The sequence below is a fragment of the Streptomyces toyocaensis genome (genome assembly GCF_000725125.1).
Taxonomy (GTDB): Bacteria; Actinomycetota; Actinomycetes; order Streptomycetales; family Streptomycetaceae; genus Streptomyces; species Streptomyces toyocaensis.
Genome location: NZ_JFCB01000003.1, coordinates 110,828 through 168,498 on the forward strand (window position 1 = coordinate 110,828; position 57,671 = coordinate 168,498).

Here is a 57,671-nt window from a genome sequence, read left to right on the forward strand (position 1 = left end):
TCCTAATGCGTGCCGACGGCGAGCCGCGGATCGACCAGAACCGCTTCGGCGCCGGATCCCAGGAGCGCCTCGTCGACCTCGCCCACCGGGAGGGCCACCCACGTCTGTTCCTCTCCCATCGCCTCGACCAGCAGGGAGACCGAGGTGAACGCGAGGGCGACGAGCCGGAACCGGCCACCCTCCCCGGTGACGGGGACGAGGGTCACCTCGACGGTGTCGTCGGCGAGCGGGGAACCGTTCATCGTGGGGAGGACGAGGTATTCGGGCTCGTTCTCGGTCGTACCGCTGGAGGCCATTGGCCTAGATTATGAAAGGGCGGCAACGGGGGCAATTCCGAGCGCGATACTTAATTCGGAAGGTAATACTGATGGTGGAGTCCATATCGAAAGTGCCGAATCCCAGAAAGGCGGATCTGCGGAAGCTGCGCAATGACCTCGCCAAGGAGGTGGAAAGCCTCAGCAGGGCCCTCAAGGGGCCGGCGGAGGACATCGGCGGTGACAAGGTCTGGGTGGGGAAGAACGCGCGGTCCTGGCACCGCGAGTTGGCCGGACGCCACCGGAAGCTGGGCGAACAGGTGGGCAGACTGCTGCCGATGCTCGACGCGGCCATCCGGGATGAGCCCGAGAAGGTGTCCGCGGCCCAGGCGCGTACGTACCAGCGGAGCGTCTGACGCCCGGTCCCCGTACGAACGCCGCCGGGGCGCCCGGGCCGACCCTTGAGGGTCGTGGCCCCGGCGCCCCGGCCGGCTGTGCGCTCCGCGCGATCCGCCGTGGAATCAGGTGGCGCGCTCGATGTTGTCGGCGCTGGTGTTCGCGGACTTGCTGGCCTCGTTCAGCGTGTCGACCCACTTCTCGAAGGTCGGCTTCACATCGCGCCAGTCGTCCCGGAAGCGGTCGGCCTTCGGGCCCTTCCAGTAGCCGGAGCTGTCTGCCGTGGCCGACTGCAGGTCCTTGATCAGGACCTGCAGGTCGTGCGCCTTCCGGGCGTACGTCTTCGACAACTCCCGGAGCCGTGTGAGATCTGCACCGCGATCCATGGCGATCCTCCCCGTGTCATCAGGAACAAGCGGACTGTCCGTTTGCAACAGTGGACGCTATCGCACCACGGCCAGTTCCCGCCGGGACGAGCGGGGTTGGGGTGATCGAGTGAACAACTCGTGTTCTTCCGGGCTGAACTGAGGGAAGGGCCCCGGACGGTGCTCCCGCGGATGCGACCGTATCCTGGCTGCCGAGACAGCGGGGGAGGCTGCCATGGCGAATCCTGACATACAGGAACTCAACCAGCGGGCCGGTCAGTTGCGATCGCTGGCCGACCACATCGACTCACTGGTCGACACCGCCAAGAACCACAGCACGACCGGGATGAAGTCCTGGGCGGGTCCGAACGCGGACGACGTCCGGGGCAAGCTGAGGGGCTGGCAGACGAAGTGCGGCACCGTCGCCAAGGCCCTGCGCGACGAGGCGCAGCAGTGCACGCAGGACGCCAAGGACCTGCAGGACAAGAAGAAGTAGCCGGCGTCACCGCCGTTGATCGGGAGGAACCCGGCCAGTGCCCCCGTACGACATCCCCGGAGCGCGCTTCCGGCCCACCGACCATCACAGCGCAGTCGTCGCCGATCAGGGACGGCCGGGAGAGAACGGCTCCGCAGCATGACGGCCCCGTCCGTCGTCACCGGCGTCGAGACGCGTCGTGTCCGGGCGTCGGGACGGCGGTGGTGGGCGGGGACCCTCTGGGTTCTGCTCGGCACACCGATCGTGCTGACGGGCTGTGGATGGATCGCACAGCGGCCGGGCTTCCTCCCGACGCTGCTCTCCATGGTCGTGGCCCTGGCGGTCCTGGGGACGGCCTGGGTGATGTGCGGTGCGAAAGCGGGCGCGGGCGTCGCGGTGTCCGGGTTCGTGTTCCTGCTCTTCGTGGGGCCCACGCTCGGCGACTACGTCATCCACCACCGCGGAGTGCGACACGACGCCCTGGTCGTGGACGTCAGTGACTACCGGGGCAGGGGCGGCCGCGAGCGCCCGCTGTGCACGGTCGTCCTCACCGGCGCCGACCGGGGCCGCACCATCGAGCTGGGCGACACCGGCGGCTGCGACGACGGCCTCACGGTGGGCAGCCACGTCACGCTCGTGGACGACCCGGAGGGGTGGGTGGCACCGCGACTGGGCAGCGAGGTCAGGGGAGTGGCGCCCTATCTGCCGTGGACCCTCGCGGGCCTCCTGAGCGGACTGGAGACCTGCGCCCTGTACGGCAGGCTGCGACGGCGCGTCCGGAACGTCGGCGGGGCTGCCGGTGACGGATACCCCACTACGCGCTCGTTCGGGTGAGCTCGGCGGCCTGTTCCGTCAGCGCCGACACCTCGAACCGCACCCCCGCGAACTCCACCGTCTCCCCGACCCGCACGTCCTTGTAGCCGGCGACCGGGATCGCTGCGCAGTTCGCGTCGATACCGGCGGTGCCGGTGGCCGTGTCGACGTAGGAGACGGTGATGGACAGGCCCGTGGGGAAGCGCTGCACTCCGCCGTTGGCGACGAGGTGCAGTTCCTTGCCCTTCGCCCGGAAACCGGCCGCGGCGGCGGCCATGACGTCCTTGCCGGTGGTGAAGCACAGGGGCGCGTCCGCCGAACCGCCGACCGACTCCAGGGACTCGGCCGGCACGACCACCGCCACGGAGCCCCGGGACAAGGTACCTACTCACCGGCCTGTGCACCGGCTTTCTCCTTCGTGTCACCCGTGACGAATCACGCCCAGATCAATCTCAAGAGAGCGTGGACAGCGCGTCCAAAAACCTTCCCGGTGCCGAAATCACGGCACCACGAAACGACAGGTTGCGCGTATAGACGCCCTCGAAAAGGATGGCGACACTGAGGTCCACAGAGTCCACAGCCCCGTAAGCGGTTCCAGAAATATTCTCCGGATTCACCCCGCTGGAACGGGCCATGGTCACCTGGGACTCCGGGCGTTCCAACACGTGATGTCGCCGGTTGCCCTCCTCGCGGTACCGGTACTCACGCCCAACGGCCCAGATTTTCAGAGCCCGGGCTCGTCTGCTTATCCGCAATGTCTTCCGGGTGAAGGATGCATGCTGTCCTGCCACGTTCAACTTCCCTTCGGCCATGCGGGGCAGGCCGCCGTATCGAAGGCCTTTGAATGAAGAGGTGGGAAGGCTATCGCCGGTCACCATGGCACCGACAATGCCCCTGGGGTCGGACGTGGAGACGACTTCCAGCGCGGGCACGATAAGTTCGACGGAACCCAACCGCCCCACGGTGCCGCGCCAGAAGGTAAGGTGGGCCTGTTCCCGCGAAGTGACAGTGTTCGTGTGTCGTTGCAGTGCAAACGAGATTGTGGACATTATTCGACCCTGACCTCTTCCGCTCTCAAGCTTCAATCAAAGGGGTTGAGCGCACTGCCCAGCGATTTCGCACCGTCGGCGAGTTTTCCAGCTCCCTCGCTGATCTTCTCGCCTGCCCAGGCGCCGGCATCGGCGACCTTGCCAGGGAACTCCTTGACGGTTTCCCAGTTGTCGACGATGGTCGCGACACCATAGACGGTCCCTGTGACTGCGGCCGCGCCGATCGTGATCGGGGTGGGCGCGACCATGGCCGCTGTCAGAGTGGCGTTGAAGGCTACGCCGGAAGCCTTCGCCACGTACCCGGCCTTGTCCCGCTTGAAGGCCTCGATCGGGTGCCCCTCCTGCGCGAGGTCGACGGCACCGATGACCGTGGACACCGCGCTGCCGCCGATGCCGGCCGTGCGCCAAAAGCCGCCTGTGCGCAGCGCCGACCCGGCTCCCGAGGCGAAGGCACTCAGCCGACTCGCTCCGGTTGCCCTGCTCAGAGCGCCGGCGTTCTTGCCGACCTTGAGCAGGTTCGCCTGCCACGCCCACTGTCTCCCCGAAAGCGCAGCGAGGCTGTCCTTTCCGGTCAGTGCATCAAGAATCGGCGCCGGAGTGCGTGCTCCGATGCTCGCGGCCAGGGAACGGATACGGGCAGGAATGAAGCGGGAGGTCGACTGCCCCTTCAGGAGCTGAGCCAGCGTCGTTCCGGGCGCTTTCAAGAATTCGACACGGCCGGGCACCTTCAGGCTCTTGAAGTACTTCATGAGATCCAGCGTGCCCATCGCAGCCATTTTGAAGGCGCCCGGAACCGTGGAGGTCATCGCAGTCAATGTAATGTAGTCTTCGACTACCTCCCCGAGATTCTCGTTGCCCGAGACCTCGGCGACGGCGTCACCCTTGATACGGTCGATCCAATCCTGGAGCGTTTCCCCCTTCTGCCTCTCCAGCCACTTGGTGTCGAACTTGTCTCCGTTCGCGACGGAGGCGTTCGCGATCAGCATCGCATCAGGCGGAAGGTTCGCGCCTTTCAGCTCCTCGGGAGTAAAACCGGCGTACAGTGCCGCAGCCCTGGGATCGCCGTTCTCGGCCCGAAGAATGGCCGCACGTCGACGGAGGTCGATCGCCGTGTCATCCGTCCAGCTCAGCATGGGCTTCAGGGGGCTCAGTGTCCCCGTCACACCGAGGCGTGCCGCTCGGGTGAAGGCCTCGTCCAACTTGTCCCGCAACTCGCCTCTGCCATCGAGGAGCTTAGCCAGGTGTTCCATGTCCCCGGGATTGGCCATGCGTTTGGAACTGTCGCTCATTTTTCCCCGTGATCGCGTTCTCAGAAGGCGGGCTGAGCCTGCGGCGCGGGACCGAGCTGGGCCCCGTCGGGCAGCAGATTCGTGATCATTTGCCAGATTTCCTTCGCCGTGGTACGCCGGACCCTCAACTCGCTGCTCTTGTCCACCTGCCCATCGAGGACCGGATCGGCGGGCAGTTCCCTGAGCCAGTAGCCCTCGATTCCGCAGTCCCAGACAGCGAGCGCCGATACAGCCAGTCCGTTTTCCAGTGTCGCTTGCGTCGTTTCTCCCTTCCAGGCAACAGTCATGCGCCACATGCAGTTCAGCTGAGACAGCACCTCCGCCAACCGCACCGGTGCTTCCGCCGCCTCGGCCACAGCCCCTGGCTCCCCGAACCGCCCCGTTTCCATATGGGTGACCACGCCGTCAAAAGAGCCCATCGTCGAGACGATCACCTCGTCGCCCTCCACCGCCTCCACGACGTCCCGGTGCAGGTCCACCATCCTGGCCAGGGACCAGACCAGCGTCTCGGGTTCCGCGGGGACGTACTCCGACTCAGCATCACCGGGCCAGTTCTCGTGCGTGAAGATGAAGTCGTCGCCGATGACGGCTCCGCTGTGGGTGAGGCCCTGCGAGCCGCTCATTTCCACCTGCACGATCACCCGCGGTTCCATGAGCGTCATGACAAGCGGATACAAGTCGGCTGAGATCTTGTCAGCGGCATCAATGAGGCCTGACTCCCGAAGCTCGGAGAGGGCCCCGAACAGTTCCTCGGGAATCTGTTCCTCCGCCACAAGTAGCCCCAGCACACTGATGTGGGAGTCGGAGAGTCGGAGCCGACGTCGGGCTGGGTCTACGGAAGGCATGGTGTGATTCCCCCTGACGGAAAAGGTGCATGAGTTGGGGACGATGGCCAATGTCGGTCTTGATAGCGCCGACGTGTCTTCGCGGCCTCGAGCGGGTTCCGCTTCCCATCAGCGATTGACAGCCTGAATCTCCTGGACGGTCACGGCCTGGTCGTTCCCGAAGGTGCCGTCCGGCAGGTCGCCGCCCGCGCCGCCGGTGCCTTCCCAGGTGATGTCCCACGTGACCGTGGCCTGCAGGGCGAAGGTGCCGTCGCCGGACGAGCGTAGGTACTTGAGGCCGCAGGGCGGAGTGTCGTCGGCCTTGCCCTTGGCGTAGGGCTCGCCGATGGAGCCGTCGGCGTTGATGGTGCACTCGCCGGAGGCCGGGTACGTCTCAGCGTCCGGAGTGCCGGGCTCCAGCTTCAGGGAGACGGGCTTGGCGGTCGTGGTGGCCTGGATGGCGAGCGCGCCCGCGTCGATGGCGGCGGTGACCGAGACCTCCTTGAACCTGGCCTTGTCCAGCCAGGCCCACGTGGGCAGGTTCACCTTCGTCGTCTGCTCGGGGGCGAGGGTCACCTCGGTCGCCGGCAGTTCGATGCGGCTGTAGGCGAGTTCCGCGAGGACTTCGGGGGTGATGGCCTCGGCGACGGGGACGGGGTCGCCGTTCGGGACCCAGAAGGGCAGCCTGTTGCAGGCCTGGGCCTCGGGTTCCATCATGCGGTCCTCGTCACGGACGGCGACCCACCAGCTGCCCTCGTCCTTCTTGTCGAGGTTGTAGTTCTTGTACGTGCCGTCCTTGTAGTCCTTCCGGAACATGCCGACCGCGCTCTTGGCGTAGCTGTGCTGGCCGGGGGTGCTCACGTTCTCGTCGTACATGTTCTCCACGTATGTACGGAACTCCTCGGCGGACCGGGGCTCGTACCAGCAGGCCGGGGGAGTCCAGTTGCCCACGGGCTTCAGGCTGCCGCCGCCGTCGCCGTCGCCGCCCTGGGTACCGGCGGTGGATCCGCGGTAGACGACCCTGGAAACGAGGCTGCTGCCGTCGCGCCCACCGCTCGTCTCCGTCTTCTGCCCGTTCGACGCACCTGGTGTGCCCCAGGCGTACGCCGTCCCGGGTACCAGGGCGAGCATCCCGGCAGCCGCCCCCGTGACCAGCCAACGACGCCGTGCCCTCACTTCACGCATGCCTTGCTCCCCCGCTCGGACTCAAGCTTCGTGGTCTGCCAGATTCCCTCGCCGTTCTTCTCGAGGCGCGTGCTGTACAGCACGTAGGAGTCATCCGTTGCGGGAACCTTGTTCACTTCGTTCGTCTTGCGGTTCTTGTTGTACGCCTTGCTCTCGTCGGCGCAGTACGCGACGCCCGCCGACTTCTTGTCGAACACGCTGATGTCGGCCGCGTAGTAGCGCACGGTTCCGGAGTAGGTGAGCCCGGCGTCCACGATCCCCTTGACCCAGTCCTGACTGCCGGCGAGAGCCGTACCGGTCTGGTAGAAGCGCAGCGCGGGGGATTCGGGATCGCCCTTTGTGACCGCGTACGTCACCGCTGTCTGCGCCCTTCCGGCATCCGCCAGGATGGCGTCCTTCGTGGCATCGCCGGTCTTCCAGCCTTCGAACGTCTCCTCGACGTCCTGGGGCAAGGCCATGTCGGGGCGCTCGGCCGTCGCGTCTGATCCGCCGGGTGATGCCGACGCAGTGCTACTTCCCGTGTCCGCCCCGGCGATCTCGTCGTCCGTGCCGGACTTCTCCTCTCCGCCGCCGCACGCGGTCAGCAGCAGGGTCGCCGTGGTGGCGAACGCGACAGCAACGGGCAAAGAGCGGCGCTTCACAGTGACTCCCCGTGGGACGGATGTGCAATCAAGGACGATGACGGTATCGGTGGGGTTCCAGGCCGGACAGGACACCTCAAGAGGCCTGCCTCATCTGTTGACGGACTGAATTTCCTGGACGGTCACCTCCTGGGTGGCGCCGAAGGTGCCGTCGGGCAGGTCGCCGCCCGCGCCGCCCGTGCCGGTCCAGGCGATCTCCCAGGTGATGGTGGCCTGGAGATCGAAGGTCCCGTTGCCGGAGGAGCGGAGGTACGTGATTCCGCAGGGCGGTGTCCGGTCGGCCTTGCCCTTGGCGTAGGGCTCGCCGATGGAGCCGTCGGCGTTGATCGTGCACTCGCCGGACGCGGGGTACGTCTCGGCGTCGCCGGTGCCCGGCTCCAGCTTGAGTGACACCGGCTTGGCGGTCGTCGTGGCCTGGAGGGCGAAACCGGGGACGTTGATGGCCGCAGTGGCCTGGACCTCGTCGAAGACGGCCTTGTCGAGCCAGGCCCACGTCGGCAGATTCACCTTGGTGATTCCCTCGGGCGCGAGGCTGACCTCGGTGTCGGGCAGTTGCATGTGCTGGTAGGCGAGGGCGGCGAGTATCTCCGGGGTGATGGCCTCTTCGTACTGGGGCGGCGGGGCCTCGCCGTTCTCGACCCAGAAGGGGAGGTCGTTGCAGGAACTCCGCTTGAGGATGTCTGGTTCGTCGGGGTTCTCGACGGCGGCCCAGAACATTCCCTCGCCGTCCTTGTCGACGTTGTAGTCCTTGTAACCCGGGGTGTCGGTCCAGCCGTACTCGTCCTCGTAGTGCCGCTGCAACTCGCTCAGCGCCGCGCCTGCGTGGCCGCCCATGCCCGGCGCGTTCATCTGGCCCTCGATGTCCTTGGACATCTTCTTCTTGAAGTCCTTGGCGCCGAGATACGGGGCGTACCAGCAGGGTGGCGGCGTCCAGTTGACGTCTGCTGACGTCACGTTGCCCGTGCCGCCGTTCTTGGCGACGGATCCGGAGTACGTGATCCGGGCGGCGGCGTGGATGCCGGTCCGGTCACTGCCTCCCGACTGCTCCGTTGCGGAGCCCTGGGTGTTGCTCGGCTGCTCTCCCGCCTGAGCCGGCTCCGCGAGGGCGATGCCGAGGGTGAGCGTCAAGGCGGCCGCAGCGATGGCGGGGGTCGTAGGGCGTGACCTGGTCACTGGCACTTCGCTGCCTTCCCCTCGACGTACACCTTTGATGCCTGCCACAAGCCGTCTCCTGTGGGAAGCTTGACCATGATGATCTTGAAGTAATCAAAGTCCGTGATGCTGGGCGTGCCCTTGAGGATCTTTCCGGTCTTCATCTCCTTGGAATAGAAATTGCTCGAGTCCACGCAGAAGGCGACCTCCACCGATGTGCCGTTCGGCGCGGACCTGGTGCTGGCCCGGTAGTGGCGCCTGGTGCCGGTCGCCGTCCAGCCGCCCTCGAGTCTGGCGTCGATCTGCGTCCTCGCGTACTTCGAGCCGTCGCCGGTGGAGTAGGCGACCAAGGCGGCGTCCTCTGTCGTGCGCTGGTCAACGCCTCGGTAGATGGCACGAACGTAGTTCGCGGCGTCGTCCATGGCGGCCGCCTCGTTCTCGTCCTCGGGCTTCTCCCAGTCGAAGACCAGATTGATGTCCGCGGGCAGAGACACGTCCACGCCGTCCGGCTTGTCCTCCGCCGGTACGCCCGAGGGTGCCGCCGACTTGCTCGGCTTCCCCGTCCCCTGGTCGGCGCCGGCGATCTTGTCGCCGTCACCGGACGTGTCATCCCCGCCTCCGCATGCCGTCAGGAGCAAGGTCGCGGCGGCGGTGAACGCGGCAGCAACGGGCAGAGTTCGGCGCTTCACAGTGAGCTCCCCGTGAGACGAGACGTTTCCAGTGCACTGACGATATCGGTGGGGTTCTCGGTTTCACCAACGCGAACTGTCCAACAGAATCAGGTGAATCAGCAGCACCCGACGGGGAGTTGCCGTGTGCATGCGATGGGGTGGCGCCGAACCGCACGCCCGTCACGGCCGCTCTCAACGTCTGCCCACCGGTTCCGGTGGCGGTCCGGGCCTGGTCACCCGGTGCTCTCGTGAGCAGGTCGGGCAGGGCTCATGGGCGGTGTGTGTGGGGCTGCGCGGCCTCCCGCCGCCCGAGGCTGCGGCAGTTCGCTCGCGCACCGGTGAGCGGCGTGGCCCAACCGGCGTGTTCAAGCGCCAAGTTGCTGATCGGTAATTGTGTCAACGGTGGGGCGCGTGAGGTCCGTTCCGCCTTGAGGGGCTTATGTGTGGCTGATACGGTGCGATGGCTTGACACTCACCTCGGCGTTGGATATCCGCCCAGGTCGGGCCGGTACGTCCGGCGCGTCCCGCATGTCTGCGCGCGAGCGGACGGGGATGAAGTGTCCGGAATTTCAGGGAACTTGGCAGACATCGTCTTGGGTGTACGGGGAGCGGTTGCGTGAGGATCCAAGAGCGTGCGGGGGCGGGCGCCGGCCGTTCCGCGGTGCCGGCCGGACCGGCGGTCGGTGACCGGCTTCCCACCCCGCCTCGCGAGCGCAAACCGGCGCTGGCCGCGCTCGCGGTGCTGCTGATCCTCGTCGGCGCGCTGGGCGTCACGACGCTCGTGCTGCGGGCGGGGGAGCGCATCGAGGTCATCAAGCTCACGGACACCGTCCCGGCCGGCGAGGCCATCACGGACGGCAAGATCACCTCCGTGATGGTGAACGAGGACTCCAGCGCCAACTTCGTCCCCTGGGAGCAGCGGCACGACCTCATGAAGCTCCAGGCGAAGTCGACCCTGTACAAGGGCACCGTGCTCGTCGGGGAGATGTTCGCCAAGAGCAGCGGTCTCGAGCAGGGCGAGGCGACCGTCGGTGTCTCCCTCAAGGACGGCCAGTACCCGCCCAACATCAAGGCCGGGGACCACGTCGCCGTGTACCGCGTCGGCGGCCGCGCCTCCGGGGAAGGTGACGAGGAGACCGGCTCGGCGGGCGCGGGCAACTCCCTCCTCGTCGAGCGTGCCCTCGTCGCCGACGTCAAGCGGAGCAACGACGACGTCGTCAGCAGCACCAGCCTTCCGGTCGAGCTGACCGTGCAGGCCTCCCAGGCCGCGGCGCTGACCCAGGCCGCGTCCGCCGGTGAGGTCGCCGTCGTACTGATTCCCGGCAACTAGAAGGCAGCCGACAAGCCATGGCCCTCATCGCCGTCGCCGCCGACAAGGGATCCCCCGGCGTCACCACCGCGGCCGTCGCCCTCGCGGCGGTCTGGCCGCGGCGGGTGCTGCTCGCCGAGACCGACCCGGCGGGCGGTGACCTCGTCTACCGCAGCGCCGCCGCGCACGGCGGACCGCTCAACCCGAACACCGGGATGCTGTCCATCGCCGCGACCGCGCGCCGCGGACTCGTGCCCGACCAGCTCTGGGACCACGTCCAGCCGCTGAGCGGCGGCCTCGAAGTGCTCGTCGGGCTCGGGATCGCCGAGCAGGCCGCCGGGCTCGCCGGGCTGTGGCCGACGCTCGGGCACGCCTTCGCCTCGCTCGCCGACTCCCCGAACGCGCCCGCCGACGTCATCGCCGACTGCGGGCGGATCAGCGGGGACACCCCGGCCATGGAGCTGTTCCCGCACGCCTCCCTCGTACTGCTCGTCTCGCGCACCGAGCCGGAGGCGCTCGCCCGCGTGCGCGACCGGGCCGCCGCGCTCGCCGGCAAGCTGCACGGGGGGCCGCGCGGTGCGGCGAGCCTCGGCAACCCGGTGATCGGCGTGGTCCTGGTCGCCGACACGGGCAACGCCGCCAAGCTCGCCTCCCAGGTCAACGACATGCTCGTGCACGCGCAGACCGGCGCCCGGGTGGTCGGCACCCTCGCCGACGACCCGGCCGGCGCCGAGCAGCTGGCCGGGCGCAGGCGCGGTCGGCTCGACAAGTCGCTGCTGATCCGTTCCGCGCGCAAGGTGACCGCCGACGTCTACCAGCAGTACGGGGCCGACCGGGCCCGGCAGGCGCCCCAGGGCCACGGGGCCGGGCGATGACCGCTGTCGACCACCAGCTGGTCAAGCGGTTCCGTCAGGACGCCGGCGACCGGATCGCCGAACAGCGCCGCCTCGACCAGGTCAACGGCGTCACGCCGATGTCCACCGAGGACGAGCGGCAGTACGCCCGTGCCGTCATCGCCCAGATCCTGGAGGAGCACGCCCGCGCCGAGATCAACGCGGGACGCACGCCGCTGGACGCCGAGACCGAGGAGCAGTACGCGGCCGCCGTGCACGCGGCGCTGTTCGGGGTCGGCCGGCTCCAGCCGCTGCTCGACGACCCCGAGGTCGAGAACATCGACATCAACGGCTGCGACCAGGTGTTCGTCGGCTACGCGGACGGGCGGGAGGTGCGGGGCGAGCCCGTCGCCGAGACGGACGAGGAGCTCATCGAGCTGATCCAGGTGCTGGGCGCGTACTCAGGACTGTCGTCCCGGCCCTTCGACTCCGCCAACCCCCAGCTCGACCTGCGGCTGCCGGACGGTTCACGACTGTCGGCCGTGATGGACGTGGCGCGGCGGCCCGCGCTGTCCATCCGCCGGGCCCGCATGGGCAAGGTGTTCATCTCCGACCTCGTCGGCAACGGGACGCTGACGCCCGAACTCGGCCACTTCCTCGCCTGCGCGGTCCGGGCCCGCAAGAACGTGATGATCGCGGGCGCGACGAACGCCGGCAAGACCACGCTGCTGCGCGCCCTCGCCAACGAGATTCCGCCGCAGGAGCGGCTCATCACCGTGGAGCGGGCCCTCGAACTCGGACTCGACACCTTTCCCGACCTCCACCCCAACGTCGTGGCGTTCGAGGAGCGGCTGCCCAACTCCGAGGGGCAGGGCGCCATTTCCATGGCGGAGCTGGTGCGCCGCTCGCTGCGCATGAACCCCTCCCGCGTCATCGTCGGCGAGGTGCTCGGCGACGAGATCGTGACCATGCTGAACGCGATGTCCCAGGGCAACGACGGCTCGCTGTCCACGATCCACGCCAACAGCTCCAGCGAGGTGTTCAACCGCATCTCCACCTACGCCCTGCAGGCGACGGAACGGCTGCCCATCGAGGCCAGCCAGATGCTGATCGCCGGCGCGGTGAACTTCGTCGTCTTCATCCAGCGGCGCAACGAGTTCCAGAGCGGCGGACGCCTGCAGCGCATGGTCACCTCCGTCCGCGAGGTCAACGGCGTCGACGGCCGGGTGCTGTCCAGCGAGGTGTTCGCCGAGACTCCCGACGGCCGGGTCGTGCCGCACGCCCCCCTAGCCTGCCTGGAGGAACTGATGGCCTACGGCTACCGGCCCAGCGGAACGTGGGGGTGAGGCGATGAACCCCCAGGCCACCGGCCTCGCCGCGGTCGGCTCGCTCGGCTCCATGGGCGGGCTGTTTTCCACCACCGTCCTGTACGCGCTCGCCTGCGGCGTCGCCGTCGGCGGCGGACTGGCCCTGCTGATCGTCGCCGTACGGGGGCTGCCCGCCAGGCCCGAGCACGAGAAGCAGAAGGCGAGCGAGCGGGCGAGCGAGCTGATCCGCTTCGCCGGGCAGCGCGGCTCCCTCGCCGCGATCGTCGGCCTCGTGGTGCTGCTGCTGACCCGCTGGGCGGTGGCCGGTGCCGCCGCCGCCGTCCTCGTCTTCTTCTGGGACCGTCTCTTCGGCGGGGCGGGGGAGGAACGGGCCGCGATGCGGCGCGTGGAGGCGCTGGCCTCCTGGACGGAGTCGCTGCGCGACACCATCGCCGGCGCGGTGGGCCTGGAGCAGGCCATCCCGGCCTCCGCGCGGGCCGCGGCGCCCGTGCTGCGCCCGCACCTCGACGCGCTCGTGGACCGGCTGCGCGCCCGCACCCCGCTGCCCGAGGCGCTCCAGCAGCTCGCCGACGAGATCGACGACGCCTCCGCCGACATCATCGTCGCCGCGCTCATCCTCAACGCCCGGCTGCGCGGCCCCGGTCTGCGGCAGGTCCTCGGCGCGCTCGCCAAGTCAGCGCGCGAGGAGGTCGACATGCGGCAGCGCGTGATGGCACAGCGCGCCTCCACCCGGCGTTCGGTGCAGATCGTCGTCGCCGTGTCGATCGCGTTCGTGCTCGGACTGTCCGTCTTCAACCGGGACTTCGTGGAGCCGTACGGCACGGCGATGGGGCAGCTCGTACTCGCCTGTGTCTGCGGCCTGTTCGCCCTCGGTTTCTGGTGGCTGCGGAAGCTGTCCACCATCGAGACGCCCGAACGCTTCCTGGTGCGCGACGAACCGGCGGTGCAGTTCGTGCGGCCGCGCACACCCGGCGCCGCGGCGGACCGGCCGCAGGCGCCGCTCCAGCAGGACGAGGGGGTACGCCGGTGAGCGGCGAACTGACGATGCCGGTGGTCGTCGGCGCGGTCATCGGACTGGGCGTCTACGTCCTGGTCCGCGCGCTGACGCCCACCAGGCGCAGCGCGGTCTCCCAGGTCGCCCGGATCGACGCGATGCGGGCGCGCGGGACGGCGTACGAGTCGGCACGCACACCGCGGGACACCGGCCGCCTGGGCTCCCTGAGGGCCGAAGTGGGGCTGCGGGTCGCCGAGTTCTACCTGCAGCAGGGGTGGGAGCAGCGCAGCCTGCGCGCGGACCTGGCGGTGCTGGAGCGCGGCTGGGAGAAGTTCCTGGCGACGAAGGTGCTGCTGGCCGTGACGGGCCTGTTCTTCGGTCCGTTCCTGTTCGCCATCGTCTGGCAGCTCGGGTTCAGCGAGAGCCCGGTCGTTCCGGTGTGGCTGGCCCTGCTGTGCGCGGCGCTGTTCTTCTTCCTGCCCGACCTGGAGGTCCGCCGGGACGCCGCCGAGAAGCGGCGCGACCTGCGGCGGGTCATCGGCGCGTACCTGGACCTGGTGTCCATGAGCCTGGCCGGCGGCCGGGGCCTGCCGGAGGCGCTGATGGCGGCGGCCGAGGTGTCCGACGGCTGGGCGACACGGCGCATCCGCAACGCCCTCGCCGACGCCCGGATCACCGGCCTCAGCCAGTGGCAGGCACTGGGGCAGCTGGGGGAGGAGCTTGGCGTGGAGGAGCTGAAGGACCTCTCCGCGTCCCTGGCGCTCGTCGCGGACGACGGCGCGAAGGTGCGCGAGTCCCTCGCCTCCCGCGCCGAGACCATGCGGCACCGCGAACTCGCCGAGATCGAGGGCAGCGCGGGTGAGAAGTCCCAGTCGATGCTCGTGGCGCAGCTGCTGCTGTGCGCGGGGTTCCTCGTGTTCCTGATCTTCCCGGCGGCGATGCGGGTGTTCCAGGTGTGAGAACCGTGACCCCCGAGCCGTACGTCAGAGCTTCCGTGAACCGAATTCGAGAGGACAACGCGTCATGAACGGACGTACCTTCCACACCGGCGTACCCGCCGTGGACTTCCTGGTCACCTTCGTGCGCGGGCGGGTGGAGCGCGCCCGCTCCGGCGAACTGGACCGCGGTGCCTCCGCGGTGGAGTGGGTCATCATCTCGGCGGTCGTCGTGGCGATCGTCGGTGTCGTGGCCGCGATCATCAACACCGCGCTGAGCGACGGCGCCAACAAGGTCGGCGACTGCATCAAGGGCGCGGACGCGGGCAAGACCTGCTGACCGCCCACACCTTCTCGACGTCCACGGGGATGCCGGTGCGCGTACGTCGCTGGATGAGCCGACGGATGGAGGCCGCCTCCGTCCGCGGCGAGTCAGGCATGACCGCGATCGAGTTCGTGCTGCTCACGCCCGTGCTCTTCTTCATGATCTTCGCGACGGTGCAGTTCGCGCTGTACTTCTTCGCCGACCACGTCGCCCAGGCGGCGGCGCAGGCGGGAGCACGCAAGGCGCGTGCGACCGCGCACGACCAGCCGGGCGGCTGGCGGGGTGAGGCGCGGGACGTGGTGGACAGCTACATCCGGCAGCTGGGCCCGCAGCTGGTGCTGGCTCCCGACGTGAAGATGCTCCAGCCGGAGCAGAACACGGTGGGCGTGGAGATCACGGCACGCATCCCGACGGTGTTCCCCGGCCTCGACCTGACGGTGCACGCGCAGTCGATGGGGCCGGTGGAGCGGTTCGTGCAGGAGGGGGAGAACTAGATGGACCTCTCCGTCGTCCGGGGTCGGACGCGGCCGGACGGCGACCGGGGGCTGTCCACCGTCGAGGTGGTCGTCCTCGCGCCGGTGATGATCCTGTTCATCCTGGTCCTGGTCGCCTTCGGGCAACTGGTCGACGGACGCGGCGCGCTGGACGGCGCGGCGCGCGACGCGGCCCGCGCGGGCTCGATCCAGAAGGACCACGCCACGGCACTGGCCGAGGCGAGGGCGGCGGCCGAGGCGAACCTCGCGGACGTCTGCTCGGGTCCGGTGACCGTCGTGCAGACCAGCCAGGGCTTCGAGCCGGACACCCTCTTCACGGTCGAGGTGAGCTGCGAGGTCCGGGGCCTCGCCATGCTGGGCCTCGACGTCCCCACGACCCTGACCGCGAGCTTCAGCTCCCCGCTGGACCCGTACCGGAGGACGGCGTGAGAGCGGCACGTGTACGGAGCCTGCTGCCGGAGTACCGCAGCCGGCTGGACGACCGCGGTTCGGGCGCCGGCGCGGTCATCGTCTTCGCCCTCGTCTTCCTGTCCCTGACGGCCTTCGTCGTCGACGGCGGCATGTCCGTCTCGAAGCGGGAACGCGCCGCCGACATCGCGGAACAGGCCGCCCGTTACGCCGCCCAGGACATCGACCGGGAGGCCCTCTACGACAACGAGGGCGGCCCGGCGCCGATCAACTACGAGAACTGCGACGCCCGGGTGAAGGCCTTCGCCCGCGAGATGGGCATGTCCGGCCCGGACATCGCGGCGACGCACTGTGTGGCGGCCAGTGCCGAAGCGGTGGAGGTCGACGTGCAGCTGACGTACGCGCCGGTCTTCACCGGCATGTTCTACGGCGGGGACGTGGTGGTGCACGGGCAGGCGGTCGCCGAGAACGAGGTCGGCTGAGGCCGCGGCGGGCGCCGTCTCCGAACCTTCCACGGACCTGCACACCGTTCACCGCGGGGCCGCACGGAAAAGGGACGGAGCGCGCGAATCGGTCCCGGCGCGCGGAGCGCGTCACCGGCAGGCTCCCGTGACCGGCGGGTTGCGTGAAGGCGGAGGCCGTTTCCGTGACCGCATTCCCACACTCGTGGACACGGCGGTGCCGCGTGAGTGAGCGTCAGCCTTGCGTCGCTGGTCGGCCGTTCGGCCGCGTGCTTGGATCGGTGCGCGGCTCCCCGGTGACATGCTCCGGACTCCCCCAACTCCGGATCTCGGGCGTGCCCCGCCGCTCCGATTCGTTGAAATGAAGGGAAAGACCTGACATGAACTTCGTCCCCCAGGTCGCCACTGCCGAGATCTCCGACGCGGACCTGGACCAGGTGTCCGGCGGCCTCGCGGGCGGCGTCGAGGCCGGCCTCGCCGTCCCCGCGTCCGCCGGTGCCGCCGGTGCGGGTCTCCACGTGGAGGCCGGCCCGCTCTCCCTCTGCGCCGGTCTCGGCGCCTCGGTGACGCCCGGTGCCGCCGCGGTGAACGGCCACGCGCACACCACGATGGTGTGAGCCAGGCGGACGCGCGCCGGCAACGGTGACAGCGGGTCCCGGACGCAGCCGCGCGCTGTGTCCGGGGCCCGTCCGCGTGCGGGCCCGGGCCCGGCGGGAGAAGACCTTCGACTGCGGCCATGGGAGTCAATAGGATCTCCTCGTCCCAGTAGGCCCTCCTCCCACGATCCAGGACACCCGCCATGTCGCGACGCCGCAGTTCCAGCCCGTCAACCTCGACGGACGCGGGCTCCGCCACTCCCCGGAACCGGACGCCGCAGCCGGTGCGGGTGCGGCGGCGGTCGTTCGGGGACGTCGTCAAGGCGTTCCTCGCCTTCGTGGCGCTGCTCGTCCTGGTCGTCGGTGTCCCGCTCGCGCTGGCCGTCACCCGGGGCTGGCCGCTCCCGGCCACCTTCGAGCCGATGGAGTGGCTCAGGCAGGACATCTCCGCCTCGACCTTCCTCGGCATCCTCACCTTCGTCGTCTGGCTGGCCTGGGCGCAGTTCACCGCCTGTGTGCTCGTGGAGATGAAGGCGGCGCTGTCGGGCGTCGGGGTGCCGGGGCGGGTGCCGGGGGCCGGCCCCAGTCAGCTGCTCGCCCGTCAACTCGTCGCCGCCCTGCTGCTCGTGAGCGCCACCGCGGCCGGCTTCGCCCCCGGGCTGAGCCAGCTCGGACAGAGCCTCGACGGCAACCAGCGGCCCGCCGCGGCCGCCGCCCAGCAGACCCCCGGTTTCTTCGCGCAGCAGCAGGAGCAGGCCGCCGGCGCCGCGGCGGCCGTCGCCGAGCAGGCGTCGCACGCCGAAGCCGCGGGCAGCGACGCCACGCAGCGCGGCGACACGAAGTTCTACCGGATCCAGCCACCCGAGGGCCGGCACCACGACTCCCTCTGGGAGATCGCCGAGCGGCACCTCGGAGACGGCCGCCGGTACAAGGAGATCTTCGAGCTCAACAAGGACCGCGCCCAGCCCGACGGTTCCCGGCTGTCCGAGGCCAGCCTGATCCGGCCCGGCTGGATCATGGAGATGCCCGGCGACGCGCGCGGCGGCGACCTCGTGGAGATGCCCGACGAGGCGCCCGAGGTCTCGCCCGGGGTGCGGCAGCAGATCCACGACTACGCCCGGACCGGGGACCACGCACGGGGCGGTGGCGGAAGCGGTGCCGCCGACGTCTCCGTGCCCACGCAGCGGCCCGCCCCCGCGCCCGCGCCCGCGAACGACGGCGCCGGTCACCAGCGGGAGCGGCAGCACGCCACCCCCGCCCACGACTCCTCCGCCTTCGGCCTGCCCGAAGCGCTCCTCGCCGCGCCCCTTCTCGCCGCGGGCCTCCTCGGCGCCCTCGGGCACCGGCGTCGGCAGGCACTGTGGCAGTCGGCGTTCGCCGGCATCGGCGGCCGGCGCGGGATGGAGCCGCCCACGCCGGCCGGGGACGCCCTGGACGCGCAGGACGCGCTGCTGGTCGGCGCCGACCCCGAGGGCGTACGGCTGCTCGACCGGTCGCTGCGCGGGCTCGCCGCGTCCCTCGCCGCCGACTCCCGCCCGCTGCCCACCGTCTACGCGGCCTGGTTCGGCAACGGCGACCTGCACCTCCAGCTCGCCCAGCCGTCCGGCAGGCCGCCGACGCCCTGGCAGCCCGGGCAGGACGAGACGTTCTGGGTGCTCGCCAAGGACGACGCCGAACAGTACGGGGACAGCGACACCGCCGCCCCCTACCCGGGCCTCGTCAGCCTCGGCACGATGGACGGCTCCCGGCTGCTGCTCAACCTCGAGTCCGTCCCCGGCCTCGTCACCCTGCGCGGTGACGAGGCCGACCGCGCCGCCGTGTTCGCCTCCGTCGCCGCCGAACTGGCCACCAACGGCTGGTCCGACCGCATGACCATCACCCTCGTCGGATTCGGTGCCGATCTGACGCCCCTCGCGCCCAGCCGGCTGCGTCACCTCGACGACGTCGAGGCGCTGATCGAGACCATGGAGGCCGAGACGCGGCAGCGGCGCGGAGCCCTCGGCGCGGCCGGGCACGACTCCGTGCTCACCGGACGCACCGGGCCCGCGCAGCACACCCGTTGGGCGCCGCACCTGGTCCTGCTCGCCGCCGAGCCGTCCCCCGAGGACGCCGTCACGCTCGCCGAACTCGCCGCCGACGCCGGCCGGCTCGGCATCGGCTACCTCGTCGGCACCGGTGGCGGCGAACTGCCGGGCGCCGCCTGGGAGATGGAGATCACCGGCGACGGCCGCCTGCTCGCCCCCCTCCTCGGCCTCGAACTCGACGCCCAGCTCCTGCCCGCCGCCCAGCAGCGTGCGGTCGTCGAGCTGTTCGTCCAGGCCGACCCCGAGCGCGACCCCGACGGACCGGACCACACGCCGCCGTTCCTGGTCGACATCAGCGAACAGGGCCGGCCCGCCGTGTACGCGCGCCTGGTCGGGCCGTACGAGATCATCGGTCTCGACACCCCGGACGACGAGCGCAGCGCACTGCTCCACGAGGCGCTCGCGCTGCTGCTCCTGCACCGCGAGGGCGTGCACCCGCGCGTGCTGTCCTCCGCCCTGTGGCCCCGCGGCGTCACCGACGACGTGCGTGAGGCGCTCGTGGAGCGGCTGCGCGCCTGGCTCGGCACCGACCCCGACGGCACGCCCCGCCTCGGCACGGACGACACGGGGCGGCTCACCCTCTCCCCGTCCGTCGTCTCCGACCTGGACGTGCTGCGGTCCCTGTACCACGAGGCCACCCAGGGCAAGGGCGTCGACAGCCGGGCCGTGCGCGGCCGGCTGCTCACCGACGCCCTGGTGCTGGTACGCGGCCCGCTGCTCGCCGACCGGCCCGAGGGCCGCTACCGCTGGCTCGCCCACGAGATCGTCGACGCCCAGCTGCCGCTGCTCGTCGCGGACACCGGGCTCGCGCTCGCCGGCTTCCACATGGAGAAGGACCGCGCCGAGAAGGCCATCGAGGCGATCGACGCCGCGTTGCGCACCGCCCCGGCCGACGAGCGGCTGTGGAACGAGCTGCTGCGCGCCACCCACGCCCTCGGCGACCCGGAGCGGCTCACCGCCCTCGCCGCCGACCTGATCGGCCGCGGCGGCGCCCGCGGGCTGCCGCCGCGCACCGAGGCGCTGCTCGACGAACTGCTGCCGGCCTGGCGCGACGCCGTCGCGGCGGCCGGCTGAGCGGCCCGGCGATGAGCGACGGCCTGTACGTGTTGCTGGTCGCCGTCGCCGCCCTGTGGGGCGCGGCGGCCGGCGCGGTGCTGCCCCGCGCGGCCTACCGGTTCTCGGCCCCGTCGGGAGAGGAGTGGCGCACGGCGTGCCCGGCGGGTCATCCGGTGAACGGCTGGCTCGGCCCCGCGCGGTGCGGACCGTGCGCGGGCCCGCCGTACGGGCCGGGCACCGCACCCGCCGTCGTCACCGCCCTGGTCTGCGCCGCCCTCGCCGCGGCCACCGGGACCCGGCCCGAGCTGGCGGTGTGGCTGCTGCTCGCGCCCGTCGGCGTGCTGCTCGCGGTGGTCGACCTCCGGGTGCAGCGGCTGCCCGACCCGCTCACCCTGCCCTTCGCCGGAACGGCCCTCGCCCTGCTCGGCGTGACCGCGCTCGTCCCCGAGCACGCGGGGGAGTGGACGACGGCCCTGCTGGGCGCGCTCGCGCTCGGCGCCGGCTACTTCGTGCTGTTCCTCGTCAATCCCGGCGGCATGGGCTTCGGCGATGTGAAGCTGGCGCTCGGCGCGGGTGCCGTCCTCGGCTGGTACGGCTGGCCGACCGTGATGCTCGGCACCCTCGCCGGGTTCCTCCTCGGGGCGCTGTACGGGGGTGCGCTGGTCGTCGCGCGGCGGGCGGGACGCAAGACGGCCATCCCGTTCGGCCCGTTCCTGATCGGCGGAGTCCTCACCGGCCTGCTGATCGGCGCGTACGCGGCCTGACGTCGGCCGCCGGATGCCGCTGACGTACGCTGGATCGGTCCGTCCGCAGACCGTCCACACCCCTGACGAAAGGGACGCCGGTGACCGAGAAGGCCGACCTTCAGCCCGTCCTCGACCGTGCCGCCGCCGGTGGACGGATCACCCCCGAGGAGGCGCTCGACCTCTACCGGGACGCCCCGCTGCACGCGCTGGGCGCGGCCGCCGACGCGGTGCGCAGGCGGAAGTACGCCGGGACCGAGCACATCGCGACGTACATCATCGAGCGGAACATCAACTACACGAACGTGTGCGTGACGGCGTGCAGGTTCTGCGCCTTCTACGCCGCGCCCAAGGACACGGCCAAGGGCTGGACCCGTGACCTGGACGACATCCTGCGGCGCTGCGCGGAGACCGTCGAGCTCGGCGGCACGCAGATCATGTTCCAGGGCGGTCACCACCCGGACTACGGCGTGGAGTACTACGAGCGGCACTTCGCCGCCATCAAGAAGGAGTTCCCGCAGCTGGTCATCCACTCGCTGGGGGCCTCCGAGGTCGAGCACATGGCGCGGATCTCGGGGGTGGGGGTCGAGGAGGCCATCACCCGTATCCACGAGGCGGGCCTGGACTCCTTCGCCGGTGCGGGCGCGGAGCTGCTGCCGGAGCGTCCGCGCAAGGCCATCGCCCCGCTGAAGGAGTCGGGTGAGCGCTGGCTGGAGATCATGGAGATCGCGCACACCCTGGGGGTGGAGTCGACGTCCACGATGCTGATGGGCACGGGGGAGACGAACGCCGAGCGGATCGAGCACCTGCGGATGATCCGGGACGTGCAGGACCGCACGGGCGGGTTCCGGGCGTTCATCCCGTACACCTACCAGCCGGAGAACAACCACCTGAAGGGCCGCACGCAGGCCACGGTCTTCGAGTACCTGCGGATGATCGCGATCGCCCGGCTGTTCCTGGACAACGTGGCGCACATCCAGGGGTCCTGGCTGACCACCGGCAAGGAGATCGGCCAGCTCTCCCTGCACTACGGCGCGGACGACCTCGGCTCGATCATGCTGGAGGAGAACGTGGTCTCCTCCGCCGGCGCCAGGCACCGCTCCAACCGGCTGGAGATCATCGACCTGATCCGCAGGGCGGGACGGGTCCCGGCGCAGCGTTCGACGACGTACGAGCACCTCGTCGTGCACGACGACCCGGCGAACGACCCCGTCGACGACCGCGTGGTCTCCCACATCTCCTCCACCGCCATCGCGGGCGGCACGGCGCACCCGGAGCTGAAGCTCCTCGCCTCCAACTGACCCTGCCGTGCTGACGATCCACGCGGACTCGAAGGGGCGGGCGCTCGCCGTCGACGGCGCGTGGATCGCCCGGGCGGGCTCCCTGGAGGACCTGCTCGCCGACCGCCCGGGGGCCCGGGTGCGCCGGTGGCCCGGCATCCTCACCCCCGGCCTCGTCAACCTCCACGGCGACGAGCTGCTGGAGGAGGCCTACCACCCGGATCCGCGTGAGGCCGACGCGCTGGGCACCGAGCCGCTGACGGGGGACGCGCTCGCCGCCCTGGCCATGGACGACGCCCGCTGGGGCGCGAGCGCCCGGCGCGGGGTGCAGCGCATGCTGGCCCACGGCACGGTCGCGGTGTCCTGCGGGGACCTGCGCAACCGCGCCGTCCGGGACGCCGTGCACCGCTCAGGACTGGGTGTCCTCGGCCGGCTGGGACGCCCCGGCGGGACGGCGTCGCTGGACCCGTACGCCTGTGGCCTGCCGGTGACGTTCGCGGAGCCCAGGGAGTCCGGCTCCGCCGCCCGGTTCGCCGTCTTCGACGTGCCGGACGAGGCCGCGCTCGCCGCACGCGGCGCGGGGACCTGTGTGGCGACCGTGGTCGGGGGGCGCCTGGTGTACCGACGGCGCTGACCCCGTGGCGGCGCGCCGGCCCTCGGCGGGGCCGGACAGCCCGAAGACGTCCCGGAGCCGCGCGTGCGCCGCCCGGGGCCGCGGTGACGGCGTAGTCGCCCATGTCGCCGTCGCAGGACTCGCCGTAGTTCATGGTCATGAGGTTGACGGTGGCGACCCGGACGCCGCGGTCGTCGGCCGACTCCAGCAGGGTGACGGCCTCCGAGCGCAGGGCCACGGAGGCGGAGTCGGTGAGTTCGTCGCCCTCGAAGGCGGCGCGGGTGGCGCCGGCCGCGTCCAGCGCCGTGCCGTACGCCTCGGCCAGGTCGGCCGCGGTACCGCAGGCGGCCGCCAGTTCCTTGCCGGGGGCGCCGCCGAAGGAGACGCGGACATCGGCGCCGGACCCGGTGAGCCGTGCGACGCGGGACGCCACCGCCGTGTTCGGCGGGGGCGGGGTCGGAGCCTCTCCGGCCGGAGTGGCACGGGCGACGGGCCGGACTCCGCGGGGCGCGCCGCGCGGGGGTCCCGGGACGGCGCCGCCCCGTCGTGCGGGTGGGCTGCAAGAATGGGCGGGTGACCCGCGCATCCCTGGACAAGCAGCCGCACGACGTCGCCTCGATGTTCGACGACGTCGCGGAACGGTACGACCTGACCAACGACGTGCTGTCCCTCGGCCAGGACCGGCGGTGGCGCAAGGAGGTCGCCAAGGCGGTCGGCGCGCGGCCCGCGCAGAAGGTGCTCGACCTGGCGGCCGGTACGGGCACGTCGTCGATGCCCTTCGCGCGCACCGGCGCCTACGTCGTGCCCTGCGACTTCTCCCTCGGCATGCTCCGGGTCGGCAAGCGCGACCGCGCCTGGCTGCCCTACACCGCGGGCGACGCGACCCGGCTGCCCTTCAAGGACGACGTCTTCGACGCCGTCACCATCTCCTTCGGGCTGCGCAACGTGCAGGACACGGACGCGGCACTGCGCGAGATGCACCGGGTGACCCGGCCCGGCGGGCGGATCGTCATCTGCGAGTTCTCGCACCCGACGTGGGCGCCGTTCCGCACCGTCTACACCGAGTACCTGATGCGTGCGCTGCCGCCCGTCGCCCGGTCGGTGTCGTCCAACCCGGACGCCTACGTCTACCTCGCCGAGTCGATCCGGGCCTGGCCCGACCAGCCCGGGCTGGCCGACCGGCTGAAGGGCGCCGGGTGGTCGAGGGTGGCGTGGCGCAACCTCACCGGTGGCGTGGTGGCGTTGCACCGGGGCTTCAAGGAGAGCTGAGCCCCGCCGCGTGGGGGAGGGCGGGCTCCTCAGAGATCCAGGCGGTAGCAGTGGGCCTCGCGCCGCGGGGCCGGTGTGGTGAAGGTCTCGGCGAGCCGCATGCCCAGCCGCCGGGTGACCGCCACGGAGCGGGCGTTGCGGGCGTCCACCATCGCGACCACACCCCTCGTCCCGGCCGCGCGCACCCGTTCCAGGGTCTCCCGGGCCGCCGCGGTGACATACCCCTTGCCCCAGTGCTCCCGTGCGAGCCGCCAGCCGATCTCGATCTCACCGGTGGGGCCCCAGTCGCGCTCCCACGGCTGGGCGCCGGTGAAGCCGATGACCTGGCCGGACTCGTCGAGCATGCTCCACAGGCAGAAGCCGAGCTGGGCGTCGTGCCGGCGCTGGCGGGCGGTGAGCTCCTCGTAGACCGACAGGCCGGCCGCCCTGCCGCCGTGGAACTCCATCACGTCCGGGTCGGCGAAGATCCGGTGCCAGGTGACGGCGTCCTCGTGGGTGGGAACACGCAGCCGTACAGCGGGGAGAGCTCGGTTCACGGGGCAGCCCTTCAGCCGGGTGATCAATGCCGCTGAATAGACTGCCCATGTCCAGTGCCGGTCGGCACGCAGATTTCGAACCTTGGGGAGATCCCGCCGTGACCGAGCCCCTCTCCGACAACACCGCCGATGTGATCGTCGTGGGCGCGGGGCCAGCCGGCTCCACCACCGCGTACCACCTGGCCCGGTCCGGACTCGACGTGCTCCTGCTGGAGAAGACCGAGTTCCCACGGGAGAAGGTGTGCGGCGACGGTCTCACCCCCCGCGCCGTGAAGCAGCTGGTGTCCATGGGCATCGACGTCTCCGAGGAGGCCGGCTGGCTGCGCAACAAGGGCCTGCGCATCATCGGCGGCGGGGTCCGCCTCCAGCTGGACTGGCCGGAACTCGCCTCCTTCCCCGACTACGGGCTGGTCCGCAAGCGCGACGACTTCGACGAGCAGCTCGCCCGGCAGGCCCAGAAGGCGGGCGCCCGGCTGTACGAGCGCTGCAACGTGGGCGGGCCGATCATCGACGACCGCACCGGGCGCATCACGGGCGTGAAGGCCAAGCTCGGTGAGGACAAGCGGGAGGTCACCTTCCACGCCCCGCTGGTCGTGGCCGCCGACGGCAACTCCACCCGGCTGTCCCTGGCGATGGGCCTGCACCGGCGCGAGGACCGGCCGATGGGCGTCGCGGTGCGCACGTACTTCACCTCGCCGCGCCACGACGACGACTACCTGGAGTCCTGGCTGGAGCTGTGGGACCGCCGGGGCCCGCAGGACCGGCTGCTGCCCGGCTACGGGTGGATCTTCGGCATGGGCGACGGCACCAGCAACGTCGGGCTCGGCGTGCTCAACACCTCGGAGTCCTTCAAGGAGCTGGACTGGCGCGAGGTCCTCAAGGCCTGGTGCGCGTCCATGCCGGAGGACTGGGGCTACACCCCCGACAACATGACCGGCCCCATCCGCGGTGCCGCGCTCCCCATGGCCTTCAACCGCCAGCCGCACTACACGCGCGGACTGCTCCTCGTCGGCGACGCGGGCGGCCTGGTCAACCCGTTCAACGGTGAGGGCATCGCCTACGCGATGGAGTCCGGGCAGCTCGCCGCCGAGGTGATCGTCCAGGCGCACGCGCGGGCGACGCCGGCCCAGCGGGAGATCGCGCTGCGGCGCTACCCACGGGTGCTCAAGGACACCTACGGCGGCTACTACACGCTCGGCCGTGCCTTCGTGAAGCTCATCGGCAACCCGAAGGTCATGCAGATCGCCGCCCAGCGCGGGCTCACCCACCCGATGCTGATGAGGTTCACCCTGAAGCTGCTCGCCAACCTGACGGACCCGACGGGCGGCGACGCGATGGACCGCATCATCAACGGTCTGAGCAAGGTGGCGCCGAAGGCCTGACGCCCCGGCGGAGGGTGTGGCCGGTGTCGTTCCACGCGGCCGGTGAGGTATGCGTGACCGTGATCACCGCGTGACCTTTTCGTGGGCAACTGATCGACGACGGGGGCTGTCGAACGGGGCGTACCCAGTCGGGCACGTCCCGTTCGACGAGAGAGCCTTCCATGACACTGCAGTCAAACCGGCGGCTCGGGCCGCTCAGAGCCCTGGGGCTGGCGGCCGCCACGAGTCTGATCGCGACCGGCGCGGCAGGCACCGCCCAGGCGGCCGACGCGCCCCTGCCCGTGACGATCACCGGCGAGGACCGGGTCGACCTGTCGCTGCACTCCGACAACGGAGACCCCACGGAACCGCAGGTGGACCTGCGGCTGAACGCCCCGGGCGAGCCGTTCGAGGGCGACGGTGTCATCCCGCCCGTATTCACCGGCGACTACACGATCCGCATCGACGCCAGCGAGCTGGCGGGCGTCGCGAAGGTGAAGCTCCCCTGCGACGCCGACGGCCTGGTCGCGGTCTGCACGGGCAGCGAGCTGTACGCCGGCCAGCAGTACAACAAGGTCGGCGGCATCCGGCTCGACATCGGCGACGACAGCGAGGCCGGCGACTTCGGCAGCATCACCGTCACCGGTGAGGGCGAGGGGCTGGACTTCACGCCGCTCAGCATCGATGTGCTCGTCGGCGGACCCGAGTTCGTGAACCGCAGGCTCTCCCTGCCGAAGGACTTCCGCGCGGGCGACACCTTCGAGGCGCCCGTGGGGCTGCGCAACGCGGGCAGCACGGCCGCCGAGGGTGCGGTGCTGCGGTTCCACGGCTCGCGCGGAGTGTCCTTCCCCGACTCCTACGGCAACTGCTCCTACGCCGAGGTGACCACCGGCTCCCTGCTGCACCAGGGCACCGACGCCATCTGCACGTTCCCCGACGGCATCGAGGCGGGGGCGGCGTACGCACTGGCCGAGCCGCTGAAGGTGCGGACCGCGGACTTCGCGCTGCACGACATCTTCACCTACTCCTTCACGGCCGTCGGCCCGGGCGAGGCGGCCGCCCTGCGCGCGGCCAAGGACTACCGGCCGGGCACCGGCCCGGACCTGGGACTGAAGAAGGCGGGCGACGCCGACCCCAAGGACTACGCGAAGTACGCGGACCTCGACCTGCCCCTGAAGAACACCTACGACCTGGAACTGACCGGCGCCTCACCGGCCGGCGAGGCCGGTGACACGGTCACGGCGGAGATCGGCTTCCGCAACAACGGTCCGGCCTGGGTCAGCGCGCTGCGCTCCGGCGGTGAGCCCATCGGTTTCACGGTGGCCGTCCCCGAGGGGGCGACCGTCACCAAGGCCCCGCAGGACTGCGGCGAGAACACCATCGCCGAGGGCGTGAAGGGCTACCTGTGCTGGGTGACGACGCCGCTGCTGGAGGACGCGGAGCTCAGCTTCCCGTTCGAACTGCGGGTCGACCGGGTCGTCGAGGGCGCCAAGGGCAAGGTGGCGCTGCCCGAGTGGGACAACCCCTTCGACTCCGACCACACGAACGACTCCGCCTGGATCGTGCTCAACGGCTCCGACGAGGCGACGGACGGCGGCACGGGCGAGGCCGACGGCGGTACGTCGGGTGGCTCGACGCCGCCCGGGTCCGGCGACGGCGAGGGCGACTCCGGGTCTTCCGGTTCCTCCGGGACGAGCGGGTCGAGCGGTACGACTGGGACGAGCGGTACATCCGGTGACGTGGCGGGCGACGACGCCGGGGGCGGACTTGCGCTCACCGGTGCCGGCGGGATGGCGCTGATCGGCGGGGCGGCGCTGCTGGCGCTGGGTCTCGGCGCGGGCGTGATCGTGCTGCAGCGCCGGCGCGCACGGCAGGGCGGCGGGACCACCGCCTGACGCCGGCGCCGTGAGGGGTGCTGTGAACGGCCGGAGTCCGGAGGGCGGACTCCGGCCTTCGCTGTCCGTGCGGGGCGCCGTGAGGGGCCGTCATGGGGCGGCACGGCCCTCCACCGGTGCACACCGGCACCGCCAACCCGCCACGGAGGGGGGACGATTCGGGCAATCGGGTGATCTTGCCCCGGTGTGTCAGGGGAGTGCGGCGGGGGTGCGGGAGAAGAACGACGGAGGGCCGCTGCCCCCGAGTGGCAGCGGCCCTTCATCCCGTGTGGGGGCGGCTCAGAGCACGCGCACGGCACCCGACGCCGGGTAGCCGGAGAGGTCCTGGATGACGACGCCCTTGGACGGGTTGGCGGCGTCCAGGTACTGGCCGTTACCGATGTAGACACCCGTGTGGTACGCGGAGCCCTTGCCGCCCCAGTACAGGATGTCGCCGACCTGGATCTGCGACAGCGGGATGTCCGTGCCGACCGTCGACTGGTCCTGCGAGACACGCGGGAGGTCCACGCCGACCTGCCGGAACGCGGCCTGCACCAGGCTCGAGCAGTCCCAGGCGTTGGGGCCCGTGGCGCCCATGACGTAGGCGTCGCCCACCTGTGCCTTGAGGAAGGCGATGACCGTCGCGACGCTGCCACTGGCGGGCGCGGAGGCGGTCGTCGTGGCGGCGGTCGTCGTGGCGGTGGAGAGGGCGGGACGCTCGGCGTCGCGCGCTGCACGCTCGGCGGCGGCCTTGCGGGCCTCCTCCGCGGCCTTCTTCTTCGCCTCGGCCTTCTCCTTGGCCTCGGCGAGGTCCGCCTTGGCCTCCTTGGCGGCCTTGGCGGCGGCCGCGTCACGCTCGGCACGCAGCTGGTAGTTCGCGGCGGCCTGCTGGGTCGCGTCCGCGGACTGGGCGACCTGGGCGGCCAGGTCGGCCGTCAGGGTGGGCAGTTCGAGGGTCTGCGTCACGGGCTCGGCCGCGTTCGCCGAAGCCGACGCCCCGGCCACTGCCAGGGTGCTGAGAACGCCACCGGCAACTCCGGCCCGCATCGCCATCGTGGACGACGCGGTGCGGCGGGGCTTCCGGTGGCTGCGTATGTGAGCGGTGTGGGACATGGGAACTACCGGTACCAGGGGCTCCTTCATATCTTCAAGGAACGTGTGCTGCGCCACAGTTGTTCAATCGTGGGTCCGAATCCCGGGCGTGTCCTTCTTTATTGACGCCGTAACGGACATTGCGGACGCCCGTGATCGGCCCTTGATCACGCACTTTCATCATTACGCCCGAATTGCTCCCCGCCTACCACTGGTGGGACCGGTTGGCCAATCCCCCTTCTCCCGCCGATCTTGTGAACGTGACGGAGGTCACGGAACGGTTACCCCCGTCGTCGCGTCCGGAGGACCGGCCGGAGCCGTGATCGACCGACGGCGGCGGCCGTGAAGGTCGTGGTGGCTGAGGGTGACCGGATCGTGACCCTCCGACTTCGTGAACGCGTGCACACGTCCACATCTCGCCGCCGATTCCCTCCGAGGTGTGAACGCGGTCTCTACCAAGAGATCGAGTCCAGCGCCAATTTGCATGCACGAGAAGCCTCTTGATATGGGGACGGGCCCTCTGAGCTGCACTGATCAGTCAAAATGTCACCTTTGGTGATCGCGCGGACGCTTGGCGTGTGAAGATCACCGCTCATCCGACTTCATGATCGTTCGTCAGGTGGTGGAGATCACAAAGCTTGTGGAATACCCCGTGTCGCAGATCACAGACCCACGGGCATAAGATGCGGAGCGGTTGGGCTTGTGACCTGCTTCACATGTTCTCGATCTTCGCCGGGGCGGGCGTGGTTCGTGGGGCAGTTGAGGTCGGCCGAAGCCCGCTGAACAACCGCCAGCAGTCAGTGCCGACTGAGAGGAGCGAGGAGCGGTGAACGCGTATGCGCCCATCCTCGTACTGGGAGCCCTCGGGGCAGGCTTTGCGATCTTCTCCGTGGTCATGGCCACGCTGATCGGTCCGAAGCGGTACAACCGCGCCAAGCTCGAGGCCTATGAGTGCGGTATCGAACCGACCCCCACGCCGGCCGGCGGCGGGCGCTTCCCCATCAAGTACTACCTGACGGCGATGCTCTTCATCATCTTCGATATCGAGATCGTCTTCCTCTACCCCTGGGCCGTCACCTTCGACGCCCTGGGGCTTTTCGGGCTCGTGGAGATGCTGCTCTTCGTGCTCACCGTCTTCGTCGCGTACGCGTACGTATGGCGGCGCGGCGGCCTGGAATGGGACTGAGGGGCCATTAGTCATGGGACTCGAAGAAAAGCTGCCGAGCGGATTCCTGCTGACCACCGTCGAGCAGGCCGCGGGCTGGGTACGCAAGTCGTCCGTCTTCCCCGCCACGTTCGGCCTCGCCTGCTGTGCCATCGAGATGATGACCACCGGCGCGGGCCGCTACGACCTGGCGCGCTTCGGCATGGAGGTCTTCCGCGGCTCACCGCGGCAGGCGGACCTCATGATCGTCGCCGGGCGGGTCAGCCAGAAGATGGCGCCGGTGCTGCGGCAGGTCTACGACCAGATGCCGAACCCCAAGTGGGTGATCTCCATGGGGGTCTGCGCCTCCTCGGGCGGCATGTTCAACAACTACGCGATCGTCCAGGGCGTCGACCACGTCGTCCCGGTCGACATCTACCTCCCCGGCTGTCCGCCCCGCCCCGAGATGCTGCTGGACGCGATCCTCAAGCTCCACCAGAAGATCCAGAGCTCCAAGCTCGGCGTGAACGCCGAGGAGGCGGCCCGCGAGGCGGAGGAGGCGGCGCTCAAGGCCCTGCCCACGATCGAGATGAAGGGGCTGCTGCGATGAGCGACGCGAACGGCAACGAGGTCAACCCCGAGAAGGACCTCTCCGCGGAGAACCTCCCGGGCCGGCGCGGCCAGGGCGGCGAGGAGATCCGCGTCCAGCGCGGCATGTTCGGCGCGAACAACGGCGGCGACACGTCCGGCTACGGCGGCCTGGTCCGCTCGGTCCGGCTGCCGGGACCGGCGACCCGTCCCTACGGCGGCTGGTTCGACGAGGTCGCCGACGAACTGGAGGGCGCTCTGGAGGAGCAGGACCTGCTCCCCGGGAACGCCATCGAGAAGACGGTCGTCGACCGCGGCGAACTCACCTTCCACATCGAACGCGAGCACCTGGTCCGCGTGGCGAAGACCCTGCGCGACGACCCCGCCCTGCGCTTCGAGCTGTGCACCGGCGTCAGCGGCGTGCACTACCCGCACGACAAGGGCCGCGAACTGCACGCCGTCTACCACCTGCGCTCGATCACCCACAACCGGGTGATCCGCCTCGAGGTCAGCGCCCCCGACAGCGACCCGCACATCCCGTCACTGTTCACGGTCTACCCGACGAACGACTGGCACGAGCGCGAGACGTACGACTTCTTCGGCATCGTCTTCGACGGTCACCCGGCCCTGACGCGGATCATGATGCCGGACGACTGGCAGGGCCATCCGCAGCGCAAGGACTACCCCCTCGGCGGCATCCCCGTCGAGTACAAGGGCGCCCAGATCCCGGCTCCGGACCAGCGGAGGTCGTACTCGTGAGTACTTCGCACGCAACCCCTCGCGAGACCACCGAGGGAACCGTCTACACCGTCACCGGCGGCGACTGGGACGAGGTCGTCGAGAGCGCGGCCCGGGCCGACGACGAGCGCATCGTCGTCAACATGGGCCCCCAGCACCCGTCCACCCACGGCGTGCTCCGTCTGATCCTGGAGATCGACGGCGAGACGGTCACCGAGGCCCGCTGCGGCATCGGCTACCTCCACACCGGCATCGAGAAGAACCTCGAGTACCGGACGTGGACCCAGGGCACCACGTTTGTGACGCGCATGGACTACCTGACGTCGTTCTTCAACGAGACGGCGTACTGCCTCGCGGTCGAGAAGCTCCTCGGCATCGAGGACCAGGTACCCGACCGCGCCTCGGTCATCCGCGTGCTCCTGATGGAGCTGAACCGGCTCTCCTCCCACCTGGTGTGCATCGCCACCGGCGGCATGGAGCTCGGCGCCACCACGATCATGATCTACGGATTCCGTGATCGTGAACTCATTCTCGACATCTACGAGCTCATCACGGGCCTCAGGATGAACCACGCGTACATCCGCCCCGGCGGACTCGCGCAGGACCTGCCGCCCGGCGCGGTGGACCGGATCCGCGAGTTCGTGAAGAAGATGAGGAAGAACCTCCCGGAGTACGACAAGCTCGCCACCGGGAACCCCATCTTCAAGGCCCGCATGCAGGACATCGGCTACCTGGACCTGGCCGGCTGCATGGCGCTCGGCGCCACCGGCCCGATCCTGCGCTCCACCGGCCTGCCGCACGACCTGCGCAAGGCGCAGCCGTACTGCGGGTACGAGACGTACGACTTCGAGATCCCGACCGCCGACACCTGCGACTCCTACGGCCGCTTCCTGATCCGGCTCGAGGAGATGCGCCAGTCGCTGCACATCGTCGAGCAGTGCCTGGACCGGCTCCAGCCGGGACCGGTGATGGTCGACGACAAGAAGATCGCCTGGCCCGCCCAGCTCGCCCTGGGACCGGACGGACTGGGCAACTCCCTCGACCACATCAAGCAGATCATGGGCACCTCCATGGAGGCCCTGATCCACCACTTCAAGCTGGTCACCGAGGGCTTCCGCGTACCGCCGGGACAGGCGTACGCGGCGGTCGAGTCGCCCAAGGGCGAGCTCGGGGTGCATGTCGTCTCCGACGGCGGCACCCGCCCCTACCGGGTCCACTTCCGTGACCCGTCCTTCACCAACCTGCAGGCCATGGCGGCGATGTGCGAGGGCGGCCAGGTCGCCGACGTCATCGTCGCCGTCGCGTCCATCGACCCCGTGATGGGAGGCGTCGACCGGTGACCACCTCTTCTTCCGAGCGGTCCGAGCGGGGCGTCAGCCTGGGCATGCCCGAACTGCCCGCACCCGCCTACCCGGACGACGTCCGGGCCCGGCTGGAGACCGACGCGCGCGAGATCATCGCCCGCTACCCGGATTCCCGGTCCGCCCTCCTGCCGCTGCTGCACCTCGTGCAGTCGGAGGAGGGCCACGTCACCCGCACCGGGATGCAGTTCTGCGCCGACGTGCTGGGCCTGACGACGGCCGAGGTGACCGCGGTCGCCACCTTCTACACCATGTACCGGCGGCGGCCGAGCGGCGACTACCAGGTCGGGGTGTGCACCAACACCCTGTGCGCCGTCATGGGCGGCGACGCGATCTTCGAGGAGCTCCAGGAGCACCTGGGCGTCGGCAACGGCGGGACCACCGACGACGGCAAGGTCACCCTGGAGCACATCGAGTGCAACGCGGCCTGCGACTTCGCGCCCGTGGTGATGGTGAACTGGGAGTTCTTCGACAACCAGACCCCCGAGAGCGCCAAGCGCATGGTCGACGACCTGCGCGAAGGCCGCCCGGTCGCGCCCACGCGCGGGGCGCCCCTGTGCACCTTCAAGGAGACCGCCCGCATCCTGGCCGGCTTCCCCGACGAGCGCGAGGGAGCCGTCGAGGCCACGGGGAGCGCCGGGCCCGCCTCCCTGATCGGCCTGAAGCTGGCCAAGGGGGAGGCAGCACCCGCGCGCGTGGTGCACCCGCGGGGCGAGGCCCCCCGGGAGGCGCCGCCGCACGAGCCGTCGCCCACCGAGCACCTCAGCTCGCACGACGCGCCGCAGGACACATCGGCCTCCGACCCGGCCCACCCGTCGGGACCCGTTGCCGAGGAGGGGGAGTGATGACCTTGGCACCCGAACTCAAGGACATGAGCCCGGAGAAGCTGCTCGCACCCGTGCTGTCGGCCTTCTGGGACGAGGACAGGTCCTGGACGCTGGACGTCTACAAGAGGCACGAGGGGTACGAGGGGCTCCGCAAGGCGCTCGCCATGTCACCGGACGACGTCATCGCGTACGTCAAGGAGTCCGGTCTGCGCGGGCGCGGCGGCGCCGGCTTCCCGACGGGAATGAAGTGGCAGTTCATTCCCCAGGGGGACGGCAAGCCCCACTACCTGGTGGTCAACGCCGACGAGTCGGAACCGGGAACCTGCAAGGACATTCCGCTCCTCTTCGCGAACCCGCACAGCCTCATCGAGGGCATCGTCATCGCCTGCTACGCCATCAGGTCCTCACATGCCTTCATCTACCTGCGCGGTGAGGTCGTCCCCGTGCTGCGGCGGCTGCACGAGGCCGTGCGCGAGGCCTACGCGGCCGGCCTCCTCGGCGAGAACATCCTGGGCAGCGGACTCGACCTCGAACTCACCGTGCACGCGGGCGCGGGCGCGTACATCTGCGGTGAGGAGACCGCACTGCTCGACTCGCTCGAAGGACGGCGGGGCCAGCCGAGGCTCCGTCCCCCCTTCCCCGCCGTCGCGGGCCTGTACGCCTGCCCCACCGTGGTGAACAACGTCGAGTCGATCGCCTCGGTTCCCGCCATCATGAACCGGGGCAAGGAGTGGTTCCGCTCGATGGGCAGCGAGAAGTCGCCCGGCTTCACGCTCTACTCCCTCAGCGGCCACGTCGCCGGCCCCGGGCAGTACGAGGCGCCCCTCGGCATCACGCTGCGCCAGCTGCTCGAGATGAGCGGCGGGATGCGGCCGGGCCACCGGCTGAAGTTCTGGACGCCGGGCGGCTCCTCCACGCCGATGTTCACCGACGAGCACCTCGACGTCCCCCTCGACTACGAGGGGGTGGGCGCCGCGGGTTCCATGCTGGGCACGAAGGCCCTGCAGTGCTTCGACGAGACGACCTGCGTCGTCCGCGCCGTCACCCGCTGGACCGAGTTCTACGCCCACGAGTCCTGCGGCAAGTGCACGCCCTGCCGCGAGGGCACGTACTGGCTCGTCCAGCTGATGAGGGACATCGAGGCCGGCAAGGGACAGATGGCCGACCTCGACAAGCTGAACGACATCGCCGACAACATCAACGGCAAGGCCTTCTGCGCCCTCGGCGACGGCGCCGCCTCGCCGATCTTCTCGTCGCTCAAGTACTTCCGCGAGGAGTACGAGCAGCACATCACGGGCCGTGGCTGCCCCTTCGACCCGGCCAAGTCGACGGCCTGGGCCGACCGTACGGAGGTGCACGCATGACTGTGACCACCAATGCTCCCTCCGGTGGGGGAGAGGCGGCGGTCCCGCCCGAGGACCTCGTCACGCTGACCATCGACGGCGCCGAGATCAGCGTGCCCAAGGGCACCCTGGTCATCCGGGCCGCCGAGGAGCTCGGCATCGAGATCCCCCGGTTCTGCGACCACCCGCTCCTCGCCCCGGCCGGCGCCTGCCGCCAGTGCATCGTGGAGGTCGAGGGCCAGCGCAAGCCCATGGCCTCGTGCACCATCACCTGCACCGACGGGATGGTGGTGAAGACCCACCTCACCTCGCCGGTCGCCGAGAAGGCCCAGAAGGGTGTGATGGAGCTCCTGCTCATCAACCACCCGCTGGACTGCCCGGTCTGCGACAAGGGCGGCGAGTGCCCGCTGCAGAACCAGGCGATGTCGCACGGCAACGCCGAGTCCCGCTTCGACGGCAAGAAGCGCACCTACGAGAAGCCCGTCGCGATCTCCACGCAGGTGCTGCTCGACCGCGAGCGGTGCGTCCTGTGCGCCCGCTGCACCCGGTTCTCCAACCAGATCGCCGGCGACCCGATGATCGAGATGGTCGAGCGGGGCGCGCTCCAGCAGATCGGCACCGGGGAGGGCGACCCGTTCGAGTCGTACTTCTCCGGCAACACCATCCAGATCTGCCCGGTCGGCGCCCTCACCTCGGCGGCCTACCGGTTCCGCTCCCGCCCCTTCGACCTGATCTCCTCGCCGTCGGTGTGCGAGCACTGTTCCGGCGGCTGCGCCACCCGCACCGACCACCGGCGCGGCAAGGTCATGCGGCGGCTCGCCGCCGACGACCCCGAGGTCAACGAGGAGTGGATCTGCGACAAGGGCCGCTTCGCGTTCCGGTACGCGCAGCTGCGTGACCGTCTCGACACGCCGCTCGTGCGCAACGCGGAGGGCGAGCTGGAGCGGGCGTCCTGGCCGGACGCGCTGCAGATCGCGGCCCAGGGGCTGCTGGCCTCGCGGGGCCGCACCGGTGTGCTGACCGGCGGCCGGCTCACCGTCGAGGACGCCTACGCGTACAGCAAGTTCGCACGCGTGGCGCTCGCCACCAACGACATCGACTTCCGCGCGCGGGTGCACAGCTCCGAGGAGGCCGACTTCCTCGCCGCGCGGGTCGCGGGCCGCGGCCGTGACCTCGACGGCACGGGCGTGACCTACACCTCCCTGGAGAAGGCGCCGGCCGTTCTGCTGGTCGGGTTCGAGTCCGAGGAGGAGGCGCCCGGCGTCTTCCTGCGGCTGCGCAAGGCATGGCGCGGGCACGGACAGCGGATCTTCGCCCTGGCCACGCACGCCACGCGGGGACTCGAGAAGGCCGGGGGCACCCTGCTGCCGGCGGCTCCGGGAACCGAGACCGAGTGGCTGGACGCGCTGGCCGGCGGCGTCGGCCTGGAGGAGGACGGCGTCAGGGCCGCCGAGGCCCTGCGGGCCGAGGGTGCGGTGATCGTCGTCGGCGAGCGGCTGGCGGCCGTACGGGGCGGGCTGACCGCGGCCGTCCGGTTCGCCGCCGCGACCGGGGCCCGGCTGGTGTGGATCCCGCGCCGGGCCGGGGAGCGGGGCGCGGTCGAGGCGGGCGCGCTGCCGACGCTGCTGCCGGGCGGCCGCCCGGCGACCGACCCGCGCGCGCGTGAGGAGGTCGCCGCCCTGTGGGGCGTCGCCGAACTGCCGCACCGCTACGGGCGCGACACCGGCCGGATCGTCGAGGCGGCGGCGCGCGGTGAGCTCCAGGCCCTGCTGGTGGCGGGCGTGGAGGTCGCCGACCTGCCCGACCCGGCACGCGCGCGTGCCGCACTCGCCGAGGCCGGGTTCGTGGTCTCGCTGGACATGCGGCCCAGCGAGGTCACCGAGCTCGCCGACGTCGTCCTGCCGGTCGCCGCCGTCGCGGAGAAGGCCGGGACCTTCCTCAACTGGGAGGGCAGGGTCCGTCTCTTCGAGGCGGCGCTCAAGCCCGACCAGATGACCCGGCGGCTCCCGCCCACGGACGCGCGCGTGCTCCAGATGCTGGCCGACGCCATGGACGTCCACCTGGGCCTGCCGGACCTGCGCACGATCCGCGCGGAGCTCGACCGGCTCGGCACCTGGGACGGCCCCCGCGCCGGCGACCCGCAGGAGACCGCGGGCGCCCTGCCCCGGCCGGCCGCCGGGGAGGCCGTGCTCGCCGGACACCGGCTGCTGCTGGACCAGGGCCTCCTGCAACTCGGCGACGAGGCGCTGGCCGGCACCCGGCACGCCGCCCGCGCGCGGCTGTCGGCGGCCACGGCGGCCGAGGTCGGCGTCAAGGACGGCGACCTGCTGTCGGTGACCGGTACCGCGGGGTCGGTGGAACTGCCCCTGGCCGTCACCGACATGCCCGACCGCGTGGTCTGGCTGCCGCTGAACTCCGCCGACGGCGGGGTCGCCGCCGGCACCGGGGCGCTGCCCGGCTCCCTCGTCCGTATCGGCCCGGCGACGCTCGCCGGCGAGGCCCCCAAGGAGGTGGAGGCATGAGCCCGTACCTCGCCGCTGAAGACCTCTCGATGTTCGGCCGTGATCCCTGGTGGCTGATCGTCCTCAAGGCGGTGTTCTGCTTCGCCTTCCTGATGGTGACCGTGCTGATCTCCATCGTCATGGAGCGCAAGGTCGTCGCCTGGATGCAGCTGCGCATCGGCCCCAACCGGCACGGCCCCTGGGGCATGCTCCAGTCGCTCGCCGACGGCGTGAAGCTGATGCTCAAGGAGGACGTCGTCGTCAAGCGCGCGGACAAGGCGGTGTACGTCCTCGCGCCGATCGTCGCGGCGATCCCCGCCTTCATGGCGTTCGCGGTGATCCCCTTCGGACCGGCCGGCAACGAGATCTCGATCTTCGGCCAGCGCACCACGATGCAGCTCACCGACCTGCCGATCGCGGCGCTCTACATCCTCGCGGTCGCCTCGGTCGGCATCTACGGCATCGTCCTGGCGGGCTGGAGCTCCGGTTCCACGTATCCGCTGCTGGGCGGCCTGCGGTCCTGCGCGCAGATGATCTCGTACGAGATCGCCATGGGCGCGGCGTTCGCCTCCGTGTTCCTCTACTCGGGGTCGATGTCCACGTCGACGATCGTCGAGCAGCAGACGGACCGCTGGTACGTCCTGCTGCTGCCGGTCTCCTTCCTCATCTACATCGTCACGATGGTCGGTGAGACCAACCGTGCCCCGTTCGACATGCCGGAGTCCGAGGGCGACCTGGTCGGCGGCTTCAACACGGAGTACTCGTCCATCAAGTTCGCGATGTTCATGCTCGCCGAGTACATCAACATGGTGACCGTCTCGGCCGTCGCCGTGACCTTCTTCCTGGGCGGCTGGCGGGCCCCGTGGCCGGTCAGCACCTTCTGGGAGGGCGCCAACCACGGCTGGTGGCCGATGCTCTGGTTCACCGGCAAGCTGCTGACCCTGCTGTTCGGGTTCGTCTGGCTGCGCGGCACGCTCCCGCGGGTCCGCTACGACCAGCTGATGAAGCTCGGCTGGAAGGTCCTCATCCCGGTCTCCCTGGTGTGGCTGATGGCCGTCGCCACCGTGCGGGCGCTGCGGAACGAGAACTACGACTTCGCGGACATCGCCCTCTACATCGCCGGAGGCGTCCTCGCCCTGCTGCTGCTCTCCTTCGTCGCCGACATGTTCCGGTCGAAGGCGAAGGAGTCCGAGCGGCCCGAGGGTCCGCCCGCCTTCGATCCCATGGCGGGCGGGTTCCCCGTGCCGCCGCTGCCGGGACAGGAAGTGCCGCCGGTGCCGCGACGCCGTTCGCGCGGTGAACGGGAACTGGTTGTCAGTGGCGGCCCCGATACTCAGAGTGACGAATCTCTGGGCGGATCTACGGATGGAAAGGAGGCGTCCGATGGCTGAGGAGCCCAAGGAGACCAAGCCCGGTTTCCTGAACCCCGTGGCCGGCTTCGGCGTGACCTTCAAGGCCATGTTCAAGAAGCGGCTGACCGAGCAGTACCCGGAGCAGCAGAAGACCACCGCTCCGCGTTTCCACGGACGACACCAGCTCAACCGCCATCCGGACGGCCTGGAGAAGTGCGTCGGCTGCGAGCTGTGCGCCTGGGCCTGTCCCGCCGACGCGATCTACGTCGAGGGCGCGGACAACACCGAGGAGGAGCGCTACTCACCGGGCGAGCGGTACGGCCGCGTCTACCAGATCAACTACGCCCGCTGCATCCTGTGCGGCCTGTGCATCGAGGCGTGCCCCACGCGGGCGCTGACGATGACCAACGAGTTCGAGCTGGCGGACTCCAGCCGGGCCAACCTCATCTACACCAAGGAGCAGTTGCTCGCCGGTCTGGAGGAGGGGATGGTCGACTCCCCGCACGCCATGTACCCGGGCACCGACGAACAGGACTACTACCGGGGCCTGGTCACCGAGGCCGCGCCCGGTACGGAGCAGCAGGTCGCCCACTCCAAGGGCGAGGTGGTGCAGGAGGCCGCCTCGACCTTCGGCGCGGAGGAACCGGCGTCGGACGAGGTGATCGGGCGATGAGCGGGCTCGCCGCCTACTCCACCTCCGGCGGAGAGGCCTTCCAGTTCTGGGTCCTGGGCACGGTCGCCGTGATCGGCGCCCTGTGCACCGTGTTCATGCGGCGGGCCGTGCACAGCGCGCTCTGCCTCGCCGGCACCATGATCGTCCTGGCGGTGTTCTACCTGGCCAACGGCGCCTACTTCCTGGGCGTCGTGCAGATCGTCGTCTACACCGGCGCGATCATGATGCTGTTCCTGTTCGTGGTGATGCTGGTGGGCGTCACCGCGGCGGACTCCCTGAAGGAGACCATCAAGGGCCAGCGCTGGCTTGCCCTGCTGTGCGGTCTCGGCTTCGGCATCCTGCTGATCGGCGGGATCGGGAACGCCTCGCTCAGCGAGTTCAGCGGCATCGGCGAGGCGAACGCGGGCGGCAATGTGCAGGGTCTCGCGGCCCGCCTGTTCACCACGTACGTCTTCGCCTTCGAGATCACCGGCGCCCTGCTCATCACGGCCGCCGTCGGCGCCATGGTGCTCACCCACCGGGAGCGCACCGAGCGCGCCAGGACCCAGCGGGAACTGGCCGAGCAGCGCGTGCGCGAGGGCACGTACCTGCCGCCGCTGCCGGCGCCGGGCGTCTACGCCCGGCACAACGCCGTGGACATCGCGGGCCTGCTGCCCGACGGCACCCCGTCGGACCTCACCGTCAGCAAGACGCTGCGGGACCGCGGCCAGGTCCGTGACGTGTCGCAGGAGGCGATCAACGACCTGCGGGCGATGGAGCAGCGCGCCGAGGAGCGCCTGGAGCGCAAGGCGATCGATCCGCCCACCTTCAAGCGGGCCGAGGAGGCGTCGAAGTGAACCCCGTCAACTATCTGTACCTGGCCGCGCTGCTGTTCACGATCGGCGCGACCGGTGTGCTGATCCGGCGCAACGCGATCGTCGTGTTCATGTGCGTCGAGCTCATGCTCAACGCCTGCAATCTCGCGTTCGTCGCCTTCTCCCGGATGCACGGCAATCTCGACGGCCAGGTCATCGCCTTCTTCACGATGGTGGTCGCCGCCGCGGAGGTCGTGGTCGGGCTGGCGATCATCGTGTCCCTGTTCCGTTCCCGCCACTCGGCCTCGGTCGACGACGCCAGCCTGATGAAGCTGTGAGGGGCTGCTGAATCGTGGAGAACCTGATTGCGCTGCTGGTGGCGGCGCCCCTGCTCGGAGCGGTGGTCCTGCTGTGCGGCGGTCGCCGGCTGGACGCCGTGGGTCACTGGATCGGCACGCTGCTCGCGGCCGTCTCCTTCGCGCTCGGCCTGGTGCTCTTCACCGACCTGCTGGGCAAGGGCGCCGGTGAACGCACCGTCACGCAGCACCTGTTCAGCTGGATCCCGGTGGAGGGCTTCCAGGCCGACGTCGCCTTCCGGCTCGACCAGCTCTCGATGACGTTCGTGCTGCTGATCACCGGCGTCGGCTCGCTGATCCACCTGTACTCCATCGGGTACATGGAGCACGACGAGCGGCGCCGCCGCTTCTTCGGCTACCTGAACCTGTTCCTCGCGGCGATGCTGATCCTCGTCCTCGCCGACAACTACCTGCTGCTGTACGTCGGCTGGGAGGGCGTCGGTCTCGCCTCCTACCTGCTGATCGGCTTCTGGCAGCACAAGCCCAGCGCCGCCACGGCCGCGAAGAAGGCCTTCCTGGTCAACCGCGTCGGCGACATGGGCCTGTCGATCGCGATCATGCTGATGTTCCTGTGGTTCGGCACCTTCGCCTTCGGGCCGGTGCTCGGCGGCCACGGCGAGGCCGGTCTCGCGGGCGGGGCGGGCGAGGGCAAGCTCACCGCCATCGCCCTGATGCTGCTGCTCGCCGCCTGCGGCAAGTCCGCCCAGGTGCCGCTGCAGTCCTGGCTCGGGGACGCGATGGAGGGCCCGACCCCGGTCTCGGCCCTGATCCACGCCGCGACCATGGTGACGGCGGGCGTGTACCTGATCGTCCGGTCCGCGGCCGTCTTCAACGGCGCCCCGGACGCGCAACTGGTCGTCACCATCGTCGGCGCGGTCACGCTGCTGTTCGGTGCGATCGTCGGTTGCGCGAAGGACGACATCAAGAAGGCGCTGGCCGGCTCGACCATGTCGCAGATCGGCTACATGGTGCTGGCGGCCGGCCTCGGCCCCATCGGCTACGTCTTCGCGATCATGCACCTGGTGACGCACGGCTTCTTCAAGGCCGGACTGTTCCTCGGAGCCGGTTCGGTGATGCACGGCATGAACGACGAGGTCGACATGCGCCGCTACGGCGGTCTGCGGAAGTACATGCCGGTCACGTTCGTCACCTTCGGCCTCGGCTACCTCGCGATCATCGGCTTCCCGGGCCTGTCCGGCTTCTTCTCCAAGGACAAGATCATCGAGGCGGCGTTCGCCAAGGGTGGCACCGAGGGCTGGATCCTCGGCGCGTGTGCCCTGCTGGGCGCGGCCATCACCGCGTACTACATGACGCGCGTGATGCTGATGACGTTCTTCGGCGAGGAGCGCTGGCGCAACGCGCCGACGCCGTCCCCGGCGGCACCGGGCGTGGAGCCCGCCGCCGAGACGCGCGGCGCCTACGAGCCGCCGCACCCGCACGAGTCCCCGAAGGTCATGACGATCCCGATGATCGTGCTGGCCGTCGGGTCGGTCGCGGGCGGTGCCTTCTTCAGCATCGGCGACCGGTTCCTGAACTGGCTCGAGCCCGTCACCGGGCACGCGCACGGCCACTCGCCGGTCGGCGCCCTGACGGTGACGCTCTCCACGGTCGCCGTGATGGTCATCGGCGTGGCCGTCGCCTGGGCCCAGTACGGGCGCCGTCCGGTGCCGGCCGTCGCCCCGCGGGGGTCGCTGTTCACCCGGGCCGCCCGGCGGGACCTGCTCCAGGACGACTTCAACCACGTGGTCCTGGTCCGTGGCGGTGAGCACCTCACCCGCTCGCTGGTGTACGTCGACCACACCCTGGTCGACGGGGTCGTCAACGGCACGGCGGCCTCCATGGGCGGCCTGTCCGGCCGGATGCGCAGGCTGCAGAACGGCTTCGCGCGGTCCTACGCGGTCTCGATGTTCGGCGGTGCGGCACTCCTCGTCGCCGCGACCCTGCTGATGAGGGCGGTCTGATACCGATGTCCTTTCCTCTGCTGACAGCGACGGCGGCGCTCCCGGCCATCGGGGCGATCGCCACGGCCGCCGTACCGGCCGCGCGGCGCACGGCCGCCAAGTGGCTGGCCCTGCTGTTCTCGCTCGCCACGCTCGTGCTGGCGATCGTCGTCCTGGTGCGGTTCGACCCGGACGGCGACCGCTACCAGCTCACCGAGTCCCACGCCTGGATCGCGGACTTCGGCGTCCGGTACGAGCTGGGTGTCGACGGCATCGCCGTGGCGCTGATCGCGCTGACCGCGCTGCTGATCCCGTTCATCGTCCTCGCGGGCTGGCACGACGCCGACCCTTCCCCAAGCTCTCAACTTCGTTCGAGCAGGGGAGGCCCCAAGGAGACGGGGAGTGAGCTCAGTAGCATCGCTGAGGGACGGTGGCGGCCGACACAGGGCTTCTTCGCCCTGATCCTGGCCGTCGAGGCGATGGTGATCCTCTCCTTCGAGGCCACCGACGTCTTCCTCTTCTACATCTTCTTCGAAGCCATGCTGATCCCGCTGTACTTCCTCATCGGCGGCTTCGGGGACCGTGCCCACGAGCACGGCGAGGAGAAGGCCGCCACCCAACGGTCGTACGCGGCGGTGAAGTTCCTGCTCTACAACCTGGCCGGCGGTCTGATCATGCTGGCCGCGGTGATCGGGCTGTACGTGGTCGCCGGGAACTTCTCGCTCACCGAGATCGCCGAGGCACGGGCGAGCGGCGAGCTGACCATGGCGACCAGCACCGAGCGCTGGCTGTTCCTCGGCTTCTTCTTCGCCTTCGCCGTGAAGGCGCCGCTGTGGCCGCTGCACACCTGGCTGCCCAACGCCATGCAGGAGTCCACCGCCCCGGTCGCCGTGCTGATCACGGCGGTCGTCGACAAGGTGGGCACCTTCGCGATGCTGCGCTTCTGCCTCCAGCTGTTCCCGGAGGCCAGCAAGTGGGCGACGCCGGTCGTCCTCGTCCTGGCGGTCGTCAGCATCATCTACGGCGCCCTGCTCGCGGTCGGCCAGCGCGACATCAAGCGGCTGATCGCGTACGCGTCGATCTCGCACTTCGGCTTCATCATCATGGGCATCTTCGCGATGACCAGCCAGGGCCAGTCCGGCGCGACGCTGTACATGGTCAACCACGGCATCTCGACCGCCGTGCTGATGCTGATCGCCGGATTCCTGATCTCGCGGCGGGGCTCGCGGCTCATCGCCGACTACGGGGGAGTGCAGAAGGTCGCGCCGGTGCTCGCCGGCACCTTCCTGATCGGCGGGCTCGCGACCCTCTCGCTGCCGGGGCTCGCGCCCTTCGTCAGTGAGTTCCTGGTCCTGGTCGGCACGTTCACGCGCTACCCGGTGATCGGCATCATCGCCACCTTCGGCATCGTGCTCGCCGCGCTGTACACCCTCGTCCTCTACCAGCGGACGATGACGGGCCCGGTGAAGCCCGAGGTGGCCGCGATGCCCGACCTGAAGGTGCGCGAGATCGCGGTGGTGGCACCGCTCGTCGTGCTGCTGGTCTTCCTGGGCGTCTACCCGAAGCCCGTCACGGACGTCGTGAACCCGGCGGTGAAGCAGACCATGTCCGACGTGGAGAAGAAGGATCCCCGGCCCGAGGTGGAGGCGGCCAAGTGAGCGCAACAGCAGCCGTCCACAGCCTGTGGACAACGGCGGCGGCCGACCCGATCTCGAAGATCGACGCGCCGAAGATCGAGTACGGACAGCTCGCCCCCATCCTGATCGTCGTCGGTGCGGCCGTCGTCGGGATCCTGGTCGAGGCGTTCGTACCGCGTAGGACCCGTTACTACGCCCAGCTGTTCGTGGCCGTGGTCGCGCTCGCGGCGGCCTTCGCCTCGGTCGTGGCGCTCGCCGCGGACGGCTACGCCACGACCAAGGCGGGCATCGCGGCCATGGGGGCCGTCGCGGTCGACGGACCGGCCCTGTTCCTGCAGGGCACGATCCTGCTGACGGCCCTGGTGGGCCTGTTCACCTTCGCCGAGCGCCGGCTCGACCCGGAGGCGCACGGCAACCGGGTGGACTCCTTCGCCGCGCAGGCCGCGTCCGTACCGGGCAGCGACAGCGAGAAGAAGGCGGTCAAGGCCGGCTTCACCACCACCGAGGTGTTCCCGCTGCTGCTCTTCGCGGTCGCCGGCATGCTGGTCTTCCCGGCGGCCAACGACCTGCTGACGCTGTTCGTGGCGCTGGAAGTCCTCTCCCTCCCGCTGTACCTGCTGTGCGCGCTGGCCCGCCGCAAGCGGCTGATGTCGCAGGAGGCCGCGGTCAAGTACTTCCTGCTCGGCGCGTTCGCCTCCGCGTTCACGCTGTTCGGCATCGCCCTGCTGTACGGCTACTCCGGCTCGATGTCGTACGCGACGATCGCGCAGGTCGTGGACGGCACCGTCCCCGAGGTCACCCCGGCGCTCGCCGACACCATGGGCAACGACGTGCTGCTGCTCGTCGGTGCGGCGCTGCTGGTCATGGGCCTGCTGTTCAAGGTCGGCGCCGTGCCCTTCCACATGTGGACGCCCGACGTGTACCAGGGCGCCCCGACGCCGGTGACGGGCTTCATGGCCGCAGCGACCAAGGTGGCCGCGTTCGGAGCGCTGCTGCGGATCCTGTACGTGGTGCTGCCGGGCCTGCGCTGGGACTGGCGGCCGGTCATGTGGGGCGTCGCCATCGTCACCATGGTGGTCGGGGCGGTCGTCGCGATCACGCAGACCGACATCAAGCGGCTGCTGGCGTACTCGGCGATCTCGCACGCGGGCTTCATCCTCGCGGGTGTCATCGCGGCCACGCCGTCGGGTGTGTCGTCCGTGCTGTTCTACCTGGCGGCGTACTCGTTCGTGACGATCGGCGCGTTCGCGGTGGTCACGCTCGTCCGGGACGCCGGAGGCGAGGCGACACACCTGTCCAAGTGGGCGGGGCTCGGCCGTCGCTCCCCGCTGGTCGCCGCCGTGTTCGCGGTGTTCCTGCTGGCCTTCGCGGGTATCCCGCTGACCTCAGGCTTCGCCGGGAAGTTCGCCGTGTTCAAGGCGGCGGCGGAGGGCGGGGCGGCCCCGCTGGTCGTGGTCGGTGTGATCGCCTCGGCCATCGCCGCGTTCTTCTACATCCGCGTCATCGTCCTGATGTTCTTCAGCGAGCCGCGCCCCGAGGGCCCGACCGTCGCGGTGCCGTCACCGCTGACGATGACGGCGATCGGGGTCGGCGTGGCGGTCACGGTGGTGCTCGGTGTGGCACCGCAGTACTTCCTCGAGCTGGCGGGCGACGCGGGAGTGTTCGTGCGCTGACGCGACACGCACCGGCAGGGCGGCGGCCCGGCACCCCCCGAGGGGTGCCGGGCCGCCGGTTCCGGGTGGCCCTGTGGACAACTCCGGGGCTGTCGGTGCGGGCCCCTATCGTGGAGGCAGTGGTCGAGGGACGGCTCACGGGGGCACGGTGACGGGCGGTAGTGGCGGGATGGCAGTGATGGAGAGTGAGGCGCTGGCCGCGCTGCACCGGGTGTTCGGGTTCGAGACCTTCCGCGGTGAGCAGGAAGCGGTCGTCGAGCATGTGATCGCGGGTGGTGACGCCGTCGTGCTCATGCCGACCGGTGGCGGCAAATCGCTGTGCTACCAGATCCCCGCCCTGGTCCGACCGGGCACGGGAGTCGTCGTCTCCCCGCTCATCGCCCTGATGCAGGACCAGGTGGACGCGCTGCGGGCGCTGGGCGTGCGCGCCGGGTTCATGAACTCCACGCAGGACTTCGACGAGCGCCGTGCGGTCGAGGCCGAGTTCCTCGCCGGCGAGCTGGATCTGCTGTACCTCGCGCCGGAGCGGCTGCGGCTGGACAGCAGCCTGCATCTGCTCTCGCGCGGCAAGATCTCCGTCTTCGCCATCGACGAGGCGCACTGCGTGTCCCAGTGGGGGCACGACTTCCGGCCGGACTACCTCAGCCTGTCCCTGCTGGGCGAGCGCTGGCCGGAGGTGCCCCGGATCGCGCTCACGGCGACCGCCACGGACGCCACGCACCGGGAGATCACCGACCGGCTGAGGATGCCGGACGCCCGGCACTTCGTGGCGAGCTTCGACCGGCCCAACATCCAGTACCGGATCGTCCCCAAGGCCGACCCCAGGAAGCAGCTGCTGGCCTTCCTGCGCGAGGAGCACGCCGGGGACGCGGGCATCGTGTACTGCCTCTCGCGCAACTCCGTGGAGAAGACCGCCGAGTTCCTCTCGCGCAACGGCATCGAGGCGGTGCCGTACCACGCGGGCCTCGACGCCGGGACGCGCGCCGCGCACCAGGCGCGGTTCCTGCGGGAGGAGGGGCTGGTCGTGGTGGCGACCATCGCCTTCGGCATGGGCATCGACAAGCCGGACGTCCGGTTCGTCGCCCACCTCGACCTGCCCAAGTCGGTCGAGGGCTACTACCAGGAGACGGGGCGCGCGGGGCGTGACGGACTGCCGTCCACGGCCTGGATGGCGTACGGGCTCAACGACGTCGTACAGCAGCGGAAGCTGATCCAGTCGGGGGAGGGCGACGAGGCGTTCCGGCGGCGGGCGGGTCAGCACCTGGACGCGATGCTGGCGCTGTGCGAGACGGTCCGGTGCCGCCGCGGCCAGCTCCTGGCCTACTTCGGGCAGGAGGAACCCTCCCCGGCGGGCTGCGGCAACTGCGACACCTGCCTCACCCCGCCGGAGACGTGGGACGGGACGGTGGCGGCGCAGAAGGTGCTGTCGACGGTGGTGCGGCTGCAGCGGGAGCGCGGGCAGAAGTTCGGCGCGGTGCAGATCGTGGACATCCTGCTCGGGCGGCGCACGGCCAAGGTCATCCAGTTCGACCACGACCAGCTGTCGGTGTTCGGCATCGGTGAGGAGCTGAGCGAGGCCGAGTGGCGCGGCGTCGTCCGGCAGTTGCTCGCCCAGGGGCTGCTCGCCGTCGAGGGGGAGTACGGCACGCTGGTGCTCACCGGGGAGAGCGGGGCGGTGCTGCGGCGGGAGCGGGAGGTTCCGCTGCGCAAGGAGCCGAAGAAGCCGGCGGCGGACCGGGGTACGAGCAGCCGGGGTGAGCGCAAGGCCAAGGCCGCCGCGGCCGAGCTGCCCGAGGAGCTTCAGCCCGCGTTCGAGGCGCTGCGGGCCTGGCGCGCCGAGCAGGCCCGCGAGCAGGGCGTGCCGGCGTACGTCATCTTCCACGACGCCACGCTCCGGGAGATCGCCACGGTGTGGCCCACGTCGGTGGCGGAGCTCGGCGGCATCAGCGGGGTGGGCGAGAAGAAGCTGGCGACGTACGGGGAGGGCGTGGTGGCCGTGCTGGCCGGGTTGACGGCTCCTGGGGGCGCCGGTGACGGTGCCGGGCCCGAGGACCCCGGCAGCCCGGACGACTGGCCCGAGGAGGAGCCGGAGCCCGACTGGACATAGGTGGCCGCGTGGTGGGGCTGGGCAGGAGGTTTGCGCAGCCCGGCGTTCACGGGGTGCCGCTGCGTTCGAGCGGGGGGACCCCCATCGCCCCAGCGGCACGACTGCCCGCAGCCATGCCGGTTCATCGGCATGACTGCCCGCCTCTACGTCAGGGCGGCGGTCAGGCCCGGGGCGAAGGTGATCAACAGGGGGACGAGGGGCACCAGGGCCGCCGCGGCCGTCGTCAGGGCGCGGTGGCGGCGGTCGAGGCGGGGCGGGGGCTCCAGGAGGCGGTCGACGCGTTCGCCGAGCAGGCGGTGGCTGGACGCGCAGGACAGCACGCCGCGGTGCTGGTTGAGCTCGATCAGCGCGAGCGCCGTGGTCAGGTGGCCGCAGCGGCGGGAGGCCGTGTCGTCGGCGGACAGCTCGACCAGCCGATGGGTCTGGTCGCAGAAGTGGGCGAACAGCGGGATCCGCGGGAAGCCGGTGGCCAGGGCCGTCGACAGATGCAGCAGCCAGTCGTGGCGGGCGCGGGCGTGGCCGCGCTCGTGGGTCAGGACGGCGTCGAGCTGGTGGTCGGTGAGGCGCCGCAGGGCCCCGGTCGTGACGATCAGCTGAGGCGGGCTGCCCGGCATCCACCAGGCGTCGGGGTACTCGTCCTCCAGGACCAGCAGGGGACCGCGCGCCGCGGGGAGCCCCGCGGGCAGGTCCGGGGCGCGTTCCCGCAGGTGTGCCCGGGCCCGGGTGCGCCGGCGGCGGGCCTCGACCAGCTCCCGCCCCAGCATGGCCGTCGTCCAGGCCGCCCCGCAGGCCAGCAGCACGGTGAGGACGGTCGTCCAGGGGGAGGCGGCGGACAGGTCGTACGCGGCGGTCACCGCGGGCGGGGCCGGGGCGAAGAGCTGGGCGCGCACGGTGCCGAAGACGGCCGCGGTGCTCAGCGCGAGAGCCGTCAGACAGCACAGCAGGACGGTGGCGACCAGGCACTGCCAGACCCACAGGGCGACGACCGGTTCCCGTTCCGGCCACTTCGCCCGGGTCAGGGCCCGGGGGACGGGCACGGCGGCCGTCACGGCGACAACGCTCAGCAGGAGCAGGCAGACGGTCATGCCACGGGCTCCGGATCCTGTCGGAAGGGGCGGCTCGGGGGCGTGCGGGTCGTACGGGGGCGCGGCACGGAAACGCGCACACCGCCCGACACCGATTATGACGGCGAAGGGCGGTGTGGGTCAGGGGTCGGAGAGGATCGGGAAGGGTCACATGGGTCAGGGCGCGGGGACCACCCGTCCCGACACCTCGCCGAGGCCCACGCGCACGCCGTCCGGGCCCGGCGCCCAGGCCGACAGCGTCACCACGTCGCCGTCCTCGAGGAACGTCCGCTTCCCGTCGGGCAGTTCGAGGGGGTCGCGGCCGTTCCAGGTCAGTTCGAGCAGCGAGCCGCGCTCCCTTTCCGTCGGGCCGCTCACCGTGCCGGAACCGTACAGGTCACCGGTGCGCAGGGAGGCGCCGTTGACGGTCATGTGGGCGAGCTGCTGGGCGGCCGTCCAGTACATGGTGGAGAAGGGCGGTTCGGAGACGACGTGGCCGTTGATCGCGACGGTGATCCGCAGGTCGTAGCCGCCGGGTTCCTCGTCGGCGTCGTCCAGGTAGGGCAGCAGTTCGTGGGTGCGTTCCGGCGGCGCGACGCGCGCCGCGTCCAGGGCGTCCAGCGGGGTGATCCAGGCCGACACCGAGGTGGTGAAGGACTTGCCGAGGAACGGGCCGAGGGGGACGTACTCCCAGGCCTGGACGTCGCGGGCGGACCAGTCGTTGAGGAGGCAGAGGCCGAAGACGTGGTCGCGGTAGTCGCCGAGCGGTACCGGCCGGCCCAGTTCGGACGGCGCACCGACCACGAAACCGACCTCGGCCTCGATGTCGAGCCGGACGGACGGCCCGAAGACGGGAGCGGCGTCGGTGGGTGCCTTGCGCTGGCCGGAGGGGCGCACGACGTCGGTGCCGGACACCACGACCGTGCCGGAGCGGCCGTGGTAGCCGATCGGCAGGTGCTTCCAGTTGGGGGTCAGGGAGTCGGCGGCGTCGGGCCGGAAGATCCGGCCGACGTTCCGGGCGTGGTTCTCGGAGGCGTAGAAGTCGACGTAGTCCGCCACCTCGAAGGGGAGGTGCAGGGTCACCTCGGACAGCGGGTGGAACAGCGGCTCGACGGTCTCCCGGTGGGCGGGGACGGTCACCCAGGCCGTGAGCGCCCGCCGCACGTCCGACCAGGCCGTGCGGCCCGCGGCCAGCAGCGGGTTCAGCGTCGGCCGGGCGAGCAGGGAGGCGTACGGGGAGCCCAGGGCGTGTGCCGCGGCGCCGGCGTCGAGGACGTGGTCGCCGAGCCGGACGCCGACGGTCCGCTCCGACGAGCCGGGGGGCGAGAACACGCCGTACGGCAGGTTGTGCGGGCCGAAGGGATCGCCCTCGGGGACGTCGAAGGGGGGCATCGGGTGCTGCCTCGCTTTCGTGTGCGCAGGTGCGCCACGTGTCCGTGGCCGTGCCACACGTTACGGGTGACACGGCGGTCTTGTGCAGAGCGGCCGTGGTGGTGTGGCGGCGGAAGGGCCCGTGGGTGGGGAGCATGCGGGCACAAGGGCGCCATCCACCGCTTCCCCCCGCGTACCGGAAGTTATCCACAGGACGGATCGCAATCTTGACGGAGCGGTGCGAACGGGGCGACTCTGGGCGGGTGCCGGGAGGCCTCGGGGAGGGGGCGTTCCGATGGCACACAGGGGGGCGGATGGCCATTGGGGAGGCCGGCCCGCGCTCGGCGCGCTCGGGGTCGCGGCCGGAACGGCTGGAAGAGACCATGCGTGCCCGGCTCGGCCGGGAATGTGTGTACGTGCCGTCATGCAGGCTGGGGCTGTACGTGGCACTGCGCCACTGGTGCCCGCCGGGCGGCCGGGTGCTGATGTCGCCGGTCACCGACGACGTCATCTTCTTCGTGGTGCTGGCGGCGGGACTGCGGCCGGTGCAGGCACCGCTGAACGCGTTCGACGCGTCGATCGACGTCGACGCCGTGCCCGAGGAGACCTGGGGCTCGCTTGCCGCCGTACTGACCTCGAACCTGTACGGCAATCCGGACCCGGCGCCGCGACTGCGGGACCGCTGCGACGCGTTGGGCATCCCGCTGTTCGAGGACGCGGCGCACGCGATCGGCAGCGAGGTCGGCGGGCGGCCGGTCGGGGCGTGGGGCGAGGCCTCCGTCTTCAGCCTGTCCAAGCACGTCGGCGCCCAGGCCGGCGGGTTCCTGTCGGTCGCCGACCCGGAAGAGGGCGACGCGCTGCGGCGGGCCTGTGACGCACTGCTCGACCCGTGCCGGACGGCGTCCGAACTCGCCTACGCCGTACGGCCGTACGCGGAGGCCGCGGTGAGGGGGCTGGGGCTGCGGCGGGCCGCCTGGGCGGCCCTGGGGCTGCTGGGCCTGGCGGAGCGCGACGGGATCAGGATGCCGTTGCGACCGGAGGAGCTGGCCCGTGCCGCGGGCGCGGCCCCGGACCTGGCCGCGCACGACCCCTGGGTCCGCGTCGACATGCACACCTACTGTCTGCGGTCCGGCCCGGTGCGGCTGCGGCGGATCCGGCACCGGCTCGGACGGCTGAACGACGTGCTGGAGGCGTCCCGGGAGGGCACCGGGCTGCTGCTGTCGACGCGCTGGGCCCGGCCGCGCGCGGGGGACGGCGGGACGCAACCGCTGTTCCGGGTCCCGCTGTTCGTGGCGGACCGGGACGCGGCGATCGCGGCACTCGCGCGGCGCGGGATCGTCGTGGGCTACCTCTACGACCCGCCCCTCGACGACTACGCGGGACAGGACTTCACGGACCTCTCGCCCGCACCCGGGGCGGCCCGCTGGTTCGCGCGGCACGCGCTGCCGGTGGACCCGCTGCGGGCCCGGGAGGCCGTCGAAGCGCTGGAGCGGTCCGGTGCGCGGCCGGCCGGACCGCCGGCGGACCCGGCCCGGCCGGGGACGGCGGCCGACGGGCTGGAGCCGTCCCGTGACTGACCTCCAGGTGCACGAGCCGGCCAGGCCCCGCGCCGGCGGGCGGCCCCCGCCCGCCGAGGACCGGTCCGGCCCGGACTCCCTGTTCAAGAACGCCTACTTCCTGATGCTCAGTACGGGCGTGTCGGCCGTTCTCGGGCTGGGGTTCTGGCTCGTCGCCGCCCGCTACTACTCCGAGGACGCGGTCGGACAGGGCTCCGCCGCCATCGCCGCGATGCGGCTGCTCGCCGGCATCACCGCGACCACGATGATCGGCGCCGTGGTCCGCTTCGTACCGCGCGCGGGCCGCGCGACCGGACGTCTGGTGTGGGGGGTGTACGGGGCGAGTTCGGTGGTGGTCGCCCTGGCCGCGGGCGTCTTCCTGCTCACCCTCGACCAGTGGGGCGCCTCCTACGAACCCCTCGGCACGCCGGCGGCCGGGGCGCTGTTCGTGGCGGCGTGCGTGGCGTGGGCGCTGCTCACGCTGCAGGACGGGGTGCTCACCGGGCTGCGCAAGGCCGAGTGGGTGCCGGCCGGCAACGCGGTGTTCTCCGTCGGGAAGCTCGCCCTGCTGGCCGTCTTCGCGAGCGCCCTGCCCGTGCTGGGCATCTTCGTGTCCTGGGCCGTGGCCATCGCGTTCTCCACGCTGCCGCTCGGCTGGCTGATCTTCCGCAGGCTCATCCCGCGACAGGCCGCCGCCGACCGGGGCATGGAGCCGCCCGGCCTGCGCGCCATGGGCCGCTTCCTGGCCGGGGACGCGCTCGGCGCGCTGTTCAGCCTGGCCATGATCAATCTGCTGCCCGTGATGGTCGCGGTCCGCTTCAGCGCCGCCGAGAACGGCTACTTCTACGTGGCGTACACCGTCGGCGGCACGATGGAGTTCATGGCCATCAACATGGCCTCCTCGCTCACCGCCCACGCCTCGCACGACCCGCGCCGGCTCGCCGACGGGGTGCGCGGGGCGCTGCGCCGGATGGCGCTGCTGCTGGTGCCGGTCGTCGCCGTGCTGGTCGCGTTCGCGCCCTGGATCCTCACGCCGTTCAGCGCGGACTACGCCGAGCAGGGCTCGACCGTGCTGCGGCTGCTCGCCCTCGGGGCGCTGCCCCGGGTGGTCGTGGAGCTGTACATCGGGGTACTGCGGGTGCAGGGCCGCACGGGTGTGCTCGCCGGGCTCCAGGGGGCGATGTGCGCGCTGGTGCTGGGCAGCGCTGCCGTGCTGTTCATCCCCGCGGGGATCGCGGGGGCCGGGTGGGCGGTGCTGATCAGTATGACGCTGATCGCAGTCGTCTCGGTGTTCGGGCTGCGTTCGGCGCTGCGCGAGCGGACCGGCGGGCCCGTGGAGCGGCCCTCCGACGACCCCGGCTACGGCACGCGCTGGGCCCGGCTGAACGCCACCACCGGGTACGGCACGGCCTGGGCGCGCCGGGCGGCGTACGAGGACCGGGACGCGGAGGGGTCCGGCGAGGACACGGTCACCCTGTTCATCGGCCGCCCCGGGTACGAACGGGAGGCCCTGCGGGTGGACGCGCCGGCGTTCCTCGTGCGCCCGCCCGGTGCGGACACGGCGCACCCGTCCGCGGCCGGGCCTGACGAGGGGCGCGAGGATCGCTGGCGGCGCGAGGGCGTCGCACCGGAAGCCCCAAGGGCGGAAGCCCCAGGGGCGGAAGTACCGGAGACGGAAGTCCCGGAGGGGGAGGCCCGAGAGCCGGGAACACCCGCGCCGGAGCCGCTGGACGAGCCCCGTGACGGGCACGCGCCCCGCGACCGCCGCCGCCCGCCCGGTGCTCCCGGCCCGGACGTCCCCCCGGCCACCCGGGAACACCGGCGAGGACCCGGGGAGGCCTCCGAGCCACCCCCCGCCCCGCCGCGACCGTCCAAGGACGCAGACGCAGACACGGACGCAGACACGGACGACAGGCGTCTGAGCGGCATCCTCTGGGCGCTGCTCGCACTCGCCACCCTCGGTTTCTGGGCGTCCGTGCGCGGACTGCCCCGGCTCGGCGGGTCCCTGGACGACGGGCTCACCGGGCGTGCGCTGCTGGAGGGACTGCCGCTCACGGCGCTCGCGGCCGGGGGCGCGCTGATCCTCGTCCTCGTCGCCTCGGTGACCCTGCGCACGCGTCCCGACGGCCGGCTTACCGGCACCGCGCTGGCGTCCGTCCTGACCGCCCTGCACGCCGCACCCGTCGCGCTCGGCCGGCAACCGGAGCCGGTGGACGGGGCGTTGTACGCGCGGACGGCCGGTTTCCTCGCGGAGACGCTGGGCCTCGACGGGCCCGGTGCGCTGCTGCGCTGGGCGCCGCCGGTCTGCCAGTTGCTGTGCCTCGTACCACTGTCCTCGCTGCTCGCGGCCGTGGGCGGGCGCCTGTCCCGGCCGGGGCGCTGGGGGGTGCTGTATCTCGTCGCGGTGGGCGGCTGGGTGTGGCGGGACACCCTGGCGCCGGTGGCGCCGCCGTTGCTCGTCCTTCTCGTCGTCCTCCACACAGTCGTCGTACTCGTCCCGCACCTGCCGTCGCGCCGCGCCCTGCCGCCGAGGGCGCCGCACCGCGGTGGGCCGGACGGCCGTTCCAGGGACTGATCACGCTTCGAAGCCGAACCGCCAGGGGGGAACCACCGTGCGTCCGCCAACCACTCCGCGCGAGAGATCCGCGCCCGAACCGGCGCCGGAGAGCACCCCGGCGCCGGCCACCCACGGCGAAGCGGCACCGGACCGCGCGTCCGGGCCGCGGGCCCCGTCCTCCTCGGAGCCGTCGAGTCCCGCCCACGAGCCCGTGACGGACCTCTCCGACCTGCCGCCCGTCCGGCCCGGCCGGCACGGTCCCGCCGCGCTCCTGCCCGGCCTGCCGCTGCTCACCGCGCTCGCCCTGTGGGTGTACGCGGTGCGGCACACGGATGTGTCGCGGCTCGACGACTTCGGTCTCGTCACCGCCCTCCACCCTGCCTTCTGGGCCGGCCTGGCCGTGCTCACCGCCGGCTTCTGGGTCACGGTCCGCGATCCTCGGCGGCCGGGCGGCTGGGCGGCGGCGTACGTGCTCGGGCTGCTGGTGATGGAGCGGGCCACCCAGGCCGTGCTCTACCCCACCCCGCTGTACGCCTGGGCGTGGAAGCACGACGGTGTCGTCGACCACCTGCTGACAGCCGGCGGACTGCAGACCGCCGACCAGGTCGGCGACATGGCCGTCTACGACCAGTGGCCCGGCTTCTTCGCCGCCCAGGCGGCGCTGGTGCGACTGCTGGGCGTGGAGTCCACGGCCATGTACATGGCCTGGTGGCCGCTGGTGTCCAGCCTGTTGCTGCTCCTCCCGCTGCTGCTGGTCTACCGCACCTTCACCGAGGACCGGCGACTCGTCTGGACCGGCGTCTGGCTCTTCTACGTCGCCAACTGGGTGGGCCAGGACTACTTCTCCCCCCAGTCCGTGGCCTTCGCGCTGCACCTCGGTGTGCTGGCCGTCGTCCTGCGCCGGTACGGCCGGTCCGGCGGGGCGGGCGGGCGGCAGGGGCAGGCCGTCTGGACGGTCGTGCTCAGCGCGCTGGTCGTGGCGATCGTCATCTCGCACCAGCTCACACCGGCCATGCTGGCCGTCTCCCTGCTCGCCCTGTGCCTGGCCCGCCGCTACCGCGGCTGGATCCCGCCGGTCACCACCGCCGTGATCTTCCTGGCCTGGTGCCTGACGGCCGCGCTGCCGTTCCTCTCCGCGGCGTTGCCGGACATGGTCCGGTCCGTGGGCGATATCGGCGGCAACGTCGCCACCGGATACGGCGCCACCCCGACCGGTACCGGAGCGGTGGCGACCTCCTGGGCGGCACGGCTGCTGTCGGGCGCGGTGCTGCTGCTGGCGGTCGCCGGGGTGTGGCGGCAGCGGGTGCTGCGGCACCGGGCGATGCCGCTGCTGCTGATCACGGCGGCCCCGCTGCCGATGTTCGTGGCCGGCAGCTACGGGAGCGAAATGATCTTCCGGGTGCTGATGTTCATGCTGCCCGGCGCCGCCTTCTTCGCCGCCGCCGCACTGCTGCCCCGGGTGCGCACCCTCGGTGCCGAGGCCGGGGACGGCACCCGCACCCCGGCACCCGCGCGGGGCGGCCTGAGGCGCGGCGCCGGCACGGGGGGCCCGCTGCTCGTGCTTCTCGCCGTGACCCTGGCCTTCGTCCCGAGCTACTCGGGCAAGGACCGGATCAACTACTTCCCGCCGGAGGAGGTGGCCCTGGTCCAGCGGCTCTTCGACGAGGCGCCCGAGGGGTCGACGGTCGTCGCCGCCAACCGCAACTACCCGCTCGCGTACGCGTCGTACGGGACCGTCGGCCACTACTGGTTCCTGGAGGACGACCGGCGGCACGTCGACGAGATCGTGCGGCGCCCGGCCGCCACCCTCGCCCGCGACATGGCCGGGGTGGGGAGCCCCGGCCGGGCCTACTTCCTGCTCACCCGGGGGCAGTTCGCCAACTCGGAGATGAACGGGCAGCTCACCGGCGAGCAGCTGGACCGGATCCGGGAGTCCGTCGCCGCCTCGCCGCGGTTCCGGCTCGTGGCGGAGAACGGCGCGGGCGCGGTCTACGAACTGAGGCCCGAACGGCCGGGAGGCGCTCAGGGCACGGGAGGCGCTCAGGGCACGGAAGGCGCTCAGGGCACGGAAGGGGGTGCGGAGCGATGACGCCGCAGGACCTCGTGGTGCGGATGCTCCCGCCGTTCGGCGGCTGGCTGGCCCTGGCCGCCCTCGCCCTGCCCGGCGGATCACCGCTGCGCGGAGCGGCGGTCGCCGTGTTCCTGGCGGCCGGCCCCGGCGCGGCACTGGTCGGCCTCTGCGGACCGGCACTGCGCGCACGGCCCGCACAAGGGCCCGTGGAGTCGCACGGCGCCGCCTTCGCCCGCCGCTCCGACCTGCTGGAACGGATCATGCTGGCCGTGTTCCTCAGCGTCGGCGCGGTGATGACCGTCGCCACCGTGCTGATCGCCACCCACACCTTCAGCGCGCAGCGGGTGCTGCTCGTCCTGACCCTGCTGACCACGCTCGCCGCGTTCTGCCCGCGGCTGCGCTCCTCACCGCCCGCGCGGGGGACTTCGACGACACGGAAGGGTTCCGCTCTGTGAGGTTCGTCCGTCCCTTTCGCCGCGACGGCGCCCCGCCCGCACCCGACGCCCGGCACCGCGGGCTCCGGGTGCCACGCGCGCGCGGGCCGGTGTCGCGGCGCCGCAGGCTGCTGCTGACGTCCGCCACGGTCGTCGGCGCGGTCCTCGTCGCCGTACTCGCCCTGACGAACGCGTCCGGGCCCCCGGGCTCCGGACCGGGCCCCTCCGCGACGGGCGGGGAATGCCGGCCCACCGACCTCCTCGAACCACCCTGCGGTGCCTGGTTCGGCGCGTTCGTGCCGCACGGCCGGGACGACCTGGAGGACCGGGTGCTGGCCTACGAGAAGCGCGTGGGCCGCAGGCTCGACATCGTCTACACGTACCACGACATGTCGCTGCCCGAAGGTACCCGCAGGGAAGGGCAGTTGCTCACCCCCGAGGAGCAACGCGTGGGCGAGGACCGCATGCTGCTGCTGTCCTGGGAGAGCAAGTGGTGGGGCGGTACGGAGGGGCAGCAGCCGACGTGGAAGGAGATCGCCGCCGGTGAGCTGGACGAGTCCGTCATCGACGTCCAGGCCCGGCGGATCAAGGACTACGGCGAGCGCACCGGGAAGAAGGTGTTCCTCTCCTTCGACCTGGAGATGGACACCCGCACTCCGGACAACGGCACTCCCGCCGAGTACGTGAAGGCGTACCGGCACATCCACGACCGGTTCGAGCGGCTGGGCGCCGACAACGTGGTGTGGACCTGGATCGTCACCGGGTACCTGAACCACGCCGGCCTGTTCGAGCGGATGTACCCGGGGGACGGGTACGTCGACTGGATCGGCTACAACCAGTACAACTACTACCGGTGCCACGAAACGGACTGGCTGACCT

54 protein-coding genes and 1 pseudogene (1 of these 55 cut by a window edge) are annotated in these 57,671 nt (G+C 71.1%); 40 read left to right on the forward strand and 15 right to left on the reverse strand.

The features are described from left to right. Positions 1-2 precede the first annotated feature (2 nt). Positions 3-296, reverse strand: a complete 294-nt coding sequence (locus tag BU52_RS05840; protein ID WP_037929260.1) for an SAV_915 family protein — start codon at positions 294-296, stop codon at positions 3-5. Positions 297-388: 92 nt separating this feature from the next. Between BU52_RS05840 and BU52_RS05845 the strand changes: the two genes are divergently transcribed. After that, a complete protein-coding gene (locus BU52_RS05845) occupies positions 389-670 on the forward strand; it encodes a hypothetical protein (protein ID WP_235216263.1) in 282 nt (93 codons plus the stop codon). Positions 671-775: 105 nt separating this feature from the next. On the opposite strand, the gene BU52_RS05850 is transcribed toward BU52_RS05845, so the two are convergent. After that, positions 776-1,036 (reverse strand): WXG100 family type VII secretion target, encoded by a 261-nt coding sequence (locus BU52_RS05850; protein WP_037929265.1) that lies wholly within the window; start codon positions 1,034-1,036, stop codon positions 776-778. A gap of 214 nt (positions 1,037-1,250) precedes the next feature. Here BU52_RS05850 and BU52_RS05855 point away from each other — a divergent pair, with 214 nt between their 5' ends. Further along, positions 1,251-1,511, forward strand: coding sequence for a WXG100 family type VII secretion target (locus BU52_RS05855; RefSeq protein WP_037929269.1), 261 nt, complete (start codon positions 1,251-1,253; stop codon positions 1,509-1,511). A gap of 138 nt (positions 1,512-1,649) precedes the next feature. Continuing rightward, entirely contained in the window at positions 1,650-2,324 is a 675-nt protein-coding gene (locus BU52_RS32710) for a hypothetical protein (protein WP_051857965.1), read from the forward strand. On the opposite strand, the gene BU52_RS05865 is transcribed toward BU52_RS32710, so the two are convergent. From BU52_RS05865 to BU52_RS05895, 8 genes are all read right to left on the reverse strand, one after another. Then, on the reverse strand, positions 2,305-2,682 hold the full coding sequence (locus BU52_RS05865) for a hypothetical protein (protein ID WP_051857967.1): 378 nt from the start codon (positions 2,680-2,682) through the stop codon (positions 2,305-2,307). The genes BU52_RS32710 and BU52_RS05865 overlap by 20 nt on opposite strands. Before the next feature lie 73 nt (positions 2,683-2,755). Next, positions 2,756-3,352 (reverse strand): hypothetical protein, encoded by a 597-nt coding sequence (locus tag BU52_RS33275; protein WP_078903127.1) that lies wholly within the window; start codon positions 3,350-3,352, stop codon positions 2,756-2,758. Positions 3,353-3,384: 32 nt separating this feature from the next. After that, positions 3,385-4,641, reverse strand: a complete 1,257-nt coding sequence (locus BU52_RS05870; protein ID WP_037929271.1) for a hypothetical protein — start codon at positions 4,639-4,641, stop codon at positions 3,385-3,387. 20 nt (positions 4,642-4,661) lie between these two features. Beyond that, positions 4,662-5,414 carry a hypothetical protein gene (locus BU52_RS05875; RefSeq protein ID WP_235216264.1) on the reverse strand — a complete coding sequence of 251 codons (753 nt, stop codon included), beginning with the start codon at positions 5,412-5,414 and terminating at the stop codon, positions 4,662-4,664. Between the two features lie 180 nt (positions 5,415-5,594). After that, positions 5,595-6,650: a hypothetical protein gene (locus BU52_RS05880; RefSeq protein WP_078903128.1), complete on the reverse strand. Its 1,056-nt coding sequence runs from the start codon at positions 6,648-6,650 to the stop codon at positions 5,595-5,597. After that, complete coding sequence (locus BU52_RS05885) at positions 6,638-7,291, reverse strand: hypothetical protein (RefSeq protein ID WP_037929276.1); 654 nt, start codon at positions 7,289-7,291, stop codon at positions 6,638-6,640. Before BU52_RS05885 ends, BU52_RS05880 begins: the two co-directional genes overlap by 13 nt. A 90-nt stretch (positions 7,292-7,381) precedes the next feature. Then, positions 7,382-8,419 carry a hypothetical protein gene (locus BU52_RS05890; RefSeq protein ID WP_235216265.1) on the reverse strand — a complete coding sequence of 346 codons (1,038 nt, stop codon included), beginning with the start codon at positions 8,417-8,419 and terminating at the stop codon, positions 7,382-7,384. 41 nt (positions 8,420-8,460) lie between these two features. After that, positions 8,461-9,132 carry a hypothetical protein gene (locus tag BU52_RS05895; RefSeq protein WP_037929278.1) on the reverse strand — a complete coding sequence of 224 codons (672 nt, stop codon included), beginning with the start codon at positions 9,130-9,132 and terminating at the stop codon, positions 8,461-8,463. Positions 9,133-9,730: 598 nt separating this feature from the next. Between BU52_RS05895 and BU52_RS05900 the strand changes: the two genes are divergently transcribed. From BU52_RS05900 to BU52_RS05965, 14 genes are all read left to right on the forward strand, one after another. Then, positions 9,731-10,444, forward strand: a complete 714-nt coding sequence (locus tag BU52_RS05900) for a hypothetical protein (protein WP_037929280.1) — start codon at positions 9,731-9,733, stop codon at positions 10,442-10,444. Between the two features lie 17 nt (positions 10,445-10,461). Beyond that, positions 10,462-11,298 (forward strand): hypothetical protein, encoded by an 837-nt coding sequence (locus tag BU52_RS05905; RefSeq protein ID WP_037929282.1) that lies wholly within the window; start codon positions 10,462-10,464, stop codon positions 11,296-11,298. Beyond that, a complete protein-coding gene (locus tag BU52_RS05910) occupies positions 11,295-12,602 on the forward strand; it encodes a CpaF family protein (protein WP_037929284.1) in 1,308 nt (435 codons plus the stop codon). Before BU52_RS05905 ends, BU52_RS05910 begins: the two co-directional genes overlap by 4 nt. 52 nt (positions 12,603-12,654) lie before the next feature. Further along, positions 12,655-13,614 (forward strand): type II secretion system F family protein, encoded by a 960-nt coding sequence (locus tag BU52_RS05915; RefSeq protein ID WP_037929734.1) that lies wholly within the window; start codon positions 12,655-12,657, stop codon positions 13,612-13,614. A 14-nt stretch (positions 13,615-13,628) separates the two neighbouring features. Then, complete coding sequence (locus BU52_RS05920) at positions 13,629-14,537, forward strand: type II secretion system F family protein (RefSeq protein ID WP_037929737.1); 909 nt, start codon at positions 13,629-13,631, stop codon at positions 14,535-14,537. 64 nt (positions 14,538-14,601) lie between these two features. Next, positions 14,602-14,853 (forward strand): hypothetical protein, encoded by a 252-nt coding sequence (locus tag BU52_RS05925; RefSeq protein WP_037929286.1) that lies wholly within the window; start codon positions 14,602-14,604, stop codon positions 14,851-14,853. A gap of 29 nt (positions 14,854-14,882) precedes the next feature. Beyond that, a complete protein-coding gene (locus BU52_RS05930; protein WP_037929289.1) occupies positions 14,883-15,332 on the forward strand; it encodes a TadE family protein in 450 nt (149 codons plus the stop codon). Then, entirely contained in the window at positions 15,333-15,761 is a 429-nt protein-coding gene (locus BU52_RS05935; RefSeq protein WP_037929292.1) for a TadE/TadG family type IV pilus assembly protein, read from the forward strand. After that, on the forward strand, positions 15,758-16,222 hold the full coding sequence (locus BU52_RS05940) for a pilus assembly protein TadG-related protein (protein ID WP_037929296.1): 465 nt from the start codon (positions 15,758-15,760) through the stop codon (positions 16,220-16,222). Before BU52_RS05935 ends, BU52_RS05940 begins: the two co-directional genes overlap by 4 nt. 359 nt (positions 16,223-16,581) lie before the next feature. After that, positions 16,582-16,818 carry a hypothetical protein gene (locus BU52_RS05945; protein WP_037929299.1) on the forward strand — a complete coding sequence of 79 codons (237 nt, stop codon included), beginning with the start codon at positions 16,582-16,584 and terminating at the stop codon, positions 16,816-16,818. Between the two features lie 182 nt (positions 16,819-17,000). Continuing rightward, positions 17,001-19,955, forward strand: a complete 2,955-nt coding sequence (locus tag BU52_RS05950; protein WP_037929302.1) for a BTAD domain-containing putative transcriptional regulator — start codon at positions 17,001-17,003, stop codon at positions 19,953-19,955. An 11-nt stretch (positions 19,956-19,966) separates the two neighbouring features. Continuing rightward, a complete protein-coding gene (locus BU52_RS05955; RefSeq protein ID WP_037929304.1) occupies positions 19,967-20,701 on the forward strand; it encodes a prepilin peptidase in 735 nt (244 codons plus the stop codon). 80 nt (positions 20,702-20,781) lie between these two features. Beyond that, a complete protein-coding gene (mqnC, locus tag BU52_RS05960; protein ID WP_037929307.1) occupies positions 20,782-21,981 on the forward strand; it encodes a cyclic dehypoxanthinyl futalosine synthase in 1,200 nt (399 codons plus the stop codon). Between the two features lie 7 nt (positions 21,982-21,988). Further along, complete coding sequence (locus tag BU52_RS05965; protein ID WP_037929309.1) at positions 21,989-22,594, forward strand: hypothetical protein; 606 nt, start codon at positions 21,989-21,991, stop codon at positions 22,592-22,594. A 6-nt stretch (positions 22,595-22,600) separates the two neighbouring features. On the opposite strand, the pseudogene BU52_RS37265 reads toward BU52_RS05965, so the two are convergent. Next, positions 22,601-23,015 (reverse strand): annotated as a pseudogene (locus BU52_RS37265) (hydrolase); the annotation flags it as partial. 131 nt (positions 23,016-23,146) lie between these two features. Between BU52_RS37265 and BU52_RS05970 the strand changes: the two are divergent. Next, positions 23,147-23,842 carry a demethylmenaquinone methyltransferase gene (locus BU52_RS05970; RefSeq protein ID WP_037929312.1) on the forward strand — a complete coding sequence of 232 codons (696 nt, stop codon included), beginning with the start codon at positions 23,147-23,149 and terminating at the stop codon, positions 23,840-23,842. Positions 23,843-23,871: 29 nt separating this feature from the next. On the opposite strand, the gene BU52_RS05975 is transcribed toward BU52_RS05970, so the two are convergent. Further along, positions 23,872-24,378 carry a GNAT family N-acetyltransferase gene (locus BU52_RS05975; RefSeq protein WP_037929740.1) on the reverse strand — a complete coding sequence of 169 codons (507 nt, stop codon included), beginning with the start codon at positions 24,376-24,378 and terminating at the stop codon, positions 23,872-23,874. 47 nt (positions 24,379-24,425) lie between these two features. Here BU52_RS05975 and BU52_RS05980 point away from each other — a divergent pair, with 47 nt between their 5' ends. Then, positions 24,426-25,760, forward strand: a complete 1,335-nt coding sequence (locus BU52_RS05980; protein ID WP_051857973.1) for a geranylgeranyl reductase family protein — start codon at positions 24,426-24,428, stop codon at positions 25,758-25,760. A 161-nt stretch (positions 25,761-25,921) separates the two neighbouring features. Beyond that, complete coding sequence (locus BU52_RS05985; RefSeq protein WP_037929317.1) at positions 25,922-27,634, forward strand: hypothetical protein; 1,713 nt, start codon at positions 25,922-25,924, stop codon at positions 27,632-27,634. Between the two features lie 279 nt (positions 27,635-27,913). Here the strand turns inward: BU52_RS05985 and BU52_RS05990 are convergent, their stop codons facing one another. Then, positions 27,914-28,756: a C40 family peptidase gene (locus tag BU52_RS05990; protein WP_037929318.1), complete on the reverse strand. Its 843-nt coding sequence runs from the start codon at positions 28,754-28,756 to the stop codon at positions 27,914-27,916. Positions 28,757-29,531: 775 nt separating this feature from the next. On the opposite strand from BU52_RS05990, the gene BU52_RS05995 reads away from it, so the two are divergent. From BU52_RS05995 to recQ, 15 genes are all read left to right on the forward strand, one after another. Continuing rightward, positions 29,532-29,891, forward strand: a complete 360-nt coding sequence (locus tag BU52_RS05995; protein WP_007490928.1) for an NADH-quinone oxidoreductase subunit A — start codon at positions 29,532-29,534, stop codon at positions 29,889-29,891. A 13-nt stretch (positions 29,892-29,904) separates the two neighbouring features. Next, on the forward strand, positions 29,905-30,459 hold the full coding sequence (locus BU52_RS06000; RefSeq protein WP_030565381.1) for a NuoB/complex I 20 kDa subunit family protein: 555 nt from the start codon (positions 29,905-29,907) through the stop codon (positions 30,457-30,459). Next, positions 30,456-31,196: an NADH-quinone oxidoreductase subunit C gene (locus BU52_RS06005; protein ID WP_037929322.1), complete on the forward strand. Its 741-nt coding sequence runs from the start codon at positions 30,456-30,458 to the stop codon at positions 31,194-31,196. Before BU52_RS06000 ends, BU52_RS06005 begins: the two co-directional genes overlap by 4 nt. Further along, entirely contained in the window at positions 31,193-32,515 is a 1,323-nt protein-coding gene (locus BU52_RS06010) for an NADH-quinone oxidoreductase subunit D (RefSeq protein ID WP_037929324.1), read from the forward strand. The genes BU52_RS06005 and BU52_RS06010 overlap by 4 nt, the downstream gene beginning before the upstream one ends. Then, positions 32,512-33,381, forward strand: coding sequence for an NADH-quinone oxidoreductase subunit NuoE (gene nuoE / locus BU52_RS06015; protein WP_037929327.1), 870 nt, complete (start codon positions 32,512-32,514; stop codon positions 33,379-33,381). Before BU52_RS06010 ends, nuoE begins: the two co-directional genes overlap by 4 nt. Next, positions 33,381-34,727, forward strand: coding sequence for an NADH-quinone oxidoreductase subunit NuoF (nuoF, locus tag BU52_RS06020; RefSeq protein ID WP_037929330.1), 1,347 nt, complete (start codon positions 33,381-33,383; stop codon positions 34,725-34,727). The genes nuoE and nuoF overlap by 1 nt, the downstream gene beginning before the upstream one ends. After that, positions 34,724-37,228, forward strand: coding sequence for an NADH-quinone oxidoreductase subunit G (locus tag BU52_RS06025; RefSeq protein ID WP_037929335.1), 2,505 nt, complete (start codon positions 34,724-34,726; stop codon positions 37,226-37,228). The genes nuoF and BU52_RS06025 overlap by 4 nt, the downstream gene beginning before the upstream one ends. Further along, on the forward strand, positions 37,225-38,598 hold the full coding sequence (gene nuoH / locus BU52_RS06030) for an NADH-quinone oxidoreductase subunit NuoH (RefSeq protein WP_037929337.1): 1,374 nt from the start codon (positions 37,225-37,227) through the stop codon (positions 38,596-38,598). The genes BU52_RS06025 and nuoH overlap by 4 nt, the downstream gene beginning before the upstream one ends. After that, the gene (gene nuoI, locus BU52_RS06035; protein WP_037929344.1) at positions 38,591-39,232 is read left to right on the forward strand and encodes an NADH-quinone oxidoreductase subunit NuoI; all 642 of its coding nucleotides are present in this window, start codon (positions 38,591-38,593) and stop codon (positions 39,230-39,232) included. Before nuoH ends, nuoI begins: the two co-directional genes overlap by 8 nt. After that, a complete protein-coding gene (locus BU52_RS06040; RefSeq protein WP_037929347.1) occupies positions 39,229-40,068 on the forward strand; it encodes an NADH-quinone oxidoreductase subunit J in 840 nt (279 codons plus the stop codon). Before nuoI ends, BU52_RS06040 begins: the two co-directional genes overlap by 4 nt. Beyond that, entirely contained in the window at positions 40,065-40,364 is a 300-nt protein-coding gene (gene nuoK / locus BU52_RS06045; RefSeq protein ID WP_037929353.1) for an NADH-quinone oxidoreductase subunit NuoK, read from the forward strand. Before BU52_RS06040 ends, nuoK begins: the two co-directional genes overlap by 4 nt. A gap of 14 nt (positions 40,365-40,378) precedes the next feature. Next, positions 40,379-42,343 carry an NADH-quinone oxidoreductase subunit L gene (gene nuoL / locus BU52_RS06050; protein ID WP_037929355.1) on the forward strand — a complete coding sequence of 655 codons (1,965 nt, stop codon included), beginning with the start codon at positions 40,379-40,381 and terminating at the stop codon, positions 42,341-42,343. Between the two features lie 5 nt (positions 42,344-42,348). After that, entirely contained in the window at positions 42,349-43,980 is a 1,632-nt protein-coding gene (locus BU52_RS06055) for an NADH-quinone oxidoreductase subunit M (RefSeq protein WP_037929358.1), read from the forward strand. Then, the gene (gene nuoN / locus BU52_RS06060; RefSeq protein ID WP_037929359.1) at positions 43,977-45,632 is read left to right on the forward strand and encodes an NADH-quinone oxidoreductase subunit NuoN; all 1,656 of its coding nucleotides are present in this window, start codon (positions 43,977-43,979) and stop codon (positions 45,630-45,632) included. Before BU52_RS06055 ends, nuoN begins: the two co-directional genes overlap by 4 nt. Before the next feature lie 169 nt (positions 45,633-45,801). Further along, a complete protein-coding gene (gene recQ, locus BU52_RS06065) occupies positions 45,802-47,739 on the forward strand; it encodes a DNA helicase RecQ (protein WP_051857975.1) in 1,938 nt (645 codons plus the stop codon). A gap of 143 nt (positions 47,740-47,882) precedes the next feature. On the opposite strand, the gene BU52_RS06070 is transcribed toward recQ, so the two are convergent. Beyond that, complete coding sequence (locus BU52_RS06070; protein ID WP_037929365.1) at positions 47,883-48,824, reverse strand: M56 family metallopeptidase; 942 nt, start codon at positions 48,822-48,824, stop codon at positions 47,883-47,885. 156 nt (positions 48,825-48,980) lie between these two features. Further along, the gene (gene fahA, locus BU52_RS06075; RefSeq protein WP_037929368.1) at positions 48,981-50,195 is read right to left on the reverse strand and encodes a fumarylacetoacetase; all 1,215 of its coding nucleotides are present in this window, start codon (positions 50,193-50,195) and stop codon (positions 48,981-48,983) included. Between the two features lie 293 nt (positions 50,196-50,488). Between fahA and BU52_RS06080 the strand changes: the two genes are divergently transcribed. The 5 genes from BU52_RS06080 to BU52_RS06100 all read left to right on the forward strand — a co-directional run. Further along, positions 50,489-51,751, forward strand: coding sequence for a DegT/DnrJ/EryC1/StrS family aminotransferase (locus BU52_RS06080; RefSeq protein WP_078903136.1), 1,263 nt, complete (start codon positions 50,489-50,491; stop codon positions 51,749-51,751). Then, the gene (locus BU52_RS06085) at positions 51,744-54,305 is read left to right on the forward strand and encodes a lipopolysaccharide biosynthesis protein (RefSeq protein WP_235216266.1); all 2,562 of its coding nucleotides are present in this window, start codon (positions 51,744-51,746) and stop codon (positions 54,303-54,305) included. The genes BU52_RS06080 and BU52_RS06085 overlap by 8 nt, the downstream gene beginning before the upstream one ends. A gap of 193 nt (positions 54,306-54,498) precedes the next feature. After that, positions 54,499-56,376 (forward strand): glycosyltransferase, encoded by a 1,878-nt coding sequence (locus tag BU52_RS06090; RefSeq protein ID WP_235216267.1) that lies wholly within the window; start codon positions 54,499-54,501, stop codon positions 56,374-56,376. Beyond that, positions 56,373-56,813, forward strand: a complete 441-nt coding sequence (locus BU52_RS06095; protein ID WP_037929374.1) for a hypothetical protein — start codon at positions 56,373-56,375, stop codon at positions 56,811-56,813. The genes BU52_RS06090 and BU52_RS06095 overlap by 4 nt, the downstream gene beginning before the upstream one ends. Before the next feature lie 68 nt (positions 56,814-56,881). Next, positions 56,882-57,671, forward strand: partial view of a glycosyl hydrolase gene (locus BU52_RS06100; protein WP_235216268.1) — the 5' portion only. It continues 296 nt past the right edge of the window; the window shows 790 of its 1,086 coding nt (coding positions 1-790); its start codon is at positions 56,882-56,884; its stop codon lies off the right edge, out of view.

Coding starts and splice junctions, on each gene's coding strand:
- BU52_RS05990 (WP_037929318.1), bottom strand. CDS start 28,756: ATGAAGGAGCCCCTGGTACCGGTAGTTCCCATGTCCCACACCGCTCAC.
- BU52_RS05920 (WP_037929737.1), top strand. CDS start 13,629: ATGCCGGTGGTCGTCGGCGCGGTCATCGGACTGGGCGTCTACGTCCTG.
- BU52_RS05955 (WP_037929304.1), top strand. CDS start 19,967: ATGAGCGACGGCCTGTACGTGTTGCTGGTCGCCGTCGCCGCCCTGTGG.
- BU52_RS06005 (WP_037929322.1), top strand. CDS start 30,456: ATGAGCGACGCGAACGGCAACGAGGTCAACCCCGAGAAGGACCTCTCC.
- BU52_RS06070 (WP_037929365.1), bottom strand. CDS start 48,824: ATGACCGTCTGCCTGCTCCTGCTGAGCGTTGTCGCCGTGACGGCCGCC.
- BU52_RS33275 (WP_078903127.1), bottom strand. CDS start 3,352: ATGTCCACAATCTCGTTTGCACTGCAACGACACACGAACACTGTCACT.
- BU52_RS05850 (WP_037929265.1), bottom strand. CDS start 1,036: ATGGATCGCGGTGCAGATCTCACACGGCTCCGGGAGTTGTCGAAGACG.
- nuoF (WP_037929330.1), top strand. CDS start 33,381: ATGACCTTGGCACCCGAACTCAAGGACATGAGCCCGGAGAAGCTGCTC.
- recQ (WP_051857975.1), top strand. CDS start 45,802: ATGGCAGTGATGGAGAGTGAGGCGCTGGCCGCGCTGCACCGGGTGTTC.
- BU52_RS06025 (WP_037929335.1), top strand. CDS start 34,724: ATGACTGTGACCACCAATGCTCCCTCCGGTGGGGGAGAGGCGGCGGTC.
- BU52_RS05915 (WP_037929734.1), top strand. CDS start 12,655: ATGGGCGGGCTGTTTTCCACCACCGTCCTGTACGCGCTCGCCTGCGGC.
- BU52_RS06095 (WP_037929374.1), top strand. CDS start 56,373: ATGACGCCGCAGGACCTCGTGGTGCGGATGCTCCCGCCGTTCGGCGGC.
- nuoH (WP_037929337.1), top strand. CDS start 37,225: ATGAGCCCGTACCTCGCCGCTGAAGACCTCTCGATGTTCGGCCGTGAT.
- BU52_RS05870 (WP_037929271.1), bottom strand. CDS start 4,641: ATGAGCGACAGTTCCAAACGCATGGCCAATCCCGGGGACATGGAACAC.
- fahA (WP_037929368.1), bottom strand. CDS start 50,195: ATGCCCCCCTTCGACGTCCCCGAGGGCGATCCCTTCGGCCCGCACAAC.
- BU52_RS05880 (WP_078903128.1), bottom strand. CDS start 6,650: ATGCGTGAAGTGAGGGCACGGCGTCGTTGGCTGGTCACGGGGGCGGCT.
- BU52_RS06040 (WP_037929347.1), top strand. CDS start 39,229: ATGAGCGGGCTCGCCGCCTACTCCACCTCCGGCGGAGAGGCCTTCCAG.
- BU52_RS05925 (WP_037929286.1), top strand. CDS start 14,602: ATGAACGGACGTACCTTCCACACCGGCGTACCCGCCGTGGACTTCCTG.
- nuoI (WP_037929344.1), top strand. CDS start 38,591: ATGGCTGAGGAGCCCAAGGAGACCAAGCCCGGTTTCCTGAACCCCGTG.
- BU52_RS05950 (WP_037929302.1), top strand. CDS start 17,001: ATGTCGCGACGCCGCAGTTCCAGCCCGTCAACCTCGACGGACGCGGGC.
- BU52_RS05930 (WP_037929289.1), top strand. CDS start 14,883: ATGCCGGTGCGCGTACGTCGCTGGATGAGCCGACGGATGGAGGCCGCC.
- BU52_RS05935 (WP_037929292.1), top strand. CDS start 15,333: ATGGACCTCTCCGTCGTCCGGGGTCGGACGCGGCCGGACGGCGACCGG.
- BU52_RS06055 (WP_037929358.1), top strand. CDS start 42,349: ATGTCCTTTCCTCTGCTGACAGCGACGGCGGCGCTCCCGGCCATCGGG.
- BU52_RS05980 (WP_051857973.1), top strand. CDS start 24,426: ATGTCCAGTGCCGGTCGGCACGCAGATTTCGAACCTTGGGGAGATCCC.
- BU52_RS05985 (WP_037929317.1), top strand. CDS start 25,922: ATGACACTGCAGTCAAACCGGCGGCTCGGGCCGCTCAGAGCCCTGGGG.
- BU52_RS32710 (WP_051857965.1), top strand. CDS start 1,650: ATGACGGCCCCGTCCGTCGTCACCGGCGTCGAGACGCGTCGTGTCCGG.
- BU52_RS06080 (WP_078903136.1), top strand. CDS start 50,489: ATGGCCATTGGGGAGGCCGGCCCGCGCTCGGCGCGCTCGGGGTCGCGG.
- BU52_RS05945 (WP_037929299.1), top strand. CDS start 16,582: ATGAACTTCGTCCCCCAGGTCGCCACTGCCGAGATCTCCGACGCGGAC.
- BU52_RS06000 (WP_030565381.1), top strand. CDS start 29,905: ATGGGACTCGAAGAAAAGCTGCCGAGCGGATTCCTGCTGACCACCGTC.
- BU52_RS05905 (WP_037929282.1), top strand. CDS start 10,462: ATGGCCCTCATCGCCGTCGCCGCCGACAAGGGATCCCCCGGCGTCACC.
- BU52_RS05910 (WP_037929284.1), top strand. CDS start 11,295: ATGACCGCTGTCGACCACCAGCTGGTCAAGCGGTTCCGTCAGGACGCC.
- BU52_RS05855 (WP_037929269.1), top strand. CDS start 1,251: ATGGCGAATCCTGACATACAGGAACTCAACCAGCGGGCCGGTCAGTTG.
- BU52_RS05840 (WP_037929260.1), bottom strand. CDS start 296: ATGGCCTCCAGCGGTACGACCGAGAACGAGCCCGAATACCTCGTCCTC.